Consider the following 57,671-nt stretch of genomic DNA (forward strand, 5'->3'; position numbering starts at 1 on the left):
GTGACGTGACTGGTATCAACGTTTACCCGAACTGGCCTCAAACAGATTGGGCTGGTAACCCTAGTCACGCGACTGGCGGTGACCAAATGGTTCACAATGGCGTGATTTACAAAGCGAACTACTGGACTAACTCTGTACCTGGTTCAGACGGTAGCTGGTCAACAGTTTGTACTGTAGCTAAGTAATACCGATTAGTGCCTGCTCTTGAGTAGGCACTTAAAATCAACATTTAAAACCAAAGAGCCGGTCAGAATGATCTCCATCTGACCGGCTCTTTAGTGTCTGTTGTCTAATATCTAAAGAAGTGAGCTTAAGACTACTCGCCTTGCTCCGCCCATCGGCTGGCGGCGGCGGCGTCTGATTCTCTCGACTCAACCCACCTCACTGAATCCGTCGTTCTCTCTTTTTTCCAGAAAGGTGCCTGAGTTTTCAGGTAGTCCATAACGAATTCACAGGCGTTAAATGCATCTCCGCGATGTGCGCTAGAAACACCAACAAACACGATCTGATCGCCAATATCCAAATCACCAACACGATGTATGACTCGAATATTCTCAATAGACCATCTTTGCTTGGCATGCTCACATAGGCTTTCCAGCGATTTCTCAGTCATTCCTGGGTAATGTTCCAGCGACAATCCAATAACGTTGTCCCCCAGGTTCATATCTCGTACTTTTCCGACAAATGTCACAACCGCACCAGAAGATGCTCCCTGTGCGAGCACGTCATATTCATCAGCCAGAGAAAAGTTTTCCTTTTGAACCGATACCTGTGACATTCGTTACCCTCCGGTGACTGGTGGGAAAAATGCTACTTCATCGCCGGACTGTATAGGAGAGTCCAGAGGGGAAAGCGTTTGATTAATTGCCACCAGCAATTTCCCAGCTTCCAGCGCTAACGCCCATTTGTCGCCTTTTTCAACTAAATGAAGGCGAAGCTGCTCTGCCGTTTCATAACTGCTATCGACTTCGATTTGATCGACACCAACCAACTCTCTGGTTTGTGCAAAAAACAATACTTTGATCATCATTCCGCCTTAAAGTGACCGGATTTGCCACCAGTTTTCTCAAGTAAGCGCACTTGCTCGATAACCATGTCTTTTTGAACCGCTTTACACATATCGTAGATGGTCAACGCCGCCACAGACGCTGCTGTCAGCGCTTCCATTTCGACACCTGTTTTACCTGCCAGCTTGCACACTGATTCGATTCGGACCTTGTTCTCTGACTCAATGGCTTCTAGCTGAACTTCGACTTTAGACAGCAGCAACGGGTGGCAAAGTGGAATCAAATCCCAAGTTTTTTTCGCCGCCTGAATCCCGGCAATTCTTGCTGTCGCAAAAACATCGCCTTTGTGATGAGAACCTGAGACGATCAGCTCCAAAGTTTCTGGTGCCATATGAACAAAAGCTTCTGCCCTTGCCTCGCGTACCGTGTCTGCCTTAGCAGACACATCCACCATGTTAGCTTCGCCCGACGCATTGATGTGGGTAAACTGAGTCATTCAATTCCCCTATTTGCTCAGGTGAGGCATAAAGTTACAAGGACGATGGCTGGCATCCATCTGTTGTTTTATGATCTTAGTCCAAGCAGTACGACACGCACCGGTTGACCCTGGCATAGCGAAAATTACTGTATGGTTGGCAAATCCTGCAATCGCACGAGACTGAATGGTGGATGTCCCGATTTCCTCGTAGGAAACCGCTCGGAACAGTTCACCAAACCCTTCAACCTGCTTGTCAAAAAGTGGAACAAGGGCTTCAGGAGTACTGTCACGAGAAGTAAAGCCAGTGCCGCCTGTAATCATAATTGCCTGAATCGAATCATCGGCAATCCACTGAGATACGACTGCACGAATTTGGTACATATCATCAATCACGATTTTCTTATCTGCCAGATTGTGACCAGCTTCCTGAAGATGTTCAGCAAGGTAACCACCTGAAGTATCGTTTTCTTCTGTACGCGTATCAGAGACGGTTAACACTGCAATGTTAGCTGGTTGAAATTTGCTTTCAGCGTGACCCATTTAGCTCACCTTTTGTATTTATTAAATTGAAATTGAATGGCTGGTCGCATTGCCACCAGCACAAATATTTAACTGACTATCCGCCGATCGACGCCAGGTGCGGTGTGATGCCTGAGTTTCCATCATGGAGGAAATGGCTGACCGACTTATTCTGAAGCTGCTGAGAAATTCTCTGAATCAACTCAGATTCCTGATCATCTCGCTGCAAAAGATCGCGCAGCTCCACCCCTTCCTCACCAAACAAACAGAGGTGAAGCTTTCCTTTAGCGGAAATACGTAGGCGGTTACAGCTTTCGCAGAAATCCTTTTCGTAAGGCATGATCAAACCAATCTCGCCCTGATAATCCGGATGTATAAAGACCTGAGCAGGTCCGTCGTTTAATGCCTTAGGTTTCAACAGCCAGCCATTGGCTATCAGATGATTGCGGATACTCACACCGGACTTGTGATGATTCTTAAAGAGATCATCCATTTCACCCGTTTGCATCAACTCAATAAATCGGAGTTGAATCGGACGATGCTTGATCCAGTGAAGAAAGGCTGGCAACTCCAGATGATTCAGATTCTTCAGGAGAACAGCGTTTACTTTGACCTGCTTAAAGCCAACTTCAAACGCCTTATCAATCCCAGCCATCACCTGTTCAAATTTGTTCTCACCCGTTATCTGATGGAACATTCGGGCATCCAGGCTATCGACACTCACGTTGATGTTGGTAAGACCTGCATCTTTCCAGGAAGCGACTTGCTTTTCCATGCGGTAGCCATTGGTGGTCGTCGCCACTTTGCGAATACCCGTAGTCGTCGCTACCTCATGAATGATCTCAGTGAAATCTTTACGCAGGCTAGGCTCACCACCGGTTATACGAACTTTGTCGGTACCACAATCGGCAAACGCGCGAACCACGCGACGGATTTCAGGGAGGGTTAAAAAAGACGAGTTTCGTTGACCCGAGGGGTGTCGATACCCATCAGGCAAACAATATGTGCATTTAAAGTTACATACGTCGGTAACTGATAAGCGCAAGTAATAGAACTTGCGATTGAAATTATCTTCGAATTGTTGCGCCACGGAACACCTTTCCAAACACGGGAGGCTTGCTCATTTCCAAACAAACCCTTGTGACAAAACGTCACTGGCTGACACTTCATATCCGCATATTGCGAACTTAGCAGTGAAAGCTCGGAGCTATGGCAGCCACGCACTATGCGTGGCAGCTTCTAATAAAATACTTAATATTATTGTGGGATACCAGCTTAACTTTGCAAAAATTCGAATTTGTGCAGTTCAATCGCTAGAATTTTAGTAAATCAGCAGGCAAAGTATCGGCATCTACTCTGTTCAGATTTGCTCAATGACAACGCTGGGCGGCGGGAATAACAAAAAACGTGAACATGTATGACTCTATATAAAAACAAGAAAGTGGTCGCCATTGGTGGCGGTCACGGGCTAGGAAGAATGTTGGCTGCACTTAAAGATTTCGGCAGCAACGCGACTGGAATCGTTACTACCACTGACAACGGCGGCTCTACAGGTCGAATCCGAGACTGTCAGGGTGGCATTGCATGGGGCGATACGCGTAATTGCATTAACCAGTTGATTACCGAACCCTCTATCGGCTCTATGATGTTCGAATACCGCTTCAAGGGTGTTGGCGAGCTCAACGATCACAACCTGGGTAATCTGATGCTCACGGCGCTGGATAACCTTTCTGTTCGCCCTTTAGAAGCCATCAACCTGATTCGGGACATGCTCAATGTGGATGTGAATATCGTCCCTATGTCTGAACACCCTTCAGACCTGACTGCCCTTTCTACCTCTGGCGAAAGAGTTCGGGGCGAAACCAGTGTTGACGAAATGGAGCAGGATCTTCAGCGGCTGTATCTTGAACCTCAGGTTCCTGCAACCAAAGAAGGATTGCGAGCAATCGAAGAAGCTGACTGCATTATTTTAGGTCCGGGCAGCTTTTTAACCAGCATCATGCCGCCGCTGCTGATTCCGGAACTGGGTAAATCCATTGCCAGAAATGAACAAGCCAGACTGGTGTTTATTGAAAACCTTTCACCTGAATATGGACCTGCGGGTCGAATGTCTCTTCAGGAGAAACTTAACTGGTGTCAGCGCGCGTGTGATGGAAGGAAAATAGATCTGTTATTGAGCAGTGAGCAGCCGCAGGATTTGGATGGTGTGGGTGAGATTGTCACCATTGACCTTGCTTCAGCAAACCATCAATGGCGACACGATCGCACCAAGCTACAAAAGGCGATAGAAAACCTACTCGGTTAACTTAATAAATTCGTCTTTCGTAATGTGAAGACAGGTGATCATGGTTTCTCGGTTTTCATCCGTGTTAATAGGTTCACCTGTTTTGTATCTGGCGTCTAGTCTTGTGGCAAACTCACACAGTCTTTCGGCTCCAAAACTGGCGGCACTGCTTTTTAAAGAGTGGCTGATGGCTTTCAATTGCTCTTCAGCTTCACTTTGTTCAGTTGGTCCATTGGCTAACGCCTCGGCATAGTCCACCAGTTCCCCAATAAAAATGGAAAAAAGCATAGGGAGATTTTCTTCCCCAATATCCCTACTCAATTCGTCTATTTTGTCTGTATTGACAACCGCTTTCATCCTACCCTCTTAATCTTCTTAGTTTTGCTCTTATTGTTCTTTCCAAGCTTGTAGCTTGCGATACAAAGTAGATGGGCTGACATCTAAATAACCCGCAGCCTTTGGAATATTTCCTTCACAGGCCTCTATTGCTTGTTCTATCGCACTTTTTTCGGTAAGCCACAGTGGTCGAATTTCTTCTACTGAGAGTTTAGTTGATTTTGCGTCATATGCATTTACTTGCTTCAAATCTGATACAGAAGGCAAATTTAATGGCGGTGGCAACATGTTTAATGTGATCTCGCTACCATGATTGAGTACTACGGCATTACGAAGCACATTCTGAAGCTGACGAACATTACCCGGCCATTCGTATTCAATAAATTTATCAACGACTTGCTGCGAGAACCGAACAAACCCTTTACCCTCTTCATGAGACATGTAACCGAGTAACGAATAAGCAATCTCTACTACATCTTCCCCTCTGTCTCGCAAAGGAGGAAGGTGCAGTGGAATAACATACAAACGGTAATACAAATCTTCTCGGAAGCGACCTTCCTGAACTTCTTTCCAGGGATCACGGTTAGTCGCGCACACAAAGCGTACGTCTACACTCTTCATTTTAGAAGAACCAACCTTTTGGAAGGTACCCGTTTGAATGAATCTAAGCAGTTTGGTTTGCAGGTCCAGATCCATTTCACACAGTTCATCCAAGAACAGCGTACCGCCGTCTGCAAGCTCTGCCGCACCCTGCCTGTCGGTTGATGCCCCGGTAAACGCCCCTTTCACATGACCAAACAGCTCACTTTCAATTAAGTCTTTTGGTATTGCGGCACAGTTGATGGCAATAAACGGGTTTTCGCCACGTTTACTGGCGGCATGAATCGCTTCTGCACACACTTCTTTACCGGTACCACTTTCGCCCGTAATAAATACTGACGCTTTACTGGGAGCCGCGGAGTCGATAGTTCGGTAAACAGCCTGCATGGTCTGGCTACTGCCAATAAAGCCCTGGTAGTTGTTATCGGGCTCGCTACTTGGAGAACGAAGTTTCCCTGCTTTGCGAATGGCGTTATTGACCGTTACACGCAGGCGGTCTGCCTCACAAGGCTTAATTAAAAAGTCCTGAGCACCCTTACGCATTGCCTCAACAGCGGTGTCGATTGAACCGTGCGCGGTCATAAAAATGACAGGGACATCGGGGTAGTTTGATTTCACCGAAGAAAGAACGTCCATGCCCGTCATATCAGGAAGGCGTAAGTCGAGAAGAATCAGGTCTGGTGTTCGCTCTTCCAGGCTTTCAACTGCATCTTTACCTGTTCCGACAATAGTAATGTCCAGCCCCAGTGGACTGAGGTAAGATCGATAGAGCGCTGCTACTGAGGCGGTATCCTCCACCATCAATAGGTATTTAGGATTGGGGTTAGAAGTTGTGTCTTGCATATCCTAGCCGTTGCACTTTAGTAATATAGTTGCAATATGAATCGCATTTTGCGAAAAATGATAGCCTAAACTGAGGAAAATGTAAAAGAAAGGGTGAAATAAACATGGCATGCAATGTGCAACTGCATGTATGACCCTAACGGGTCACCTAGCCAACTGACGTTGTTAGTGAACAAAGTATTCACGAAATGAAGCCAATAGATCGATTTCTATTGGCTATTTTTTTATCTTAATCACACTACGTTAGCAAACTAGCTATTCACAATGAACTGTGCTTTCAGTTTTTCGATTTCATCTCGTTTCTCTGCAGCCAGCTCAAATTCCAAGTTTTGGGCATGTTGATACATTTGACCTTCCAACTTAGCAATTTCTTTCTCAAGTTCTTGAGGTGACAACACTTCGTATTTATTCGATGGCTCAGCCACCTTAGAAAGCGGAACTTGTTTGTTGTGACGTTTTCCTTTCGCCTTGGCAATATCACCAAGCTCCATGATGTCTTTAACGTTGGTTTGCAACGCCTGCGGGGTGATACCCTGTTCTTCGTTATAAGCTTGCTGCTTCTCGCGACGACGGTTCGTTTCATCCATGGCTTTTTTCATGGATTTAGTAATCGAGTCTGCGTAAAGAATCGCTTTACCACTCAGGTTACGCGCAGCTCGGCCAATGGTCTGAATCAGAGATCTCTCTGAACGAAGGAAACCTTCCTTATCCGCATCCAGTATCGCCACTAAGCTAACTTCTGGCATGTCCAAACCTTCACGAAGTAAGTTAATACCAACTAACACGTCGAACTCGCCCAAACGAAGATCTCGAATAATCTCTACGCGCTCAACGGTATCAATATCCGAGTGAAGATAACGAACCCTTACATCGTGCTCGTGCAGGTATTCCGTCAAGTCTTCCGCCATGCGTTTGGTTAGTGTCGTAACCAGAACCCGCTCGCTCTTCTGGCTCCTGATACGAATCTCGGATAACAGGTCATCCACCTGAGTAGCTACAGGTCTCACTTCGAGTTGCGGATCTAACAATCCGGTCGGTCGAACGACCTGATCAGCGACGTCACCGTCTGATTTTTCTAACTCATAATTGCCTGGAGTGGCAGACACGAAGATAGTTTGTGGTGCTAGGGATTCAAATTCCTCAAACTTTAATGGTCGGTTATCCAACGCAGACGGCAGCCTGAAACCAAATTCAACCAAGGTTTCTTTACGTGAACGGTCACCTTTGAACATGGCACCGATTTGAGGAACCGTAACGTGGGACTCGTCAATAATGAGCAAACCATCGTGAGGAAGGTAATCAAACAAGGTCGGAGGTGGCTCTCCCTCGTTACGTCCACTGAGATAACGTGAGTAGTTTTCGATACCAGAACAAAAACCAAGCTCGGTCATCATCTCAATATCAAATTGAGTACGCTGGCTGATTCGCTGTTCTTCCAGAAGTTTGTTGTTTTCAAGGAGGTGATTTTTGCGCCCTTCCAGCTCAACCTTGATGTTTTCAATCGCTTCTAGAATCCGCTCTCTTGGCGTGACATAGTGGGTTTTAGGATAAATGGTAAATCTTGGCAAATCCCGCTGTTTAACCACACCCGTAAGTGGGTCGAAAACGCTGATGCAATCGACTTCATCATCGAACATTTCGATACGAACCGCATCCTGTTCAGATTCTGCCGGGAAAATGTCAATCACCTCCCCTCTCACCCGAAACTGACCACGCTCAAACGCCACGTCATTTCTAGAATACTGGAGCTCTGCAAGACGACGAAGGATATCGCGTTGATCGATCATGTCACCACGACGAACGTGAAGCATCATTTTGAGGTAGCTGTCCGGATCGCCCAATCCGTAGATAGCAGAAACAGAAGCAACAATGATGGCATCTTTACGTTCAAGTAGCGCTTTGGTAGCAGACAAACGCATTTGCTCGATGTGAGCATTCACCGACGCGTCTTTCTCGATAAAGGTATCGGTTGTCGGAACGTAGGCTTCAGGTTGGTAATAGTCGTAGTAAGAAACAAAATACTCGACAGCATTGTTAGGAAAGAACGCCTTCATCTCTCCATACAGCTGGGCCGCAAGAGTTTTGTTGGGGGCGAGTAAAATTGCTGGTCGTTGTGATTCTGCAATCACGTTGGCAAGGGTAAATGTTTTACCCGAACCTGTTACACCTAATAATGTCTGATGTGCCAGACCAGAATCCAGTCCATCCAGCAACTGCTTAATCGCAGTAGGCTGGTCACCCGCTGGGGTGTACTTGGAGACCAAATCGTACGTCTTACTCATATTTTATCCCTAACCATAATTTGCCCAGTATTGTCTTTGCTAACGTCTCTTAAGGTCAATACGTATAAACATTAAAAGTCAGATCTATGACACATTTACTACTAGATCCTGACAAGTTTATCTGATATCTTTCTTGACCCTGCTCGGAAATCCCCACAAAAAAACACCATTTTCTATCCACTAGTTTTCCCCAAAATTTCGTGCCTTATTGCTATATGGTCATATATTGCATTTTTATTCACAAAGCATTTCATTGATTCACCTAAACGCATTCTCATTATAAAACATCAAGTTAAACTGCATTCTTTCGACAAAATTACTCTTTCCTAATATTGAAAAAACAGAGCTCTGTATTTTGTCAAAAATCAATTAACACACTTATCCACAATTTTGGTGGATAACTGCGACTAGGTCTTATTCTGTAAGGCTTACATGAATGTAAAGCCGTTTTTATTCATTTTTTTTCGGTTTTCTTTTCATTTGAGTGTTGACAGAAAAATCGGGTATCGCTAAGATTCGCACCACTCAATTGTTCCCCCTTAGTTCAGTTGGTAGAACGGCGGACTGTTAATCCGTATGTCGCAGGTTCGAGTCCCGCAGGGGGAGCCACTATTATAAAAGCCATGTCGAAAGACGTGGCTTTTCTCGTTTTAAGCGACTGGCTTTTACTAGATTACATTGTCGCTATCCACACCGAGCTAATCTCTCAATCAAGGTGAGCAAAAAACCAACACCAAACATCATTTTTTGACCGCAACTTTATGTTTTCATTGAGAACCTCAAAGTCCTACTCTTGATGAAGACAAGAGAGACAATTTTCTGAGCCGTAATTGAAGAAACCCCACCTGCAACTCACTGTAAATGATATTAATTCTCAACAACTTGGCTATTTTCCAATTCTTGAATCATAATTCTATAAATAACCGACTAATAATCAGCCAAATACCCAAAAACCTTGCTCTATCTTGGTTGTTAATTCCGTAACAAAGCAGGATAATATTAAGATCTGATTTATTTGTTTAGAGATGCCATGACAGAATATCTGTTGCTGCTTGTTGGCACTGTATTGGTCAACAACTTTGTTCTTGTAAAATTTCTAGGTCTGTGTCCGTTTATGGGAGTTTCAAAAAAACTTGAAACTGCGATCGGCATGGGTCTGGCCACCACATTTGTGCTGACTCTGGCATCGGTTAGCGCGTACCTGGTAGAAACCTACATTCTTACACCGCTTGGTATCCAGTACCTACGCACCATGAGTTTTATTCTGGTGATTGCGGTTGTCGTACAGTTCACAGAAATGGTTGTGCACAAAACCAGTCCGACTCTATACCGCCTATTGGGCATCTTCCTACCCCTGATCACCACCAACTGTGCGGTATTGGGTGTCGCTCTACTCAACATCAACGAAAACCACAACTTCATCGAGTCCATTGTTTATGGGTTTGGTGCAGCAGCAGGTTTTTCAATTGTTCTTATCCTGTTTGCTTCTATGCGTGAGCGCATTGCCGCCGCTAACGTTCCTACACCGTTTCGGGGAGCCTCAATCGCTATGATTACGGCAGGATTAATGTCTCTTGCATTCATGGGCTTTACTGGGTTGGTGAAACTGTAATGAGCGGAATTTTAATCGCGATCATCGCGTTAGCTGTACTTGCCGCAATTTTTGGTGCCATTCTTGGATTTGCTTCTATCAAATTCAAAGTGGAAGCCGACCCTATCGTCGACCAGATAGACGAAATACTTCCACAAACCCAGTGTGGTCAATGTGGCTATCCGGGCTGCCGCCCCTATGCAGAAGCCATTGCTAACGGCGACTCCATTACCAAATGTCCTCCGGGTGGACAGGCTTGTATTGAAAAGCTTGCAGATTTAATGGGGGTTGAAGCAGGAGAGCCGGAACACGATCCAGAAAAAAGCATCAAAAAAGTCGCTTATATACATGAAGATATGTGTATAGGATGTACTAAATGCATCCAAGCTTGCCCCGTGGATGCAATAGTTGGAGGAACCAAAGCACTGCATACTGTCATTAAGGATGAATGTACGGGATGCGATTTATGTGTAGCGCCTTGTCCGACAGACTGTATTGAGATGATTCCAATTGCTCAAACAACGGATACATGGAAGTGGCAATTAAACGCAATACCGGTGGTAAACGTCACCGACTCTCAACCTCAAGAATTACAATAAGAAGGATTGGGTATGTTGTCACTCGTCGAAAAAATCCGCTCTGGTTACCTCTGGGACTTCCCCGGCGGTATTCATCCACCAGAAAACAAACGTCAGTCCAACCAAACGGCAATGCAACCACTGCCGTTGCCAACCGAGGTGGTATTGCCAGTAAAGCAACACATCGGTAAACCTGGCGATCTCGCTGTAAGTCCGGGTGATCGCGTTCTTAAAGGGCAAGCACTGACCAAGTGTTCCCTCAGCTTCATGCTCCCCGTTCATGCACCAACATCCGGTGTTGTAACCGCTATTGAGCCCAGAACCACCGCACACCCTTCTGGCTTAACTGAGCTCTCCATTGTTATTCAGCCTGATGGCAAAGAAGAATGGATTGAAAAGCACCCTATCGCGGACTTCAAGCAAGAATCACCCGACGCGCTCATTGAAATTATTCGCAATGCCGGAATTTCAGGAATGGGTGGCGCAGGCTTCCCGACTGCCAAGAAAATTCAGTCTGGTCTGGCAAAAACAAAGATATTCATCGTCAATGCAGCGGAGTGTGAGCCATACATCACAGCCGACGATCGTCTGATGCAGGAACACGCGGAAGAAATTATCAAAGGCATTGAGATTGTCGAACACATTCTCAAACCTGAACTTACCATTATCGGCATCGAAGACAACAAGCCAGAAGCCATCGAAGCGCTGCAAATGGCAGCAACGGCAAAAGATTTGGTGATACGTGTTATTCCAACCAAGTACCCTTCTGGGGGCGAGAAGCAGCTCATTAAGATACTGACCGACAAAGAAGTTCCCGCTAATGGAATTCCTGCAGACATAGGAATTCTTGTACAGAACGTCGGTTCCATGCATGCGGTCAAGAGAGCGGTAATCGATGGCGAACCTTTGATTCAGCGCGTAGTGACGTTAACAGGCAAAACTTTCAAACAGCCTAAGAATGTCTGGGCTTTGCTCGGTACACCTGTTTCTCATTTGCTAGAGCACAGCAACTATAAAGCAGATAAGAAGTCACCAAGGCTCATTATGGGTGGACCGATGATGGGGTTCACCTTGCCGCACGCTAATGTCCCAATCACAAAAACAGCAAACTGCATACTTGCCCCCTCTAGACGCGAACTTCCTACCGAGCGATACGAAATGGAATGTATTCGCTGCGGTGAGTGTGCGGATGTATGTCCGGCATCGTTGCTACCGCAGCAATTGCAGTGGTACGCCAAAGATCAGGATTACGATAAGTGTGAAGAACTTAACCTAAAAGACTGCATTGAGTGCGGTGCCTGCGCATTTGTGTGCCCCAGCGAGATTCCACTTGTTCACTACTATCGTGAAGCGAAAGCGGAAATCCGAACACGTAAAGATGAAGCCATTGCTGCGGAAAGAGCCAAACGCCGCTTTGAAGAAAAAAATGCACGTATGGAGCGCGACAAACTGGCTCGTGAAAACAAGTTTAAGAAAGCGGCTGAATCAAGGCGTAAAGATCTTAAAACTAGCGATGGTGATGATGCAATAGCGGCCGCTATTGCACGTGTTAAAGCTCAAAAAGCGAAAGAGCCGACCAAAGACGAAGTGAAACCTGCCGTGGCAGCCGCCATTGCTAAAGCAAAAGCCAAACAAGCTGAAGCTATGTCGGCAGGCAAATCGGAGCCAGATAACAGCGAGATGGCTAAGCTTCGCGAAGAGAGAAAGCGCCAGGCCAGAGAGCGTAAGGCGCAGAAAGCGGCTGAAGCAGGTAATACAGATAGCGAGACTGGCTCAGACGATAAAAAGGATGCAGTCGCTGCTGCCATCGCAAGAGCTAAGGCGAAAAAAGCAGGTCAAGCTGCACCTGACAAGAGTGATAAAAAAGACGCAGTTGCAGCCGCAATTGCGCGAGCTAAAGCTAAAAAGGCGCAGCAAAGTGGTACTGAGGCACCTGAAGATGTTACATCTGAAGGAGACAGTAAAAAACAAGCGATTGCTGCTGCGATAGCCCGAGCTAAAGCCAAAAAAGCACAACAGGCGCAAGAACAAGACCAATCTTCTGATACCAATGAAGATGGCGATTCCAAAAAAGCTGCCGTCGCCGCTGCTATCGCCAGAGCCAAAGCTCGCAAAGCGGAAAAAGAACAACAAGCTCAACCTGAGTCAGAAAACGTTGAGCCAACCGTTGAAGAAGATCCAAAGAAAGCTTCCGTCGCTGCTGCTATTGCCAGAGCGAAAGCGCGTAAAGCTGAAAAAGAACAACAAGTTCAACCTGAGTCAGAAAACGTTGAGTCGGCAGTTGAAGAAGATCCAAAGAAAGCTGCTGTCGCTGCTGCTATTGCCAGAGCAAAAGCTCGTAAAGCTGAAAAAGAACAACAAGCTCAACCTGAGCCAGAAAGCGCAGAGCCAACCGTTGAAGAAGATCCGAAAAAAGCTGCGGTCGCTGCCGCTATAGCCAGAGCAAAGGCTCGCAAAGCTGAAAAAGAACAACAAGCTCAACCTGAGTCAGAAAACGTTGAGTCGACAGTTGAAGAAGATCCAAAGAAAGCTGCGGTCACTGCTGCTATTGCAAGAGCAAAAGCTCGTAAAGCTGAAAAAGAACAGCAAGCTCAACCTCAATCAGAAAGCGTTGAGCCAGCCGCTGAAGAAGATCCAAAGAAAGCTGCGGTCGCTGCTGCAATAGCCAGAGCGAAAGCTCGTAAAGCTGAAAAAGAACAGCAAGCTCAACCTGAGTCAGAAAACGCTGAGTCGGCAGTTGAAGAAGATCCAAAGAAAGCTGCCGTCGCCGCTGCAATAGCCAGAGCAAAAGCGCGTAAAGCTGAAAAAGAACAGCAAGCTCAATCTGAGCCAGAAAACTCAGTGCCAGCCGCTGAAGAAGATCCAAAGAAAGCTGCGGTCGCTGCTGCTATAGCCAGAGCAAAAGCTCGCAAGGCTGCAAAAGAGCAAGAAACCGAATCTGAGCCAGAAAACTCAGAGCCAGCTGCTGAAGAAGATCCGAAGAAAGCAGCCGTCGCCGCTGCTATAGCCAGAGCAAAAGCGCGTAAGGCTGCAAAAGAACAAGAAGCAGCACAACTAATACAAAATCAATCTGAGGAGAATGAGTAGTGGCATTTTTTATTGCAAGCTCTCCGCATGCCCGAAATCGCCGCAGTACACCAGACTTAATGAAATGGGTTGCGCTTTGCGCCACTCCGGGTCTGGTCGCTCAAACCTACTTCTTCGGTTGGGGAACGCTAATTCAACTGGTATTTGCGATTATCGTTGCCTTGATGCTCGAAGCTCTGGTCATGCTGGCTAGAAAGCGTCACCCCATTTCTGCTTTACGCGATTACAGTGCAGTGGTCACAGCCTGGTTGCTCGCAGTAGCCATCCCTCCCCTATCCCCTTGGTGGATGATGGTGATTGGTCTTATCTTTGCCATTGTCATTGCAAAGCACCTTTATGGTGGGTTGGGGCAAAATATCTTCAATCCTGCCATGGTCGCATACGTGGTGTTGCTGATTTCATTTCCCGTTCAAATGACGAGTTGGCTGTCTCCATCCACAATGAGCCCGTTTCAGGTTGATTTCTCCGATGCGCTGTCTCTGATATTCACTGGTTTCAATCATGATGGTTTTTCATTGCAGCAGGTAAGAACCGGGATCGATGGCATCACAATGGCCACGCCTCTTGATACCATGAAGACCTCGCTTCAGGCTGGTATGACAGTAAGTGAAATTACCGCTCAGCCGCAGTTTTCAGGCGTAGCGGGAGCTGGATGGGAATGGGTAAACCTGGCTTATCTGATCGGTGGTTTAGCCATGATAAAGCTGCGAATCATCCAGTGGTATATCCCAGTCGCGTTTCTCGGGGCACTGACCATCATGTCAGTGTTGTTTATGCTGCTTCTGCCCGGTCAGACTGCACCAGTCACCATCCAATTGCTCTCAGGCGCTACCATGCTAGGGGCATTCTTCATCGCAACGGATCCAGTGTCTGCCTCTACCACAGTAAAAGGCAGGATTGTCTTCGGCGCTATCATTGGTGCCTTGGTATTTATTATAAGAGCCTGGGGCGGATTCCCAGATGGAGTGGCATTCGCTGTATTGCTGGCGAATATGTGTGTACCATTGATTGATTACTACACAAAACCAAGAACATACGGACACCAAAGGTAAGTTGAATGTTGAATGCAATTAAGAAAAATGGCGCTGTACTTGCTGTCTTTGCCTGTGCATCAACGGGGTTGGTTGCCATTACCAACGCACTTACCGCGTCCACTATTCAGGAACAGGAGCAGGCACAACTGATGTCTGTCCTGAATGAAGTGGTACCAGAAAATATGCACGACAATCAGCTATTCTCTGCATGCACCATATTGGAATCACCAGAACTTGGACCTGAACCTGTTCATGCTTATATTGCTCAGAAGCAGGGCGAAACCTCCGCAATCGCTCTGGAAGCCATAGCGCCAGACGGCTATAGCGGAAAAATAAAGATCATTGTAGGTGTCGCAGCTACGGGTGAAATTTTAGGTACGCGAGTTCTTTCTCATAAAGAAACACCGGGTTTAGGTGACAAGATTGACTTAAGAGTATCGGACTGGATATTGGGCTTTAATGGCAAATCAGTACCTGATGTAGAAGACCCAGCCTGGGCAGTGCGAAAAGATGGCGGACAGTTTGACCAGTTTACTGGTGCAACCATCACTCCACGCGCGGTCGTAAAGGCGGTCAAACAAGCCGTATGGTACGTTAATCAAAATCAGCAAGCTATCGCATCCAGACCACTGAATTGCGGAGGACAGTAATGACCGACCACAAAACACTGATAAAAAATGGTATTTGGGACAACAACCCAGCTCTGGTTCAGTTGCTGGGGCTTTGTCCATTGCTGGCGGTTTCTTCTACCGTAACCAATGCATTAGGTTTGGGTCTTGCGACTTTACTTGTTCAGGTCGGCTCAAATGTCGCCGTCTCTCTGGTCAGAGACTACGTGCCAAAAGAAGTTCGTATTCCTATCTTCGTTATGATCATCGCATCTCTGGTTACCTGTGTTCAGCTTCTGATGAATGCGTACGCGTATGGTCTGTATTTATCACTGGGTATTTTTATTCCGCTGATCGTGACCAACTGCATCATCATTGGTCGCGCAGAAGCATTTGCGTCAAAGAACTCTCTCCTTCCATCAGCTCTAGACGGCTTCTGGATGGGTATGGGGATGATGCTCGTACTTGTGGTGTTAGGCGCAATGCGTGAAGTGATAGGAAATGGCACCCTATTCGACGGCGCCGATGTACTGCTTGGATCATGGGCGACTGTGCTTCGAATTGAAGTGTTTAAATTTGATAACAGCTTCTTACTCGCCCTACTGCCACCTGGTGCCTTTATTGGCGTTGGCTTCTTAATTGCGGGTAAGAACCTGATAGATAAGCAAATTGAATCGCGTCAGCCGAAACAAGAAAAGCCAGAAATAGAACGTGCGCGTGTAACGAACGCATAGAACGAGAGTCTGTTGACCTAATATATAAAGCAACACTGGAAGCTGCCTTAAATGAATCAATCCATAACAAAAAAAGAAAAAGTACAGGCGATTATCAACATTCTTGATGAGCTGTATCCTGAAGTTCCAATTCCTCTAGACCACAAAGATCCCTACACCTTATTGGTGGCGGTTTTATTGTCAGCACAATGCACCGATGAGAGAGTAAACCAGATTACTCCTAAGCTTTTCGCTCGTGCTGATAATCCTTATGACATGGTGAAACTGAGTATTGAGGAAATAAAAGAAATCATCAGACCTTGTGGCTTGTCGCCGATGAAATCGAAAGGTATCTGGCATTTGTCGGATATGATCATCAAAGAGCATGGTGGCGAAGTCCCTCAGGACTTTAAAGCGTTAGAAGCGATGCCGGGTGTCGGGCACAAAACAGCTTCGGTTGTCATGGCTCAGGCATTCAATATCCCTGCTTTCCCTGTTGATACGCATATACACCGATTGATGTACCGCTGGGGTTTATCTAACGGTAAGAGCGTTGAACAGACAGAACGTGACGGTAAACGCCTTTTCCCGAAAGAGAGATGGAACGATCTGCACCTTCAGATCATTTACTATGGTCGTGAGTACTGCCCTGCCAGAGGCTTCGACTTAGACAAGTGCATTATTACTAAGCAATACGGCCGTAAAAGCTTTATCAATGAAGTGTTGAAAGCACAAACAAAAAAGAAGAAATAAAAGTCCCGTAGGATATAAAGGTAAATTGAGCGATATAAGTAAAGGGAGTGATTTTCACTCCCTTTTTGTTGAGGTTTAGATTTGAATAACCTGATCGCAAAGCTTATTGAGAGCCACTTTATCATGGCTGATTAACAACAGAGTGAACCCTTGCTCTTCGCTTAGCTCAACCAGTAATTTAAGCGTATTGGCTGCCGTAATGGGATCGAGTCTGGACGTCGGTTCATCCGCAATCAGCAAACTAGGTTCCATCAATAATGCACGTAAGATTGCAAACCGTTGAAGTTCTCCCCCAGATACCTGAGTTGACTTTCTTGCAAGCAGACTTTCATCTAAATTCAGCCGCTTCAGATATCGCCTGACTTGTCCGTCATCGAACTGACAGACCTTTCGAATGTCGTCGAGAAGTGTTTGCAAAGGCACGGCACGTGACAATGCACTCGGTGGATCCTGATATAGCTTTAGCGCTTTTCCTTTGGCAAGCTTTTCCTGAAACTTCAGAGATCCAGCGGTTGGGGTCACCAACCCGAGCACGATATCGGCAAGCGTTGACTTCCCCTTTCCGCTGTCTCCACTGATGCCAATTACGCTATTCTTAGGAATAGCGAATTCAAGATCTTCAAAGAGTGTTTTGCCATTACGAACCATTTTCAGTTCGCTGGCTTTTATCATTGTTTCCAACTTTGAAGAAACCTGACGTTGTTGCCAATTTTTAGGATGAGCAGAGATCAGTGCTTTGGCATAATCCGATTTTGGTGCCTTTAACACCTCTTCGCTTTTCCCACGCTCCACCACCACGCCTTTCCGCATGACGATCACTTCCCCACCAAGGGATTCAGCCAGCTCAACATCATGGGTGATAACCAAAACTGCGCCTTTCGACTTATGTGCATTGAGCTGTTCACCAATCTGCTTTTGACGACTGGCATCCAACCCTTTGGTCGGCTCGTCTGCAATCAGCAGCTTTCCTCCACCCTGAGTTGCGCTTATGTACGCTACTCGCTGTGCCATTCCCCCCGAAAGCTGACTCGGCAGTTTGCTTTCGTCCCCACTGAGGTTTACCTTCTGAAATGCCTCTTTTAAGCGATTCAAAAGTGTATTGCCGGAAATACCGTTGACCAGTTGATCCACTTCTTTTACCTGCTCACCTGCCGCCATAAGAGGGCTAAGCGCAAACCAAGGTTCCTGAGGTAACACGGAAATGTCTCGCCCCCACAAAGATTCGCGTTCTTCCTGAGTTCGTTCTGACTGGCATCGGTCAAACAGGCGTACCTGCCCAGAGGAAGTCAGAGTATCTGGCAAATTCCCGATGATCGCATTGGCGAGCAAACTCTTTCCTGAGCCGGTTTCTCCTAAAATGACTAACGCTTCCCCGCTGTTCACTTCGAAAGAGACAGGTTCAACCAGACGATCATTCTCCACTGATACGGAAAGATCTTTGACTTCAAGAAGACAACTCATGACTTATCTCCTTTTGCCAACAGATGGAACCCCATGACCAATAAGAACACTACCACAATCGGCTGTGCCAAGACCCAAGGAGCCTGCTGGTAATAGCGGAAAAGCTCAACCATCATCAGACCAAGTTCGGCTTCAGGCGGCTTAAGCCCAACATACAAAAATCCAATCGAGGCGAGGGTCAAAATCGAATTACCGGCGCCAAAACAAGCCAACGTGTAGATATCGCGCTTTAGTTCAGGCCACAGGTGGCGTTTGAATATATAGAAATCGGAGAAGCCATACAGCTGAGAGGCTTCGACTTCAGGCGACACTACAAGGCTCATAACACGGCTTCTGACCACACGAAAATACTCAACCCATAAAATCAAGGAGATAGCGAGATAAAGAATCCAGAATGATCCGGGAACAATTGCTCCGAAAAGCAGCACCAGAATCAAACCTGGCATTGCCAGCACAAGGTTTACCAGCCAGGAGAGTGTTTTGTCCCACCAGCCGCCTTTCCACCCAGCCAGAATACCCGCAGCCAACCCCATGATTGCAGACGTCAGCACGCAGGTAATTGCCATAAAGAATGAAGTTTGAATCGCGTCGGACAGCCTCGCGATATTACTTCGACCGTAATGATCCCGACCCAGTGGTTCTGCCCAGTCAGGTGCAGAAAAAGCCAAAGCAAGGTTCTGTTTATAAGGATCGCTACTAAAAAGAAGATTTTCCGCCAGTACAAAAACAAACAGCAGTGAGATGAGAAAAAGACCAAATTGCTGAGAACGTGTCGCTATCATGACACTCCCTCCGCTGTTTTCGCTCTCAAGCGAGGGTCGAGTATGTAGTTCACCACATCAACCAAGGTATTTATCAGGACAAACAGTAGTCCCATTAACAAAGCGGCTCCCTGAATCATAGGAATATCACGAGCGAAAATGGCGTGTGAAAGCGCATGACCAATACCCGGCCATGAGAACAGAGACTCCACCATCACAATGCCTTCAATCAGAGTGACAGTCTGAACGCCAATAAAAGCAATCACAGGCAAAGCAATGTTCACTTTTCCGTGCCGTTCAAACGCTTGTGAGTAACTTAGGCCTTTTAAGCGAGCAAACAGAAAGTACTGAGATCCAGTTACCTGCTGGGTAGAGTTTCGAATAATCCGGTTAGACATTGCCGCCATACTGAGTGCCAGAGTCACGGCTGGCAGCACAATAAAGCTTGGTCCCCCAAATCCGGCCACGGGTAGCCAGTTTAGTTTCAACGCGAAAATGATGACTAATGCCAACCCAATCAGGAATACTGGCTGAGCTTTCATCACAATTGAAGTGAACAGTGAGAAGGTATCCGGTAGCTTTCCGGCATGACGCCCACAGTAAACACCAATTGGAACCGCAATGAGCAATGAAACCACCATTGCTGTCGCGGCGAGTAAAATGGAATGACCGAGTTGATGAGCAAGCTCGTTTATCACCAGTTCTCCGCTGACCAGAGAACGACCCAGATTAAACTGGACTAATTCCCACAACCAATTGAAGTAAAGCTCAATGGCAGGTCTGTCTAACCCTAGTTCTTCTGAAACGGCTTTAGCCGCATCAAGATCGACGTAATCATAACCGTAGCGACCAGCGGCAATGCGATAAGCAATGTCGCCGGGTATCAGTCTCATCAAAACGAAAGTAACTGTGCCTACAGACCAGGCGACAAATATCGCCTGGCACAAACGTTTGTAGAGGAAGCTAGTCATTCAGCTTCATCTCCGCCACTCGGTAGTTAAGTTCAAATGGGTCGAAGGAGAAGTTTTCCACTCGCTTATTCACCGCAATAATCTGTTGGTAGTAAGTGATTGGAATCAATGGCATTTCATCAGCCAGCAGTTTTGACGCATCTGGAATCATTTTGCGATACTCAGTGACATCATTTTGTACCGCAAGTTTGTTCAAAATATTGGTGAATTCAGATGAAGACCAGTTAGTTGGTCCCCAATCGCTGCCTTTATGCGTTGCGAAGTCGTTCAGCAACAGAGTAAGCGGATCCGCCAATATTCCGTAGTTACGAGCGATCAACGCCATTTCCAACGTACCATCATGGTGTCTGGATGGAATCGCACTGGAGTTGTCGATGGTGATGTCTACGGTGATCCCAACTTCAGCAAGCTGAGCCTGAATTGCTGTAGCAATCAATGGAAGTTCAGGGCGGTCAGCATACGTTGTCAGGTTTATCTCAAATACCTGCCCTTCTTTTTCCAGCTTGTTTTCACTGTTCAGAGCCCATCCATGCGAAGCCAGCAATTGTTTCGCCTTTTCTACATCACGTGCTTTTGCACCGTAATCCCCTAGGTGCCACACACCCAGAGCTGGTGAGAACAGTTGATACGCTTCTGAACCCGGCAGGCGAAGCACATGATCCGCAATACCTTTTCTATCAATCACTAAGCTGAGTGCCTGACGAATATCGGCATGGTTTAGTAAAGGATGCTCGTTATTCAGTTTGATCATCACGGTACGCGGCATAGAAATCACGTGCGTGTTTAGATTTTCGGAAGCATTCAGGCTTTCAAGGCTAAGGGGATCAAGCGTGTAAACCAGATCCGCCTGACCTGACTGAGCCAGTAACGCTCGGCTTTCAGAGCGGTGCCCTGCCAGATAGCTGACCTGCTGAATGCTTGGTTTCTCACCCCAATATCCGTCGAATGTTTTCACCAATGCTTTGTGAGGAGGAACAAGTTCACTGACCTGATAAGGTCCGGTGCCTTGCAGGTTCACCACTTCACCCGATTCATCGTAGGAACTTGGTGCGGCAATGGATGTTGAGAAGTGCGCCAACACAGAAAGCATAGGAACAAAAGGTTTGGTTAGCTTAATAACGACCTGATTACCATTTGCCGTAATCGACTCAATGGGAGCACGTTTCAGAACACCAGGTTTATCGAGTGCACGTCTTAGGGAAAGCGCCACTGTCTCAGCAGTCAGAGGTGTACCATCGTGAAAAGTGACGTTACCCCTGATGTTGAAAGACCAGCTCAAACGGTCTTCACTTTGTTGCCAGCTCTCTGCCAACACGGGGAAAAGTTCAGACTTCTGGTTGATTCCCACCAAAGGCTCGACCACCTGAAGTCGTGTAAATAAGAACCCGTCCTTCGATAAATCCTGGCTGCTGAATTCAAAAGGACCAGAGATAGATAGCGTCTTAATCTCGTCTTTCTGAACTAAAAAAAGGTAGGCTAGTATGGCGAGACCAACCAGCACTACCAAAGTTAACTTTTTCAACTTTAACTCCGTTGTTACGTTATAACATATTTGTTTTTATTCAATCTCATATTGACATTCCTGTCTATATGCAACCATGAGATTTATTAAAACTGACGGAATCTTCACTGAATTGCTTTGAGTCTTGAAGGCATTTCGCTAATCTATTGTTCACATTTACCTCCAACACAATCTGGGGCAATAACAATGTCAAATGGACGTATTCTTCACACAATGATCCGTGTGGGCGATTTGGATCGCTCTATCGAGTTTTACACCAAAGTGCTGGGTATGAAGTTACTTCGCACCAATGTCAACGAACAGTACAAATACACGCTCGCTTTTTTAGGTTATTCGGATGAATCGGAAGGTGCGGTAATTGAACTGACCTATAACTGGGGCACCTCGGAATACGAAATGGGTACCGCTTTTGGCCATATTGCGCTTGGGTTTGATGATATTTACCAGACTTGCGATGCAATCCGTTCTGCTGGTGGTAACATTACGCGTGATCCGGGTCCGGTAAAAGGCGGGACAACTCACATCGCTTTTGTTAAAGATCCCGACGGTTATATGATTGAATTAATTCAAAATAAGTCCGCAACTGCCGGGCTTGAAGGCTAAACTCTTCTATGCGTTTCAAAGAGGCAAATCTCACCGACTTGCCTCTTAATTAGAGCACCCTAATAAACAACGCTGTTACTTTACATGATAAGTATTATCATTTAATATATTCGGAATATATGTTTTACGAAATACGGAAGAATTGACAATGAATGTTAGAGAGTGGGAACAGCATACACTGAAGGCAGATGTTGCCCTGCAAGAGCAGGATTTTCTGCGCAGTATCATTCATTACCAAAAAGCACTGGCCATTTCAGAAAAACTGATCGATGAGCAGGAAGTTGAGGTAGATGATCTGTTAACTATCAACGTGATTTCTTGCCACAACCTCGCAAAGTTTTGGCGTGAAAACGGTGATAACGATTACGAGCTAAAATATCTTCAGCTTGCGTCGGAAAAAATTCTTTCGTTGGTTCCACAATGTCCAAAAACACATTGTGACAGTTTCATCGATTCTTTGGGCTGTTGCCGTAAAGCGCTTATCGATTTCATGAAACGCCATCCTAACCCTAAAGTCGCTGAGCAAGTGCAACATATTGACACAGCAACTAACTGCGAAATCATTGCTAGTTTCCGCCTAAACTAAAGCAAGCAGAAGAATTTAAAGAAAGTAAAAGCTCCTTATTTAAGGAGCTTTTATTTTGTCTGGTACTTTTGAACAGAGCTGAAAATCAGACTTGTGTTCTTCCCAATGATATAACCACGCGTCGGTTTTTGTCTTTGCCTAGAGGTGAACTGTTGTCGGCGATTGGTCTTCTTTCACCAAACCCTTGTACCTCGATGCGATTAGGCGGTAACCCGATAGACTGGAAATAATCTCGAAGCACATTCGCACGTTTTTCAGATAAACCCTGATTGCCTTTTTTACCGCCACTTGAGTCGGTGTAAGCTGCCACCAGCACCAAATCAATGTCTTTATTGTGTTTAACGTACTCTGCTATTTTAGCCAAGCGCTTTTGCGATGCTTTGTTCAACTGAGAACTGTTGCGGTCATAATGCAGTATGGTAAATGAAATGTCTTCGAAACTGTAAGGCAGTAGCTGGCTGACACACATACTAAACGCATTGTATGAAGACTGGAAAAGTACAGAGGACAGCGCAACTTCTACTCTTTTATCCCGGCTTTGCCAATCTGCGTATCCAAACGTCGGGTAGCGTCCTTTCTCCAATTCAGACAATAATCCCCATGCCGTCTGACCACCAATGTAACCGTCAAACTGTTTAAAGAACTTCAGGTTGGAAATCTGCTCGGCATTCTCACCGGCACGCCAAATCGGCGGCATCGAAACTAATGAAACATTTCGCGTTTCACCCATTGGGCGATACATCTTTAATTCAAAATCGAGGTTAATCTTTTTGCTGGCACGAGACGTAAACACCGCAGAACCATAATTCGGGATCGGGTGCACTAACTGACATTCAAGTGGCGTATTCACCGCCATCTCCCAGTTCGACTGCTCAGGCTTAGCAACATATCGGGTTTGAATCGCAGACGCATTTCCCGACACTGCCACAGCTACGCCCACTAAGCTAAAGGTTAACCACTTGTTTTTCTTCATTGCTATCTCTTTATCTTTCAAAGCGGCGCGGTATTGCCGCTTTTGCCACAAATGCGCCTTTATTTGACGCTTTCATGTAAATCTAATCGGATAATGCAAAAATCCAGCCAAATTTGTTTTTCTCTTCGGGTCTGATTGGGTATCGCTTATCCCCTGTGCTTGGGTATAATGCGATGCTTGTCACATGGAACAGAACAAACATGACTGAAACAAACTGCGACCTTACATTGAAACAACGCTTTAGAGGTTATTTCCCCGTCGTAATCGACGTTGAGACTGCCGGATTTAATGCAAAAACCGATGCACTTTTGGAAATATGTGCCGTGACATTAAAAATGAACGAAGAAGGCGATTTAGTCCCCGCTTCAACCATACATTTTAATGTTGAGCCATTTGAAGGTGCCAACCTTGAAAAAGAAGCGCTTGAATTCAATGGAATTCGCGACCCTTTCAGCCCTCTTCGCGGTGCAGTTACCGAAGCCGAAGCTCTGAAAGAAATCTATAAGCTGGTTCGAAAAGAGCAAAAAGCAGCAGACTGTAACCGTGCAATCATGGTCGCTCATAACGCAAACTTCGATCATAGCTTTGTGATGGAAGCCAGTAAGCGATGCAGCTTAAAACGCGTCCCTTTCCACCCTTTTGCTACGTTCGACACAGCAACGTTAAGTGGCTTGGCTTACGGGCAAACGGTGTTAGCGAAAGCGTGTAAAGTTGCAGGGATGGATTTCGATAATAAAGAGGCGCATTCAGCGCTTTACGATACCGAAAAAACAGCCGAATTGTTCTGTGGCATTGTGAACAAGTGGAAAGCTCTTGGTGGCTGGCCACTGCAAGAAGAACTTGAAGAAAAATAATCATACCTAAATAACCCAGTCCCACTGGGTTTTAAATGCAAACACATCATTGGGTCTCACGACCCTTACTTTAATCTGAGAAAAATATGAACCCCGTAGTTATTTCTGTGTGCATCATGTTGGTTCTCGCTTTAATGCGAGTCAATGTTGTAGTTGCACTCACTTTTAGCGCCATTGTTGGCGGTCTTGTTTCCGGAATGTCACTGACTGATGCTGTCTCCGCTTTTGAAAGCGGGCTGGGTGGCGGTGCAACCATTGCTCTAAGCTATGCCATGCTCGGTACTTTCGCCGTCGCGATCTCTAAATCAGGGATCACCGATTTACTCGCGTCCAGCGTAATTCGCAAAATCAATGGCTCAAATGCCGAATCAGCGTCGACTGGTCTGAAGTACTTTATTCTTATCGCATTGATTCTGGTGACCATGTCATCCCAGAACATCATTCCTGTACACATTGCATTTATCCCTATTCTGATTCCACCTTTGCTGCAAGTGTTCGCAAAATTCAAACTCGACAGACGCCTGGTTGCCTGTGTTCTGACTTTTGGTCTGATAACCCCATACATGGTTCTCCCTGTCGGGTTCGGTGGGATTTTCCTTAACAATATCCTGCTAAAAAATCTGCACGACAACGGACTGGATGTTGTGGCTTCGCAAGTACCTGTGGCTATGCTTCTACCCGCTGCTGGGATGATTTTTGGTCTGCTTATGGCGATTTTTATTAGCTACCGCAAGCCACGAGAATACAACCAACTCAGTGTGAATGCTGAATCTTCCGATGTGCCAGAAGTGAAAATGAAGAACATCTGGATTGCGTTGGCGGGTATCGTGATGGCACTGACTGTTCAACTGAGCACCGGGTCGATGATTATTGGTGCATTGGCAGGCTTTATGGTCTTTACATTTGGTGGCGTGATTGCGTGGAAAGAAACACAGGATGTCTTCACCAAAGGCGTGCATATGATGGCTATGATTGGTTTCATCATGATCGCGGCGGCCGGTTTTGCTGCTGTGATGAAACAAACAGGTGGCGTAGAATCTTTGGTTGAAGCGTTATCTACATCCATTGGCGATAACAAGCCTCTTGCTGCTTTGCTGATGCTCATTGTTGGTCTGCTTGTGACCATGGGAATCGGTTCATCTTTCTCGACCATCCCAATTCTGGCAACCATTTACGTGCCACTGGCTATCGCTTTCGGGTTTTCACCAATGGCAACCGTTGCTCTAGTGGGTACTGCTGCCGCACTGGGTGATGCTGGTTCACCGGCATCCGACTCAACATTGGGTCCGACATCTGGTTTGAATGCTGATGGTCAGCACGAGCACATCTGGGAAACAGTAGTGCCGACGTTTGTTCATTACAACCTACCACTGATCGCATTCGGCTGGTTGGCTGCAATGACTCTTTAGAATCTGTTGACGTGAAATAAAAAAGGCTTGGTAAATACCAAGCCTTTGTATTTTTTTGGGAAAAGTAAAATTACTCTTCTTCAGCAGAACGAGCTGCCGCTTCTTTGATTAGAGGTTGCAGTTCACCTTTCTGGAACATCTCTAGAATGATGTCACAACCACCGACCAACTCACCTTCAACCCAAAGTTGTGGGAACGTAGGCCATTGTGCGTATTTTGGAAGTTCAGCACGGATATCCGGGTTTTGCAGGATATCAACGTAAGCGAACTTCTCACCACATGCCATTAGCGCCTGAGAAGCTTGAGAAGAAAAACCACAGCTCGGAAGCTTAGGTGAACCTTTCATATAGAGAAGAATTGAGTTTTCAGAAATTTGCTGTTTGATTTTTTCGATGGTTTCCATTGCGTCCTCATTCATGGATGCTTTAACTATTCGGTTCATTCTACTGGTTTAAGTCAGAATAAAAAGTCCTTAATGACTAGGGTTATTACTTTTTGATCTATCATGCGCAAAGTTCCTATCCTAAGTTTTAAAAAACTCTGTGCTTTTTCTTTTAATAAAGTAAAAACTTGCTAAACTGATTCAAAAAATTTGTGCTGAACTTTATACGCTAAAAATCTCAAGTCGCTCTGGTTAGCTTCTCGAGATTACGTAGAGATATAGAGTATTGGTACATACAAAAGTCAGTCAAAAGACGACTAAATAATAAAATACACATTGGAAGCAATCGAAAGAGGTAGCTCTCTTTCACACATAATGGAGAATCGAGCAATGGCATTTGAACTACCAGCTCTTCCTTACGCAAAAGACGCGCTAGAACCGCACATATCTGCGGAAACTCTGGATTTTCACCACGGCAAGCACCACAACACTTACGTTGTTAAGTTGAACGGTCTGCTACCAGGTACAGAGTTTGAAAACAAGTCTTTGGAAGAGATCATTAAAACTTCTACTGGCGGCGTATTTAACAACGCAGCACAGATCTGGAACCACACATTTTACTGGCACTGCCTGGCGCCAAACGCAGGTGGCGAACCAACAGGTGCAGTAGCTGACGCTATTAACGCATCTTTCGGTTCATTCGACGAGTTCAAAGCGAAGTTTACAGATTCAGCAATCAATAACTTCGGTTCGTCTTGGACATGGCTTGTGAAAAAAGCGGACGGTTCTTTAGACATCATCAACACGTCTAACGCTGCAACACCACTAACAGAAGAAGGCATCACGCCACTACTTACTGTTGATTTGTGGGAGCACGCTTACTACATCGATTTCCGCAACGTTCGTCCAGACTACATGGGCGCATTTTGGGCATTGGTGAACTGGGAATTTGTTGCGGCTAACCTGGCAAAATAACTCAGTAGAGCACAAAAAATTCGAACCCACGCTAATGCGTGGGTTTTTTTATACCAGAAAGCCATTTGTAACTTGATGTAAATAGGTAAAAAGGTAGGATAATCGTCAATTGAATATCTAAATTTACTAAGGCTTGAAAGTGAAATTTGACGCGTATTTAGAAAAGCATTTTCACATTCTCTATTTTGTAATACTGGCAGCGGGCACTATTTTCTCTGTGTATTACGCAGGAAATCAGCTTCTGGATGGCGACCAGGACCAAATGCTGATTAAAGGATACATGGGCGCCTATGATGGTAACTGGCTGCCATTTGGTAACTATGGCAGTACCGTGGGCAATGTACCTGGCTATCTTTCTGCTCTTGTCGTCGGATTACCTTTGATGGTTTGGGATTCTCCATGGGCACCTATGGCTTTCTTAATTGCTTTGAGAATCGTTTCCGTCCTTATGCTGGACTCCGTCATTAAGCACTATTTTTCCAAACCAGTTCGATTGGTATTTGCGTTACTGGTCTGGTTCTCCACGTGGATGCAGTACGATAATGTGCTTTACAACCCTTCTTACTTACTCTTCTTTGCTGCACTTCATTTCTGGACAGCATTTAAGATGCGTGAAGAAGTTTCCTTTGGTTATAGCTTCTTGCATGTACTTGCCATCGGTATGGCAATGCAACTGCACTTCTCATGGCCTTTGCTGGCATTTGTTTCTATTTACCTTCTGTATCGTGGCTTAGGCAAGGTTTCTTGGTTTGGCGTCATTGCAGGAGTCTTAGTTACAGGTCTGTCTCTGGTCCCTTACTTCTTAGAAATGATGAACAACGAGCAGATTGTTCAGGAAAGTGACCGCTACATAGGCTACGGACTAACACACGTTTACCCGGTTTTAAAATCCGTTCTGTACTGGATTCGCTATGGTTCTATGATGTTCTCAAACAAAGCGATAGCCAACAGCACGTTTGAATGGATCACCACCATCGAATTTGCTCGTATGGCACTCGTTTATTTATGGAAAGGATGGGTATTTGGTGTAGGTGCCTTCACCGTCGTCATCTCAGCACGATACAGCTGGAGACTATGGAAACGAGTCAAGCCAATGATCCGCAAGGGTGAAAACCCACCTTCCTTTGATGACTGGCTCCCGCTTTACGCATTTGGCGTCTTTATTGCCATTCTGGCGTGTGCGGCATTGGCTCCTATCACGTTCAACTATTGGCATTTAATGCTGGCTTACCCATTTGCCATCATCCCAATCCTTTACGGTGTAGCCGCGTTTATTGAAGCCAAGCCAGAACGCTTTAAGCTGTTTGCGATTATCGCGATTTGCCATTTAGTTGCGGTAAATGTTGTCGCATCTAACGACAGCCGCAAGTACAAATCATCTGCAAGTTACGTTGAGCAGGTAAACCAGTTTGTGAAGGATAATCACTCGGTTATCTATCAAAGCAAGCAATAAATCTAACTCTCAAAAAAAACGGGCTGATTAATCAGCCCGTTTTTTCTTAGTTTATTTCCTAAAGTTCTGTATTTCCTTGCCGTTAATAGTGTATTCAGCGAGGAGCATCATGAACATTCATACCCTAGACAAAGCCGCAATCATCAGCGAACTCAATGTTGGCAATGGCATCAGCCAGGCTGTTAACACTGGGCGTCGTGCTGACTTTGCTTTGTTGGTGTCGATGTTCTCCAATGATGTTCGTGACAACACACCCGTTGAAGTTATCGAATCACCAGAGAACAGCGAGCAGAAACTCAGAAAAGAGTTCGACCTTGCAACACCTCAGCCTCTTCGCTCTAACGAAGAAACCTTCACTCGATCTGCACAGCAAGCCGATTTATTTCATAAGTCTGGGTTGGCAAGTGCAAAACTGGCGCACGGTCTTTCACCGGATGCTCTTGCTTACATGCCTGAGGAAACGTTCGATTTACCAGAAGAGGTTTACCACAACTTATCTTGTCACGAGCGCCGTAAGCTAGAGAAAAAAGAGCATGTCGCTGTCGTCCCCCAAGAGATCTACAAACAGATGTCAGAAGCCCACCTAATGCACAAGCTGCAACTATCAGCCTAACCCACCACCACCCAGTATCATTTTTGATACACATTACATGGTTCAAGCACTAATCGCGCGATACAAATCATAAACAATGACACGAAAATCACGTCATTAAAAAACTATGATTTTATTCACATCACGGGCTGCTTATTTTTCCCATGATAGTTATTCACATGTTACTCCACGCTTAGTCACGACTTATCAAGAGTCCCATGTGAATAAATCAAAAGATAAATAATAACAATACATTAACTAGAGTGAGGTATCCCTATGGATATACGAAACTCAGTGATATTAATCACCTCTGCAGGCTCAGGGCTAGGCAGTACATTGGCAGTGCACTTTACCTCTTTGGGGGCACGCGTTGTTGTCGCGGACACAGATTCGATAGCGCTTTTGGATACAGTGAAACGTTGTCGGACTCTGTCTGATGGTATTTATTATTATCCGCTACCGGATCACTCTTCTGAGAGTATCCAGTCTTTGTTTAACTACATCGATGAGCGGTTCCCGAATGGTGTTGATGTACTGATCAACAATTGGCCCAGCATGCCACTACCAAGGCTGTTCGGCAGTGAACAGGGAGAGGAGTTCACTCACAAGCTGTCGTCGTTGGCTTCTTCGTTATACGGTTACGGGAAAGCCAGCGCTCTGAGAATGCGCATGCATAAAAAACCGGGAGTCATTGTAAACCTGACGTCTCACCAGCAACAAACTCTGCCTGAAGGGCTTGAGAATGTGTCGGCGATGATCGTTGGATTTACTCAGACATGGGCTAAAGAGCTCGACCCGTTTAACATCCGAGTTGGGGGGGTTATACCCGCTCAGTTTCGCACTAGGGACAGTGCCAATGGTGATTGGGCATACGTGCAGGATGAGATGATTAGAAACACTGAATATATAGTCTCTAACGACTATTTTAACGGACGGGTAATGGCTGCTGAAGCATAGCCTGCTGAAGAGCAACATCCGACGTTAATCAGGAACGATATGTAATGAAATAGAAAAAGCTCCACCAGAGGTGGAGCTTTGTTTTTCCCGTTAAAGGTTATCGAGTGCTAGCGAAAACCTTTTTACATCTTGCTTACGCTTCAGCTTTAGCTTTAGCTTTCTTTGGTGCCTTCGCTGCTGCTTTAGGTGCTGCTTTCGCTGCTACCTGATCGGCTTTCTTCTTGATTACCGTAGTACCTTCGAACGTTTCACCTTCAATGTATGGCTTACCGTAGTATGCCGCTAGCATAACTTCTTTAAGCTCAGAGATTAGAGGGTAACGTGGGTTCGCACCAGTACATTGGTCATCGAACGCGTCAACGGCTAGGCGGTCAACTACTGCCAGGAAGTCTGCTTCGTTTACACCCGCAGCCTGAATAGACTTAGGAATGTCCAGGTTAGTTTTTAGTTCATCTAACCAGCTTACTAGGCGTTCAATCTTCTGAGCAGTGCGGTCACCAGGCTGAGACAACTCTAGGTGGTCTGCAACTTCTGCGTAACGACGGCGTGCTTGTGGACGGTCGTATTGAGAGAATGCAGTTTGCTTAGTTGGGTTGTCGTTAGCGTTGTAACGTACTACGTTGTCAATCAACATTGCGTTAGTCATACCGTGTGCCAGGTGGAACTCAGCACCGATTTTGTGAGCCATTGAGTGACAAACACCTAGGAATGCGTTAGCAAACGCGATACCAGCGATAGTTGCAGCGTTGTGAACCTTCTCACGAGCGATTGGGTCGTTTGCACCGTTCGCGTAGCTTGATGGTAGGTACTCTTTCAGCATCTTAAGCGCTTGTAGAGCCTGACCGTCAGAGTATTCATTCGCAAGTACTGATACGTAAGCTTCAAGTGCGTGAGTTACTGCATCATAACCACCGAATGCACATAGAGACTTAGGCATGTTCATTACTAGGTTAGCATCAACAATCGCCATTTGAGGCGTTAGCTCGTAGTCTGCTAGTGGGTACTTAGCACCAGTCTTGTCGTCTGTAACAACCGCGAATGGAGTAACTTCTGAACCTGTACCTGAAGTTGTTGGGATACATACCATTTCAGCTTTCTGACCCATTTTAGGGAACTTGTAGATACGTTTACGGATGTCCATAAAGCGCATTGCAAGGTCTTCAAATGCTGTTTCTGGGTGCTCGTACATTACCCACATGATTTTCGCTGCATCCATCGGAGAACCACCACCTAGCGCGATGATTACGTCCGGCTGGAAGCTGTTCATTGCATCAGCACCTTTCTGTACAGCAGACAATACTGGATCCGCTTCTACGTCGAAGAAAGTTTGCACTTCCATGCCGTTTGCTTTCAGGATGTTGATGGTTTCATCAGCGTAACCGTTGTTGAATAGGAAACGGTCAGTTACTAGGAACGCACGCTTCTTACCTTCTAGGTCACCTAGTGCTACAGGTAGGCTGCCGCGACGGAAGTAAACAGATTTTGGTAGTTTGTGCCACAACATGTTTTCAGCTCGCTTAGCTACAGTTTTCTTGTTGATTAGGTGCTTAGGACCTACGTTCTCAGAGATTGAGTTACCACCCCAAGAACCACAACCTAGTGTTAGTGATGGTGCAACGTTGAAGTTGTACAGGTCACCGATACCGCCGTGAGTTGTTGGAATGTTGATTAGAATACGTGCTGTTTTTAGCTTGTCACCGAAGTAACGAACACGGTCTGCATTCTTATCTTGGTCAGTGTACAAGCCAGATGTGTGACCGATACCGCCAATCTCAACCATAGTAACCGCTTGAGCAACTGCGTCTTCGAAGTCGTCTGCACGGAATAGACCCAGAGTCGGAGACAATTTCTCGTGAGCGAATTCATCGTCGTAAGAAACTTTACCCAGACCTTCACCAACTAGCACTTTCGTGTCTGCTGGCACAGTAACACCAGCCATTTCAGCGATTGCCGGAGCTGGCTGACCAACGATTTTCGCGTTTAGATTGCCATCGATAAGAAGAACTTTACGTACTTTCGCTGCTTCATCTTTGCTCAATACGTAAGCTTTGTGAGAAGCAAAACGCTCTTTCACTTCGTCGTAAACTTCATCAACAACGATTGCAGCCTGTTCAGAAGCACATACTACGCCGTTATCGAATGTCTTAGACATTAGGATAGAAGCAACAGCACGTTTGATGTCAGCACTTTCATCGATAACTACAGGAACGTTACCTGCACCTACACCGATTGCTGGCTTACCAGAAGAGTATGCAGCTTTAACCATGCCTGGACCACCAGTAGCAAGGATTAGAGCGATGTCGTCGTGCTTCATTAGTGCATTAGAAAGCTCAACAGAAGGTTGGTCGATCCAGCCGATGATGTCTTTTGGAGCACCTGCTGCTACTGCTGCTTCCAGTACCAGTTTCGCTGCATCGTTAGTTGAGTTTTTCGCACGTGGGTGTGGCGAGAAGATGATTGCGTTACGAGTCTTCAAAGAGATTAGAGACTTGAAGATTGCTGTAGACGTTGGGTTAGTTGTTGGAACGATACCGCAAATGATACCTGCTGGTTCAGCGATAGTCATAGTACCAAGGCTTTCGTCTTCATCCAGAATGCCACAAGTTTTTTCGTCTTTATACTTGTTGTAGATGTATTCAGAAGCGAAGTGGTTTTTGATTACCTTGTCTTCAACAATACCCATACCAGACTCTTCTACCGCTTGCTGAGCTAGAGGGATACGAGCTTGGTTAGCCGCTAGAGATGCAGCGCGGAAAATTTTATCTACTTGCTCTTGAGAGTAAGTAGCAAATTCTGCTTGTGCCGCTTTAACGCGAGCAATCATTGCATCTAGTTCAGCCAAATTAGTTACAGGCATAATGAATCTCCTAAAATAGAAAAATATTAAAAACTTTTTATTAAGGTTGCTGCCTTAAGCTTTTAACGTTCAGTCAATCACTTATCAAACTACAGACTTAGTAAATTGCTTTCAGGACTGAGTATATTATTTCAAGGTATGAAAAAAATTGACTCAGATCAGTTCTGAAAAACTAAATACTACTTACTGGGTAGACAGGTTTGTAAAACAATTTTAAATGATTGATATATTTAAATTTTTAATTACAATGACAATGTGATTAAAAAAGAATCAAACAGTCTAGTGAATACAAAAAACTACAACACACTGTAATAAAATTTCATTTCAGCTCAAATTAGCAACAAGAACAGCCTGTTTTTTCGTGTTACACGCAACTGGTTACCTAATCATTTGAGCATTTCAAACAGATGAAGATGTTCGTTTTTTCACAATTTTTCATATTCGTACAAAACACATTTCATTTCCACCAATTTCACTTCCTGTAACACATACGTTACCCGATTCTAAAGACCTCATTTATATCGTTAGCTAACAGAGGAATTTGTTAGAAATCACTTGGTATTTAGAAGATAATTCCCTTACATTTACCACCCTTTTTAAGGTGGTATTTAGATACCTCTTTTTTCCACTTAAATCGCGTTTGAAGTTTTAGAGCTTGTACACAATGCAGACATTTGAAATCGCAATTTATTTGCAGTTCTTTTTAGGTCTTATCGCCGCAGTGAACCCAGTTGGCATCATGCCCATTTTTGTTTCTTTAACAGGGCATATGTCGCCAGAAGAAAAAGTGAAAACCGCCACCACTGCGAATATCGCAGTCGCGGTCATCCTTATTGTTTCTTTGCTGGCTGGGCAGGCATTGCTGGATATGTTCAGTATCTCTTTGGATTCGTTCAGAATTGCTGGCGGGCTACTGCTTATGAGCATCGCATTTTCGATGATGAGCGGTAAGCTAGGTGAAGATAAGCAGAACAAACAAGAGAAATCTGAATACGTGAGCCGAGAGCAAATTGGCGTAGTGCCACTGGCTATGCCTCTAATGGCAGGACCTGGCGCTATCAGTTCAACGATTGTGTTTGGGGCGCGCTACCCGACATGGATGGACACATTTGCCATTGCAGGAACAGTGATCATTTTTGCGTTTTGCAGTTGGCTATTGTTTCGCTCTGCGCCTTTTATTGTGAGATTCTTGGGTCAGACAGGCATCAACGTAATCACTCGTATTATGGGGTTGATCCTAGCCGCTCTGGGGATCGAGTTTATCGCCAACGGCGTAAGAAACCTGTTCCCGGGTCTTGCCTAGTATCCAGTTCCCCCCCGACTTGCCTTAAAAGGCTAACTTTGAGGTAAGTCGCCAGTTTCGCAGATGTGGACTTTTTATATCGTCGCTTTGAAGTTTATACCCAAGTAGCCTCAAGATGCCCGATTCAGCGAGAATTAACCGGCTTTCACGCAAGACACCGATTTGAAGATCTAGTGGCTCTAAATCAAGAATCGGTAACGCAGCATGAAAGCCAGTTAAACTCGCCCTTGGGAGCGAATATTCTGTCCCACTTCATCGTCAAAGAACTTGGAAAGGACTCGTCATTCCACAGCGTTCTTTTCCTTGAATTGAAACAGAATATGTCGCTCTGAACTCGGCATATTGAGGTCACTTGGGTATACTATACTGCCATTCTCTATCGTTATAGAAAGACAGTTATAAAAAGTCCATGCCCAAACACTCGTTGAAACATCACCTTTACGTCATCATCTTTGGCACGCATACAACCGCAGGTAAGCTCTTTGATATCGCCCTAATCATTGCGATTCTGACTTCCCTCACAGTGCTTGTTATCGACTCTACCCTTCCTCAGGACAGCGTATGGGCAAATCGACTTCTGTACGCTGAGTATGTGTTTACTGCGCTTTTTACTATTGAATACTTGCTGCGGCTCTACTGTTCCCCCAAGCCCAGTGCTTATGCGAAAAGTTTTTATGGTGTAATCGACCTTCTCGCCATATTGCCTACGTACTTCGTGTTGCTTTTTCCGTCCGCATCATTTATTGCAGTTGTGCGCCTTCTAAGGGTAATGCGGATTTTCCGAATCCTGAAATTGGTTCGCTACCTGCAAGACTCTAACCTGCTCTTACGTTCCCTTTTGATGTCCAGACGGAAGATTCTGATCTTCTTCAGTACAGTAGCGATTCTGGTCACTATCTTTGGTTCATTGATTTTTGTGATAGAGGGACCAGAGAACGGATTCACGAGCATACCGCAAAGCATCTACTGGGCGATCGTGACCATCACAACGGTTGGTTACGGTGATTTGGTCCCTCAGACACCTATTGGAAAAGCAATAGCCTCGCTCACTATGCTACTTGGTTATTCTATTCTGGCGGTTCCAACCGGGATTATTACGGCAGAACTGAATAGTGAAATGAATGCTCACCGGAATCTGGTTAAGTGCCCGAATTGCTCTCGAAATGGTCATGAGTCTGACGCGTTATATTGTAAGCATTGCGGAGGAGAGCTGGCATCGCCAGATGCGCGGGTAGTTCCTGTAGAGAATGAGGATTCTGAACTGCACTACTAGGTCAGTTAACAGCCTTGAGTAATGCTCTCTACCTGAAAGCTGTCCCCTGAATACATGGGGGCAGTATATTTCACGTAGCATTGAGTGCTTTCGATACCATTTCTACTCGGGTGCTCGACCCACTCAGAACGTGTAAGAAGCCAGGAATCCTGACGATCGGTGTGAATGGCATGGTGAGCCACCCAAACCCAGGTTTTGTCGGTATGTCGATAACCCATATCTAAGTCAATAAAATTGGCTAAACCACCAATCCGAACACTTGGGTAACCATACTGAAGCTGTCCATAACCCGGCAACATTCCGAATTCTTCCAAATCGGTTCCCTGCTTGTGAGACTCAATGTAGGCATTTTCCGCGGCATGAATTACTTTGCTGGCAAGCCCTTCGATCAGAGCTTGATTGTATTCACTTTGCATGCTGAAAAACTTGGGGGCAGCAGTCATAGCCATGATGGAAAACACCGCTGTGCTCATTAACCCATCAAACATTGAAAAGCCAAAACTTCTCTTACGCATTGCCATTTCCTTAAGCTTCCCACCTATACCTTCTAACTTGAGTATAGTTGGATGTTAAAAAATGCCAGTCAGAAGCAGGTAAATACAAAGAAATAATAAAGACAGGATAGGTTTAAGATTCGGTTAAAAACCATTTATGTTTGGGGAATAAAAAAGCGCCTCTCAAATGGAGGCGCTTCTGAGAAATTATATCTCTATGAAAATATTACTTTTCTGCAAGAATAATGCGAAGGGTTCTGCGTAGAGGCTCTGCCGCGCCCCAAAGTAGCTGATCACCCACTGTAAATGCATTCAGGAAGTCGTCACCCATCGACATTTTACGCAGTCGACCAACAGGAATAGACAGAGTGCCAGTAACTTTCGCAGGTGTCAGCTCTTGTGCCGTGATGTCACGGTCATTTGGAACTACTTTCACCCAGTCATTATGAGTGGCGATCATCTCTTCAATTTCATCCATTGGGATGTTTTGCTTCAGCTTAATGGTCAGTGCCTGAGCATGACAGCGCATTGCTCCGATGCGAACACATGTACCGTCAATCGGGATTGGCGTGTCCTGAGAGCCTAAGATCTTGTTGGCTTCAACGCCCGCCTTCCACTCTTCCTTACTTTGACCGTTATCGCGCTTCACATCGATCCATGGAATCAGAGAGCCCGCTAGCGGCACACCAAACTGATCCGTTGGGAAAGATGACGAGCGAAGTGTTTCTGCAACTTTCTTATCAATATCAAGAATAGAGCTTGCTGGGTTCGCCAGCTCAGTGCTGACTGAATCGTTGATCACACCCATTTGAGAAATCAGCTCGCGCATGTTTTTCGCGCCAGCACCCGATGCTGCCTGATAAGTCATGGCACTCATCCATTCAACATGACCTTTCTCATAAAGACCACCTAACGCCATGAGCATTAAGCTAACCGTACAGTTACCGCCAACAAATGTGTTGGTGCCGCCATGAATCCCCTGCTGGATTTGCGCGAGGTTCACAGGATCTAGTGTAATGATGGAATCTTCAGCCATGCGAAGAGTAGATGCAGCGTCAATCCAGTAGCCTTTCCAGCCTGCCTGACGAAGCGCCGGGTACACTTTCTCGGTGTAGCTGCCGCCCTGACAAGTAATCACAGCATCAAGCTGTTTTAGGCTTTCAATATCAAAAGCGTCTTGCAGAACACCCGCATCTTTACCGAAATTTGGGGCAGGAATACCTACTTGTGAGGTGCTGTAAAATACTGGTTCGATAACATCAAAGTCTTTCTCTTCGACCATACGTTGCATCAAAACCGAGCCGACCATACCACGCCAGCCTACAAGACCTACTCTCATCATTACACTCCATGTCTTACTCAAATTAAACTCCCCCATCTATAAGATTTTCTGAGGATGAAAACAAGCCTTTTTGAGCGAAAAAGGTAAAAAAGAGCAGTTAAGGGGGGATTTTTACAGGTTTACTGTTTTCGAAGAGATTTTCAGGAGGGATTCGAAATGAAAAATGCGTCCAGAGAACATCCCCTCTGGACGCTGATATTTATACCGCATTCACAGTGCCTAAATAAGATTCCACATCGTCAATCGTGGTCTTTAAACTCTGTTCCAATGCTACCATGTCACTTTCAGAAGGTTTAGAACCCTGCTTTAAGCCATGCTCAATGCTTGCGGTGATGTCTTTCAGGGCATTAGCACCTAAATTACCAGCGACACCTTTTAAGCTGTGGGCAATTCGATGAGCCTGTTCAGAATCTTGGTTAAGTGCCTCTTTCAGCTTGTTTACGTCTTCGCTGTGATCCTGTAGGAAAACATTTAAAACCATGAGTACAGACTCTTCATCATTATCAAAGGTTTCAAGCATCATCTCAGGATCAAACCCTCTGCTATTGGTTGGCATCGGTTCAGGTGACTCCATCACAGGCGGCTCTTGGATTGGTTCTGACTCCTGCGTGGCTTCAACCGGCTCTTCAACTTCCACTGATTGTTCATTTTTAACGGGGGAAGTTTGAGTTTCCTTGCTGGTTGAATCTGGGATGTTTGAACTTGGTCTTTCTGTGCTTTGGGCTTCTGTATGTCGAGGAGCCGCCACACGATTAAACCCTAGCCATCCTATGGCGAGCAAAAATACGCCACTCAGCACAAGACTGATGGTAAACATCCTTTGAGCAACGTGCTGAAATTCAGTCCTTACCATTCCAATTTCGCGCACAACTGAGTGTTTCAGAATCTCTTCTGTTACATAACTGAGTTGGGCGTGTTCAGCCAAAATCAGAGAAGCTTTAGACAGTAACCCCTGAATCTGATTCTTATAGGGAGAATCGAATCGCTCAGAGCGCAACATGATCGACTCTAGCGTCATATAGTTTGGTGGGTTGAGGTTAGAGTCGGCGTAAAAAGAACTGAACAGATAAGCGCCGAGCTCATCGTACAAAGCGACCAACTCTTTTGGTGTCCCCTGACTGTTTTTGGTATTCAGGATTTGCTCAGATAAACCACGAATATCCAGTGCGACAGTAAGATAGTTTTCAGCACGCTCGATAAAGCGGTCAGATAGATACACAAGTTGCGCCGTTTCTGGGCTCCATATCCCGTGCTCTGATTCGGATTCGATTTGCACTTTAACTGATTTAATCAACTCCAGGTTCAGAGACAATTGTTCAATATGTTGCGCCCGGATAGGGTCTGGAAAAGAGAGTGTATAACGAAATTCTTCTATCTGATTTGATAGTAAACCTAGCGAATCCGCTTCTTTGCGAAGTTGAATGTGCTGGAAATAGAGGATGGATGAAATAACGCCCCAAACCAATAGGAATGCGACAATGATGTACCTACGATTTCTAATGCTACTTTCTTCCATAAAATAGCTCTTCAGCCTACGTTAAGTCATTGAAAATAAGGTGGCATTAGCCACCTTATCACCGATTTACTTTATGAGCGACGCGTCAACTGATCTCGCAAATTAGGCGGTGTCCCTTTGATCGTCAGCGTATCCGTTTCCGGATCGTAAAAAATACGCTCTCCAAGAAGCATGCTATCAAAGTTGATGGTCACGCCTCCACCAGCACCAACAAACTTGGTCAGCTTGCGTACTGTTGAACGGTCTCCGGGAAAACTCTCTTCAAGATCATAGCCTTGCTCTTGAGTGTAGTCTAAGAAACTGGTTCCATCATTGCTAGTTGGCAATTCGCCAGACAGCTCACGAATTTCAACTTCATCGCCAGATTTGATTTGCTCGTTACAGTAATCGAACACCTGCTTACGGTACTGAGTGGCTTCTTCTTTCTCCAGCTTAGAATCGCTACAGAAGTCCTCAACGGCCTGCATGAGTACCTGATTCTGCACTTTCGTGTCCAGTCCAACATCAGCCTGAAGGAAGTCCAGGAAGAAGTCTGAAACTTTACGTCCGACACGACCCTTAATAAAGGTGAGGTAGCGATTGGACTCTTCATCCGTGGCATAGGTAGAAAGGTCAATTCTTGCCGCAATATCCATCTTACTGATATCCAGATAGTCTGTAGCACTGATTTCCAGACCTTCTGTCACTTTCAGGCTTTCATTTGACGGAAGCAGACCAACAAACAGGTACTCTGTCGCAAGCGACTGATATTCAGCAAAAACCAAGATCCCTTCGTCCGCAAACGGGTATTTAGAAAGCTCTTCTTTAAGCCGTGTGGCACTAATTTGCGAAAATTCGTAAAAGCTCTTCTCATTTTGGCGAAGTTCTTGCAACCATGTTTTAAAGTCGCTGTCTGGTTTAAAAGTACCGAAGCCTTTTCCTGCTTTGCTATTGAAAACCCGATGAAGCTCGGCAACAAGGTTCTCTGATGAACCTTCATTAGGAAGCGATTCCTGACGGAAATTGACCGTCAGCTCTTCTTGCTCGTTTTTAACCAGCTTATGAAGAATGACGTTAGAAAGATGCAGACTCATAGTAATTTTGTTTATGTTCTAGTTTCAGTTGAGAGGGAGAGTAGGTTATCATAAGCCGCTTTTACTATCATTATCAGAGTCTATATGCCGATTACATCAAAATACAGTGACGAACAGGTTGAAACTATCTTGGCTGAAATTGCAGCAGTGCTAGATAAAAACGGCGCAAATACAGAGCTTTCACTTATGATCGCAGGAAATATCGCAACGAATGTCTTAAATCAAAACGTTCCTGCTTCACAACGCAAGGCAATTGCTGAAAAATTCGCTCAGGCACTTATTTCATCCGTTGAAAACGACGTAACTCACTAATAAAACAAATAAGACTGAAAACATAAATGGTAGATAGCGAAAATACATACAGTGAACGCGTTTCTCGTCTTGTGAGTTGGGGGCACTGGTTTGCCTTCTTTAACATTATTGCAGCCATGCTTATCGGCACGCGATACATTACCCAGTCGCCTTGGCCTGATACCTTACTTGGTCAGGTCTATCTGGCAGTATCCTGGCTTGGACACTTTGCGTTTCTGATTTTTGCTATCTACATCTTAGTGCTCTTCCCCCTCACCTTTCTGGTACCCTCGCGCAAGTTATTCCGTTTCTTATCAGCCTGTTTCGCGACGGCTGGTTTAACTGTTCTTCTGCTTGATACGCAGGTTTATCAGAACCTTCACCTTCACTTAAATCCCGTAGTCATAGACTTATTGATGAGTGAAGAAGGGAATTTCACACCAGAATGGCAACAGTTCTTTATTTTTGTACCAATCATCTTTTTGATGCAGTTGGCGCTTGCTGAGTGGGTTTGGCGTAAAAAACGTAAACTCGCTCATAAACACATTGGTAAACCTTTAGCAGCCGTTTTCTTTGTCTGCTTTATTGCCAGTCACCTGATTTACATATGGGCAGACGCCTATTTCTATAACCCCATTACCAGCCAGAGAGCCAACTTCCCGCTGTCTTACCCGATGACAGCAAAAAGCTTTATGGAAAAACACGGGCTGTTGGACAAAGAAGACTATCTCGACAGGCTGGAAAGTTACTCTGGTGACGTGAAACTGGTGCAATACCCAATTGAACCACTGACTTACGAAAGCAGAGGCAACAAACTAAATGTTCTGATGGTGATGGTAGATAACCTTCGTGCAGACGCTGTTTCAGCTGAAGCCATGCCAACATTACATGCCTTTGCAGACCAGAACCTCAACTACACCAACCACTACAGTGCCAGCAATGATATGTATGGCGTGTTTGGTCTGTTTTACGGGTTACCAAGCAGCTATGCAGAAAGCATAAAAGCGCAGGGCGACGCGCCGCTCTTTATTCAGCACCTACAAAAGAAAGACTACAACTTCGGTCTGTTCAGCGGCGACAACTTTGCTGACAAATTGTACCGCGATGTCGTGTTTACAGATTTACTGGCTCAGGATCTTCAACCTCTTGAAAAAACCAACGACACGCAAGCCATCGAGAACTGGAAAGCATGGCTACAAGCCAAACCAGATGAACCTTGGTTCAGCTATCTGGAGCTCAACAGTCTGGCAGACTTCGAAGCGACACACGCCACTATTCCGGGCAGCCAGTTGGAAGCTCAACTGAAGAACGGCTACATGAAGTCGACGCTTCAAGCCGACGAATCACTCAAGAGCATATTGGAAGAACTTGATAGCCTGAATCTGACTGAAAAAACCGTGGTAATCGTCACCTCAAATCACGGAACTGAGTTTAATGAAACCAAGAGCAGCTCTTGGGGTTCAAGTACCAACTACAGCCGCTTCCAGCTTCAGGTGCCAATGATTATTCAATGGCCGGGTAAAGAAGCAGCCAAAATCGAAACGAAAACCAGTCATCTGGATTTATCCCCAACCTTGATGCGCCAGATTTTGGGCGTCAGCTCTAACCCTACTGACTACAGCAGCGGAAGAAGCTTATTTGATACCGATGAAAGGCTGTGGATCATCGCGGGTAACCGCCGAGAAGTCGCCATGATTACCGACGACGAAACGACGGTAGTGGATAAGTTTGGTAACTACAAAGTCTACGACGCAGACTACAACCGCAAACGCGAAGACAATCCTAAGCTTTCTATCCTGATGCAAGGCTTAACGGAGCAGAAAAGGTTCTACACTGAGCAGTAAGTCGAATAAATATCAATCACTTGCTCATGTTAATGATTGAAAACCATTGACTCACCCTCTTGAAAGGGATTACATTGGTTTTATCGGACTGTAGCGCAGTTTGGTAGCGCACTGTCATGGGGTGTCAGGGGTCGCTGGTTCAAATCCAGTCAGTCCGACCATGTTATAAAAAACCGCTGTTTTTACAGCGGTTTTTTGCGTTTGGGCTAAGACAACTGTTTTAGTACCTCATTAACTTTATCCACTGCCTCCATTTGCGGCATATGTCCAGCATCTGGCAGAAGTTTAATTTGAATGTGAGTACCTAAGCTCAAATTCTCGACTTCTGGTGTAAGAGGCACTATCTGATCTTGTTGCCCCCATATCACAGTGACTGGCAGTACTAGATTTTGAAGTTGTTCAACCAAGTTAATCGTCTGTTGACCTTTGTCTGACATGGCTTTGCGGAGAGTATGCAGGGCTTCCTCAACGCCATCCAACCGTTTGTACTTCAATAAATCGTCGACCATAGAGCGATTTACCAAGCTTTGGTCAGCGAACAGCAGCGAAACGGTTGTTTTCATGGCTTTGCGAGAATCTGCCTCGGAAAACTTAACTAGGTAATCTTCATTGATTTTCGAGGTTAGCCCAGCAGGAGACAGCAAGGTCAGTGATGCTGCCAAACTGGGGTTCTCAATGGCAAACTTCGCTGCCAGTAACCCACCCATCGAATGCCCGACAAGATGACACTGACTGATGTTTTGTGCACTGACGAATTCCGAAATGGTCTGACTCAGACATTCGATCGGGTCGCCATCGAGCGCTTTTGTCGATTGCCCGTGCCCCGGTAAATCCAACGCATACACCGGTTTGGTAGACGCCTCAAGGTTGAACAACCAGTTGTCGAGATCGCCGCCAAACCCATGAATGAATAACAATGACGTACCTTCACCGTCTCGATGCACATAGCGAATAGTGCCCGTGCTCAGTTCGATGTATTGGGAACGAAGTGCCTCTTCGACTTCTTCCTCCTCGTCGCCTACAGCGGATTCAAACTGCTCAATATAGGCATCGATCTCTTCCTCCGATACTGAATCGTCAGCTAAGACACCCAGTAAAGCTTTCACATCGTAAAGTTCGCCTTCTTCCGCCACTTTACGCCTGAGCAAACCCGCATCGGGCGCTTCCACCATGCTGGCGATTTTGTCGGTCTCGACATCCATGATCGCCTGACCGACTTCAATGTTGTCCCCTACTTCCACCAGCCACTCGTTGAGGGTGCCTTCGGTCATGGAAAGCCCCCATTTGGGCATCACAATGGGGATAATCGCTGTGTTCTCTGAACTCATAGCCCCTCCTTCATCACGTACTCAATGCTTCTCAAAATCGCATCGGCATTGGGGACATACGCATCTTCAAGGCTAGGAGAAAACGGTACGGGCGTATGAGGCGCAGTGACCATTTGTGCTGGTGCTTTCAGATACGAAAACCCTTGCTCACAGACTTTGGCACACACATCGGCGGCAATAGAGCACCTTTCATTGGCTTCATCTACGCAAACAATGCGACCCGTGACTTCCACACTTTCCAGCACTGTATCCATATCGATGGGAGAAAGTGTTCGCAAGTCGATAACCTCACACGAAATGCCCTTTTTCGCTGCTAGGTTCGCCGCTTCCATTGCTCGGTGCACCGTTAACCCATAAGAAACCAGCGTAACGTCGTTCCCTTCTCGCAGTACATTAGCTTCACCAAATGGGATGGCATAAGCCTCTTGAGGCACATCGTCTTCCATCTGATAAAGGCTTTTATGTTCCAAAAAGATGACCGGATCGTTATCGCGGATGGATTGCGCCAGCAGCCCCTTGGCGTCGTAGGCATTTGACGGGCATACCACCTTCACCCCCGGTAAGTTAGTAAACATCGGGGTCAACATCTGGCTGTGCTGTGCCGCAGCGCGAAAGCCAGCACCACACATAGCACGGATGACAACAGGCGTCTCCGCTCGGCCACCAAACATATAACGAAACTTCGCCGCCTGATTGAGGATCTGGTCGTAACACACGCCAATAAAATCGATAAACATCAGTTCGGCTATCGGTCTTAACCCACAGGTTGCCGCCCCAATCGCCGCGCCTACATAAGCGGATTCCGATAACGGGGTATCGACCATCTGTTTCGGGTGTTTAGCATAAAGCCCTTTGGTGACTCCCAGCACGCCGCCCCAAGCGTCTTCTTCGCCCGGTGCGCCCGTGCCGCCGACGATGTCTTCCCCCATCATCACCACATTTTCATCTCGCGTCATTTCCAGGTCGACCGCTTCATTGATCGCGTCTTTAAAGGTTAATTGTCTGCTCATCTTTCACTCCTTGAATTCGATTAGTAGCTCACGTAAACGTCACGGTGCAGTGCTTCTGGTGACGGCTCTGGTGCGTCTTTCGCTTGCTGAACTGCATCGTCAATCAGCGCCAACACCTCGCCATCAATAGCAGAAAAATCTCCTTCTTCTGCTAAGCCTGCTTTTAGCACCTGCGCTTTAAATTTCTTGATGCAATCATGATTTTCTCGCAGGTCCTCAACCTCGCCTTTCGCGCGATAGGTTTGCGCGTCCCCTTCAAAGTGCCCGTAAAAACGCACCGTTTTACATTCCATCAAAGATGGACCATCGCCATTTCTGGCTTTCTGAACGATTTCACCTGCCGCTTCATACACAGCAAAGAAATCAGTACCGTCCACGGTAATACCTGGTAAACCAAATCCTGTTGCTCGGTCGATGTAAGACTTGGACGCCACCGCCCAGTCCACCGCAGTCGACTCGGCGTAACCGTTGTTTTCAATGATGAAAATGACCGGCAACTCCCAAATCGCCGCCAGATTCAAGCTTTCTAAAAACATGCCCTGGTTAGATGCGCCATCACCGGTAAAACTGATGCCCACTCCGTCATGCCCCAAATGTTTCGCGGCAAAGCCAGCACCACACACTAAAGGCGACCCTGCACCCAAGATACCATTAGCACCCATCATGCCTTTCGATAGGTCAGCAATGTGCATGGAACCGCCCTTGCCCTTACACGCTCCGGTTTCTTTTCCGTAGATCTCCGCCATCATGGCGTGCACATCCACCCCTTTGGCAATACAGTGCCCGTGCCCACGGTGGGTAGACGCAATCCGGTCTTTGTCGTGAAGGTGCATCATGATCCCCACCGCGACCGACTCTTCGCCCGCGTACAAATGCACAAATCCGGGGATATCACCCCGCGAAAAGTCCACGTGTAGGCGTTCCTCAAATTCACGAATGGTTTTCATCATTCGGTAAGCGTCGAGCAATTTCTCTTTGCTCAGTGATTCGCTGATACTAGGCATCACATTCTCCTTGTTGATTACATAAAAGCATCCTTGCAGCGCATGCGTTCATGCAGGCTTCTACATTGATGGTAAAAAAAGCATTGGGAATCAGCTCGAGGGTCACATCATCTAGCGCCTCTACGATGTGTTCTCGCTCGCCATCCAGCGCAATCGCAGCGCTGCCATAATGGAGACCGACAGGCTGATTCGGGTTAAGGGTTGAAAGGGTTTTAATCGCAACAGGCAAAAACGCTCCGGGTATCAGAGGCACCATTAGGCTGGAAGCGTCCGCGTCGCTCGAAAGCTCGACATACCGCCCACACGGATCCTTACGTTCAACGGGGGCACTCAAGCCAATGATTGAAGAAAGCCCAACCTGCATGGCAGACGCAAAGGTCACGTATACCGCACGTAGCGTATCCGGTTGCCACACGGCTTTGCTGCCGACAAACTGATCAGATGTTATCGCCGCATCCACTAACGCAATGTCTTCTATTGGTGCAGTTTTGCCTTCTGCGCCGGAGTCGGCTTTCTCTTGAATGCGAAGCTGTAACAACTTATTGGGCGAAAGCGCTGTCTCTTTCGGGATTTGACCACTGGCATACAGTGCTGTGGCTAAGCCAATCAAGCTCGGCTCTATGGTTTCGGGAAAGGCGTTATTGGTGCCCGTAGAATAGCCAGTAACGGGAATCTCTCTGGCGTGTTTCACCACCAGCCGATGCGTACCATCGCCACCTAGCACCACTATTGCGCTAGCCTTGCATTCTTCGCACTCACGTGCCGCCTTGATCGTGTCTTGCTCGGTTCCAGTTATCGGGATAGACAGTAATTTGAGTTCCGGAAAGCCTTGTCGCTCTCTCGTTTTTTTAGATCCAGCTTGTCTAGATCTGGCTGGTTTAGCTAAAGCCGCTTGCCCTCGATTCACCTCTCGCTGCACCATGTCCGATAATCCGGTTTTATCGGGCATCATCCACACCTGATGCACGCCGCCAGCTTTCAAACCAGACAATATTTTCAATACGATACTCACGCGGTCATTCAACGTCAGGCTTCCAGAAGCAGCGACCACACGCCTTATGTCTCTCGCCGATATGGGATTGGCAATCATGCCGACAACACCTTGATTCACAACATCTCTCCTTGGTGGCTCTCATCAATAGAGCAAGCGAGATGCCGACTTCGAAATAAACTTATCTACATGATTTTTAGTAATAATTTTAAAGCCCGAGAAAAAAGCTTGTAGCACCGCCACGTGGTGCTGCAACAGGTGTTGCATGAGGGCGTTTCAAGGTTGAGAAACGAGAAAAACTGCCGATTTGTGCGCCGTTCAAAGGTGCAATTGCCCTCCTTCAGTGCTAGATCTTAATTCACTAAACCGAAAGGAATCGGTCATGAGAAGTTCAGAAACCAAAGCGATCAGAAGCAGCACTTTTATCCGCTCTCACATTCAGGAGGTGGAAAGTGCCGTCAGCGGAAACGAGGTGGAGCGCGACCACATGATCCTCAATTCATGGAAACGCTGCGTCGAAACCCACCGTCTGGAGCCTTCACGCTTAAAAGAAGCCTACATACTGCCCGGCTACGAACTGAAACTTCATCAGGAACGAACCGATCGATTAATTCACACCGCGCGCCACGCCCTAGAAATGCTGTACAAGCAGATATCGGGGCAAAACTACGTACTGCTCCTGACCGATCACGAAGGCGTCACCGTCGATTACATTGGCAACACTTCTCAACAAAGTGAGCTGAAATCTGCCGGGTTGTATTTGGGGTCGTCTTGGTCGGAAGAACGGGCAGGCACCTGTGGCGTTGGCTCATGTATTTACACCGGTCAGTCAATTACGGTTCACCAGACCGACCACTTCGACGCCACGCACGGGCAGCTTACGTGCAGTGCCTCACCCATTTATGGTGTGGATGGCCACCTCGCTGCGGTGTTGGACATTTCAGCCCTACACTCGCCCGAGCCAAAAAGCAGCCAGTGGCTTTCATTGCAGCTGATTCGCAACGTCACCAAGCGCATCGAGATGACCACCTTGCTCACCAGCTTTCGCCACCAGTGGGTACTCAAACTGAGTAAAACCCCCGAGTTTTTAGAACTCGACCCAGATTGCGCCCTCGCAGTGAATGACGACGGACAAATCGTAGGGTTAACCCATTCGGCATACGGCATATTAATGAAAGGGTATTCCGCCACAGCCAATCCGTTAAACGCCCATCAACTCGGCGGCGTGCCATTAGATAGCCTGCTGGACTTGGACATCAATGACCTGCCGAAATACTCAAGGCGCTACTGCCCCAATCCGGTTGCCGTCACCACCCAATCCGGTGACTTGCTTTATATTCAGGCGATTGAACCCGTTCCGGTCACACCCAAATCCGTTCCTACAGAACGCCCCATCGCCAAACCGCTTGAAAGGTTGTTTTTTCGCGACCCTATAATGAAATCGATGGCGGAAAAGGCTTCAACCCTTGCCAATTCTTCTATCTCGATTTTGATCTCGGGCGAAACGGGTGCAGGCAAAGAGTACCTCGCCAAAGCGATTCACGACGCTTCAAGAGGAAAACGCCCTTTTGTGGCGATCAACTGCGCCGCGATTCCAGAAAGCCTGATTGAAAGCGAGCTGTTCGGCTACACCGCAGGCTCATTTACAGGCGCAGACCGAAAGGGCAAAAAGGGCTTGATCGAACGCGCCAATGGAGGCACGTTGTTTTTGGATGAAATTGGCGACATGCCCCTAGCCTTGCAGGCTCGATTGCTGCGTGTGATTGCGGAAAAAGAAGTGACCCCAGTGGGCGGGCACACACCCGTACCCGTTACCTTTCGGGTACTGGCGGCATCGCACCAAAACCTTGAAGACTTAGTGAAGCAAGGGCGATTCCGAGAGGATTTGTACTACCGCATTTCCGGAGCCAAATTGGAGATGCCACCATTGCGGGTAAGAAAAGACATTAAGTGGCTGTCGAGCAAGCTGCTGTTGGAATACGCCGACCAGCCCGTGCCCATCAGCCAGGGCACCACTCAACTGCTGAACAAGCACTCCTGGCCCGGAAATATACGCGAGCTGAGTAATGTATTGCAGTTTGCGCTGGCATTCAGCCAAGGGGAGAAGATTCACCCCGAACACCTGCCCGACTCGTTCTCGAAATACCAACAGGACGCGCCCACCCTGCCCGTGGATACCCAACTTGAAACCCTGCTGAATAACCTGAACTGGAACATTACCGCAGCGGCCAACTACTTGGGAGTTAACCGCAGCACGGTACACAGACGAATGAAACGCTGCGGATTGATCCCACCGAACCGGCGATAAAACCCACAAACTGATCACCGCACAACCAGCCAAACTTCTTTTTTGATGGTTTTGACGTTTTTTCAATCAAACAAACCACTTAGGGGTTTACAAGATTTCCAACCCTAGCTAATATGCGCCTCAACAACGGAGAGATGGCTGAGTGGTTGAAAGCACCGGTCTTGAAAACCGGCATACGTTAATAGCGTATCTAGGGTTCAAATCCCTATCTCTCCGCCACTTTTAAAGATTAAACCGCTGTTTTTACAGCGGTTTTTTCGTTTCTGGCGTTCTATTTTTCATTTCTTGTTTAGTCACACGTTTACCGTGTTTAGTTGTGTTTAGCACAACAATCACAGTGATGTTCCTCTATTATCTTCCAATAACTACCCTGTTGTCTAAGTCTAAAATGGACTTTGAAGCCATTTTTTGCGTATAATTGATAAAAATCGACATTAAAATGGCATCAAAAATGCTTATTGAGTTATTTGTAGAAAACTTCAGATCAATTCGTGAACGACAGCAGTTCAGCTTAATTAAATCTACTAATGATGATCTTAGAGATAATTTCTTTACTCCAGAGAGCCAAAAGAATACACCCCTACTAAGATCTGCTGCTGTTTACGGAGCTAATGCTGCTGGTAAATCAAACTTCATTCTTGGACTGGGGACAATGAAGCGTATTGTTTTAAGTTCAGCAAAAGATTCTCAACGTGGAGAGCGCCTTCCTGTAAAGCCTTTTCTTTTATCGGAAGGAACCTCAAATGCTCCTACAGAATTTGAAGTTTTATTTATTAGTCAGGGAGTTAAATACCAATATGGCTTTTCTGTAACAAAAGATCGTATCGTAGATGAGTGGCTCTTTGCATACCCTAAAGGTAGGCCTCAACGTTGGTTTATCAGAGCTTTTGACAACGACACAGGGGAATATGCTTGGGATTTTTCCAGCCTGTTTCAAGGAAAAAAACAAGTTTGGAAAGATGCGACAAAATCTAATTCGCTTTTTCTTTCAACGGCTGTAATGCTCAATAGTGAACAGTTACTACCTATTTTTGACTGGTTCAAAGACACTCTTAAAGTTGCAGGGATTGGTGGATGGGGGCCAGTTTTTACTGCTGAGTTGTGTGAGGAGCAAGAAACTAAATTGGAAGTTCTTAAGTTCCTTAAATCAGCAGATTTAGATATTACTGATATTTCATTAGAGCAAAAGAAAATTGATGAAAGCTTCTTCTCTTCTGATATGCCAAAAGAAGTAAAGGATATGCTCTTAGCTGACTTGGAAGAGCGAGAGTTTGTCGATATTAAAACCATCCATAAAGGCCACGAAGGGCAATCGGTGCTATTTGACCTTGAAGATGAATCTGACGGTACTAGAAAGCTATTTTCATTTGCTGGGCCTTGGTTAGATAGTTTGAAAAATGGGCGGGTTCTATTTATTGATGAATTACACGATAGCCTTCACCCTACAATGGTCAAATTTTTAATTAACCTATTCAATAATAAAAAAACCAACCCTAATAATGCACAGCTCGTTTTTACCACACACGAAACATCTGTTTTGGACCAGAATGTGTTTAGAAGAGATCAAATTTGGTTTTGTGAAAAGCAATCTGGAGAGTCGAGTCTATTTCCTTTAACTGACTTTAGCCCAAGAAAAGGCGCTGAAAACCTAGAAAAAGCATATCTATCAGGACGGTACGGTGCGCTTCCTTTAGTTAGTAACTTGGAGCTTTTGGGAGATACTGATGGGGAGCGATGATCTTTTCAAAAAAAGAAAGGCACGTAAAGCTGAGGAGCAAGCTAGGAAAAAAGCAAAGAGGAAACCATATGATAAGGTTCTTATCGTATGCGAAGGTGAAAAAACTGAACCCATATACTTTGAAGAAGTACGAGTATTTTATGAGCTAGACATTGCAAATGTTGAAGTTGACGGAGACTGTGGCTCTAGCCCAATAAACGTAGTAAATCACGCTTATTGTCTACACGAAAAAGCCTTAAAATCTGGTGATATTTATAACAGAGTATTTTGTGTTTTCGATAGGGATAACCACAGCTCCTTTGATGAAGCGATAGCCAAAGTTGATCAAATCAATGTTGATCTTGAGAAGGCAGGCTTAGGTAAACAAATTATCTTTGAGAGTATTCCTTCGATTCCGTCATTTGAATATTGGTTCTTGCTACATTATCAACCAACCACAAAGCCTTACGCAGCAACACCCACAAAGAGTGTTGGAGATTTAGTTATTGATGATCTTAAAGTTTACTTGCCATTGTACAAAAAGACTCAAAAAGGACTGTTTAAAAAGTCTTTAGATGAGGGAACATATGACGGAGCAATGGCACACTCAGAACGGATTTACGAAAATGCTATAAAGTCTGGCGTAACTAACCCATCAACAAAGGTGCATCAGTTAATGGCGTATTTAGAAGAGCTTAAAAATAAAAAAATCGCAAAATCAAAAAAATAAAATCTATACAGGTCTGTTTTGGTTGGGATTTTTTGGGTGATTAACATTTAATTGGTTTAATGTGTACTATTTCAGACCTGATCTGACAGTTACCCACTTTTCGACACGGTGCCTGTCAGATTATATCTGGGCTAAATTCTTTTCAGCCCAGATTGATTTCCCATCCTCTAATGTCTCTATAGGCGTTCTGCCACAGCACATTTTTCCTTGATGAGTACGATGATTGCTGTAGTAGTCCATCCATTCGTCCAGATCTTTCTGTAACTCTTCCATTGAACCATATAGTTTCTTTCTGAATGTTACTTGGTAAAACTCATTCAATATGGTCTTGTGGAAGCGTTCGCAGATACCATTTGTCTGCGGTGACATAGCTTTCGTTTTTGTGTGGTCGATATCATTGATAGCCAAGTAGAGTTGATAGTCATGTTGTTCAACACGACCACAGTATTCAGTCCCTCGGTCTGTCAAGATTCTCAACATTGGCAGCTCATGATTCTCGAAGAACGGTAGAACCTTGTCATTCAACATATCTGCTGCGGTAATTGGTGTTTTTGTCGTATAGAGCTTTGCGAAAGCTATTTTGCTGTAGGTATCAACGAACGTCTGCTGATAGATACGCCCAACCCCTTTAAGGTTGCCAACATAGAATGTGTCTTGGGAGCCTAGATAGCCTGGGTGTGCGGTCTCTATCTCACCACAAGCTTCATCATCATGCTTCTTGCGCTCGAGAGCTGCGACTTGCTCTTTCGTTAGAATGATACCGTTCTCAGCAACTTGTTTTTCTAAGGCAATGAGGCGTTTTTTGAAGTTTTCTAGGTCGTTGCGAAGCCAGATTGAGCGCACGCCACTTGGAGAGATAAAGACCCCCAGTTTACGCAATTCGTTGCTTGTTCTAACTTGCCCATGAGCAGGAAAGTCGATGGCGTATTTTAGGACGGCTTGTTTAGTTTCACTGTCGACTCGATTCTTTAAGTTTGGTGTCCTTCTGCTCTGATTAATCAGAGCGTCAATATCGCCAGTTTCAACCAGCTCTTGATAGCGATAAAACGTGTCTCGAGAGACACCCATAACTTTGCAGGCTCGAGATACATTACCGAGCTCTTCTGCAAGATTGAGAAGCCCAGCTTTGTGTTTGATGATTGGATTGCTAGTATGAAGCATGAGAGTTACCTCTTATTGTCTTTGATTGATGATTAAGCACCTTTAATCAAAGTGGGTAACTCTCTTCTTTTCAAATTGAAGTGTCAGATCTAGTCTGAACTAATACATCTTAAATAACGGTTCAATGCCTTTGAATCGTTCACATTCAAAAAGCCGCTGAACTGAGCGGCTTTTTCACCCTCCCCTCTAGGATTTCTCCCCTATTTCAGGCACTTTATGGCGTATATCAATAATAACGTCTGCCTCAATAAGGAAATTCTTTGGACTTCGAGCTCGATAACTTCAATGGCATCATCCTTTCTGCCGAAACTGTTCCTAATAGCAATGCCGCGTTTGCCAGTGAGCTGCGCGAGGTGCTTGGCTATGCCACAGACAACCGCAAAAACCTGATTTGGTTAACCTTACCCATTGAGCAATCCCACCTTATTGGCGAAGCGACAGCACAGGGTTTTACCTTTCACAACTGTGAAGAACGCGCGATCACTCTGATTCACAAACCTAAACCTGATACTTTTGTGCCGTTTATTCCTACCCACACCGTAGGCGCTGGGGCGCTGATTCAAAACGACCAGCAAGAGATTTTGCTGATCAAAGAACACGGCATGAAGGGTTACAAACTGCCCGGCGGGCATGTGGAACTGGGTGAGCCTATTGGTGAATCGGTGGTGCGAGAAGTGTGGGAAGAAACGGGGGTGACGGCAGAATTTGAGTCTATTTTGGGAATCACCACCAAGCACCCATTTCAGTTTGGTAAATCGAATATGTACATCGTCTGCAAACTGATGGCGACGGATGAAGCCATCAACATTCAGGATGTCGATGAAATTGCCGAAGCGAAATGGGTTCCAGTGAATGAGTTTTTGCAGGATGAATTCAACTACCCGTTTAATCGCCAAATGGTTGCTGCCCTGCTCAATCAAGATGGATTGGCACTGGTGGAATTGGAAAGCAATACTGGCAGGCACAAAAAGCAAGAAACTTTCTTTGCTCAAACCAGCAGTGCGGTTCATTCACCGCTCACAGTGAATTCAGAGCCAGCATTGAACCTAATGCCCGTTTTACAGCAACTGTTTATCCGTGAAGCCCAAAGTGAGCTTGTTGAACAGTCTGAAATCAATACCGATGCCCCGAACCGTGAGCCATTCCAAAACTGGCTCGAATCTAAGCGGAGTTTCACGAACCAAGATGTGGCGAATACCCGCTGGATAAAATCCTGTACGGGCGGCTATATTACCGAAGTGATGTTCCATGAAAACGGCACGTTAGACGAGTTTCGATTGTTCGACCGTTTCCAAACCCAAGGCACATGGCAGCTGAAACATGGGTTATTGGAGGTCAGTATTACCAAGGGCGATAACACCTATCAGTTCACCATTGTCGGCAATCAGGACCACAATATTCACTCTGCTGTTGAGCACAAAAACGGCGAGCTGCATTCCTATTTGAAGTTTGCTCAGGTGAAATAAGGCGAGGTGAAATAGCGGGCGCTTACTCGGCAAATAGCGGGGCTTCATCCAATACGCGTTTTTTGTATTGATTGGGGGTAATGCCAAACATGCCTTTGAAAGTTTTAATGTAGGAAGAGTCGTTCTCATACCCTATTTGGCTTGCAACTGCTTGGATAGGCAAATCGTTATCGAGCAGCGCAAGGGAGTGCACCATTCGGATATGCTGACGCCATAAGGCAAACGACATACTGAATTCGCTGGCGAACAAGCGAGATAAGGTTCTTTCCGATGCGCCTACTTCTTCCCCCCACTCTGCCAGTGTCTGGTTTAGCGCTGGCGCTTCGCTTAGGCGTTCAAATATGGTTTTAAGCCGTCTGTCTCTTGGTAGCATCGTTTTAAACTGAAAGGGCTCTCCTAGCGAAAATTGGTCGTTTAATACCGCAACCAAATTGCGCAGTATGGCGTCTGACTCTGGTTTCTCACAAAAACACTCTATCTCAGGCAGCAAGTGGCGCAAGAACGGAGAAAGCGATACCGCCTGAACCTCGGCTGGGCATCTTATGTCTGACTCTGAATGCTCTGGGTTTAGCCGCGTTGGATTAAGGTAAATACCAATAAACTGTGTGTCGCTGAGCGCTACCGATTCGTGCTCAACCCCTGCTGGCACAAACAAAATTGAGGTGTGCGGAACCAGAAATCGGGCGTGTTCGGTTTGAGTTTGTAGCAAACCTTTTAGCGGAAAAATCACCTGATGCCAGTCGTGACCATGCCACGCATCCACGTAACCTTTTTCCATCGAGATGCGATTGAACAGAGCCACGCTGTGCTGCCGAACCTTTATAACTTGGTTAATGGAAACGTCTTGTCGGGTTGGCGTCATCATGTGTCTGGCTATCCTTATCGGCTTTGGTCTTCCACCACTAAGATTGTCCTGTAACTTAAAGGAGACAATCTATGAACGTGCATTTTATTATCCACGAATATTTTGAAAGTGAAGGCTATTTCGGAACGTGGGTCAAAGACAACCGATATACTGCTCAGTATTCCAAGCGTTACCTCGGCGTCGCGCTGCCCCGTAACAGCGATGAGTTCGATTTACTGGTGGTACTTGGCGGTCCGCAATCCCCCGCAACCACAACCCAAGAATGCCCCTATTTTGATGCTCAAAAAGAGCGTTCGCTTATCCTACACACCATTGAATCAGGCAAGCCTGTGGTGGGCGTATGTTTGGGGGCGCAGTTAATTGGCGAAGCGTTGGGCGCAAAACATCAAACCAGCCCAGAGCCCGAAATCGGCAGTTTCCCTATTCAACTCACCCCTGAAGGCATTAAAGACCCTTTGCTGGCTGGCTTTAGCCTAGAAGAACAGGTCGGGCACTGGCACGGCGATATGCCGGGGCTGACTACCGATGCAAAAGTGCTTGCTGCAAGCCAAGGTTGCCCGAGGCAAATCGTTCGCTATGGCGATTTGGTGTATGGGTTTCAATGCCATCTGGAATTTCTGCCAGAACAGTTCGAAGCACTGATTGAAAACAGCCAAAAGGACCTGACCTCGCAGAAAGACAAACCGTTTGTGCAATCTCCAAGCGAGATCAAAGCCATGCCCACTCAACATATGAATGCCTTACTGGGGCAGTTTTTAGATGGGCTTGTCGCTATGTACCAAGCAAAAAAAGCGCAGTGAGGCTGATCCCCCATTAAGCCCATCACAGTAACACCTTGACATCACGATAGTACGAGGCGCCCGTACTTCTGCCATTCTTACCTTGGTTCTCCGTAAAGCCGATAGCTCCAGTCTTCGAGTTTTCCGGTCGATAAGCGACGTTCCACCAGCTTTCTCCATGAATCCACCAAAGGAGCATTCAGCAACAACTTAAGCTTTTCTTGCTCCAGACAACCAGTAAAAATCAAGCCCGTGACTCTGGATATCGGCCATTCTGGGAAAGGTCGCTCACATAAATAGATGTCGTCCCCCGCGCCAATATTGCCCTCGCGCAGGATTCGAAAATACCACCCTGTCCATAACGTTTCCTGAAGCAGAAGAGACATATCAGGGCGACCGAAACGGATATTGAGTTTCCAGCAAGGCATTCTTCCCTGAGAAACCTGAACTAAGCACTCACCTATCTGGTAAACGTCCCCCAGACAGACGGAATTTTCATCCAGCCCCTGAGTACTCAGGTTTTCACCAAACACACCAACTCGATGAAACATAGGTGCATCACCCAGTTTGGCTACCCAGCGGTCGTAATGTTCGCTGGCATAGGCGTGAAGCGCTTTCTCCACTCCGCCGTGATAACGCTTGTCGGCTTGTTCATCGCCAACTAACCCCTGAAGATTGACCCAATGACGAGTATCCACAGGGTGTTTGTCTATGCCGCTGGTAACACCCTGTGTTATTGAACTGACCTTACCCGTCAGCAGCGATGTGACCGTTCCTACTTTGCGCATGCTCCTTCCCTCCATCCATTCACTGGCGAATACGAAATTACATTGAACCTAACGGCTGATATACCGGATTGATCGCCAGCACCTCAATGCGCGAATTCGTGCTTTTTAAGATTCTTTCTTCACTGTCGGATACGAATACCTGTCGCTCAAACCCGGCTGTCACGGGGAACGCTTCCAGCGCAATTTCGAGCTTTTCCTTACAAGCTGCCTGGCTTAACGCTTCGATGTGAATGGAAAAAAGCGCTGTGTTGTTTTGGGAAATGTCCACGCGATATCTCATTGCTTCTCCTGCTTCTTACCAAAAAGCCGTGTTCTCAAAGGGCTGAGATTACGGTTAAGAATTCTCTTAGTATGTTATTGCTCAATATTTAATATTAGGATACGTTATTCACCAATAGTGTACAACTAGCGATTTTAAGAAACGCGTGAACATTTTTTAGCGAATAAGAAACATGAGAAGTTGTGAGGTAGAAGTGAGATGGGAAAGGTATACAGTTTCTCAGCGGGACCGGCGATGCTGCCTAGAGAAGTGCTCTTAAAGGCGCAAAGCGAATTGCTGGACTGGCAGCAAACGGGTATGTCTGTAATGGAGTTCAGCCACCAAAGTGACGAGTTCGCCATTATCAGGGAAGAAACCGAAGCAAGGCTGCGGGCATTAATGTCGATTCCCGACGACTACCATGTGCTGTTTTCTCATGGCGGTGGCAGCGGTCAGTTCTCGGCGGTGCCATTGAATTTGATTGACCAGCGAGAAGCAATGAACCGACAACGCGCCGACTTTCTGGTTTACGGGCATTGGGCGAGCGGAGCCTATCAGGAAGCGAAAAAGTTTTGCCTGCCTCGTAAGCTGGATATCGCCTGTACCCGCGAAGGATTACGCGCCATTTCACCAGAGCAAGACTGGCACATCGACCCGAGCGCCCAGTTTGTCTTTGTCTGCCCAAATGAAACCGTCAACGGGATCGAATATCACGCACTGCCTGAAACGAACGTACCTATCGTGGCGGATGTGTCGTCTTCCATTCTGTCTCGCCCTATCGACGTTTCCCGTTATGGCGTTATCTACGCAGGTACTCAGAAGAACATTGGTCCTTCGGGGCTGGCAGTTACCATTATCAGAAAAGATTTGATCCGAGCCGACCGCCACAACATTCCTAAAATTCTGGATTATCGCCATCAGGTAGAACACCTTTCCATGGCGAACACGCCCCCGACTTTTTCCTGGTATCTGTGTGGAGAAGTGTTGAAGTGGGTGGAGCAACAAGGTGGTGTGTCGGTACTGTTTGCACGAAATAAGACAAAAGCCGGCGTCTTATATC

General features: G+C 46.0%; 53 protein-coding genes, 3 tRNA genes, 1 pseudogene and 1 riboswitch (2 of these 58 cut by a window edge). Of the genes and pseudogenes, 30 read left to right on the forward strand and 27 right to left on the reverse strand.

The window, feature by feature from the left end; genetic code table 11:
* A protein-coding gene (locus QMG91_RS12105; RefSeq protein WP_045966017.1) for a glycosyl hydrolase family 18 protein crosses the window boundary here: on the forward strand, positions 1-185 show its final stretch. It extends 2,356 nt beyond the left edge of the window; only the last 185 of its 2,541 coding nucleotides appear in the window; its start codon lies beyond the left edge, outside the window; the stop codon is at positions 183-185.
* A gap of 131 nt (positions 186-316) precedes the next feature.
* Here the strand turns inward: QMG91_RS12105 and moaE are convergent, their stop codons facing one another.
* The 5 genes from moaE to moaA all read right to left on the reverse strand — a co-directional run bounded on the left by moaE (position 317) and on the right by moaA (position 3,094).
* Positions 317-778, reverse strand: a complete 462-nt coding sequence (gene moaE, locus QMG91_RS12110; protein WP_281826721.1) for a molybdopterin synthase catalytic subunit MoaE — start codon at positions 776-778, stop codon at positions 317-319.
* Positions 779-781: 3 nt separating this feature from the next.
* Positions 782-1,027: a molybdopterin synthase sulfur carrier subunit gene (gene moaD / locus QMG91_RS12115; protein WP_004408164.1), complete on the reverse strand. Its 246-nt coding sequence runs from the start codon at positions 1,025-1,027 to the stop codon at positions 782-784.
* Positions 1,027-1,503, reverse strand: coding sequence for a cyclic pyranopterin monophosphate synthase MoaC (gene moaC / locus QMG91_RS12120; protein WP_004408166.1), 477 nt, complete (start codon positions 1,501-1,503; stop codon positions 1,027-1,029). The genes moaD and moaC overlap by 1 nt, the downstream gene beginning before the upstream one ends.
* Positions 1,504-1,512: 9 nt before the next feature.
* A complete protein-coding gene (gene moaB / locus QMG91_RS12125; RefSeq protein ID WP_004408168.1) occupies positions 1,513-2,025 on the reverse strand; it encodes a molybdenum cofactor biosynthesis protein B in 513 nt (170 codons plus the stop codon).
* Positions 2,026-2,101: 76 nt separating this feature from the next.
* Positions 2,102-3,094 (reverse strand): GTP 3',8-cyclase MoaA, encoded by a 993-nt coding sequence (gene moaA, locus QMG91_RS12130; RefSeq protein WP_022591758.1) that lies wholly within the window; start codon positions 3,092-3,094, stop codon positions 2,102-2,104.
* A riboswitch (molybdenum cofactor riboswitch) is annotated at positions 3,082-3,223 on the reverse strand. It overlaps the preceding gene by 13 nt.
* A 198-nt stretch (positions 3,224-3,421) precedes the next feature.
* Here moaA and yvcK point away from each other — a divergent pair.
* Positions 3,422-4,309, forward strand: coding sequence for a uridine diphosphate-N-acetylglucosamine-binding protein YvcK (gene yvcK, locus QMG91_RS12135; RefSeq protein WP_004408174.1), 888 nt, complete (start codon positions 3,422-3,424; stop codon positions 4,307-4,309).
* Here the strand turns inward: yvcK and QMG91_RS12140 are convergent.
* The 3 genes from QMG91_RS12140 to uvrB all read right to left on the reverse strand — a co-directional run bounded on the left by QMG91_RS12140 (position 4,298) and on the right by uvrB (position 8,349).
* The gene (locus tag QMG91_RS12140) at positions 4,298-4,645 is read right to left on the reverse strand and encodes an Hpt domain-containing protein (protein WP_022550093.1); all 348 of its coding nucleotides are present in this window, start codon (positions 4,643-4,645) and stop codon (positions 4,298-4,300) included. The two genes, yvcK and QMG91_RS12140, sit on opposite strands and share 12 nt — an antisense overlap.
* A gap of 30 nt (positions 4,646-4,675) precedes the next feature.
* A complete protein-coding gene (gene luxO / locus QMG91_RS12145) occupies positions 4,676-6,067 on the reverse strand; it encodes a quorum-sensing sigma-54 dependent transcriptional regulator LuxO (RefSeq protein WP_022603175.1) in 1,392 nt (463 codons plus the stop codon).
* A gap of 251 nt (positions 6,068-6,318) precedes the next feature.
* Positions 6,319-8,349, reverse strand: a complete 2,031-nt coding sequence (uvrB, locus tag QMG91_RS12150) for an excinuclease ABC subunit UvrB (protein WP_281826727.1) — start codon at positions 8,347-8,349, stop codon at positions 6,319-6,321.
* Positions 8,350-8,882: 533 nt separating this feature from the next.
* Between uvrB and QMG91_RS12155 the strand changes: the two genes are divergently transcribed.
* From QMG91_RS12155 to nth, 8 genes are all read left to right on the forward strand, one after another.
* Positions 8,883-8,958 (forward strand) — tRNA-Asn (locus QMG91_RS12155).
* A gap of 421 nt (positions 8,959-9,379) precedes the next feature.
* Positions 9,380-9,961: an electron transport complex subunit RsxA gene (rsxA, locus tag QMG91_RS12160; protein ID WP_022550090.1), complete on the forward strand. Its 582-nt coding sequence runs from the start codon at positions 9,380-9,382 to the stop codon at positions 9,959-9,961.
* Complete coding sequence (rsxB, locus tag QMG91_RS12165; RefSeq protein ID WP_004408179.1) at positions 9,961-10,539, forward strand: electron transport complex subunit RsxB; 579 nt, start codon at positions 9,961-9,963, stop codon at positions 10,537-10,539. The genes rsxA and rsxB overlap by 1 nt, the downstream gene beginning before the upstream one ends.
* 12 nt (positions 10,540-10,551) lie before the next feature.
* Positions 10,552-13,605: an electron transport complex subunit RsxC gene (gene rsxC / locus QMG91_RS12170; RefSeq protein WP_281826729.1), complete on the forward strand. Its 3,054-nt coding sequence runs from the start codon at positions 10,552-10,554 to the stop codon at positions 13,603-13,605.
* On the forward strand, positions 13,605-14,657 hold the full coding sequence (gene rsxD, locus QMG91_RS12175) for an electron transport complex subunit RsxD (protein ID WP_281826731.1): 1,053 nt from the start codon (positions 13,605-13,607) through the stop codon (positions 14,655-14,657). The genes rsxC and rsxD overlap by 1 nt, the downstream gene beginning before the upstream one ends.
* A gap of 5 nt (positions 14,658-14,662) precedes the next feature.
* Entirely contained in the window at positions 14,663-15,289 is a 627-nt protein-coding gene (gene rsxG / locus QMG91_RS12180) for an electron transport complex subunit RsxG (protein ID WP_022590784.1), read from the forward strand.
* Positions 15,289-15,981, forward strand: coding sequence for an electron transport complex subunit E (locus QMG91_RS12185; RefSeq protein WP_022594460.1), 693 nt, complete (start codon positions 15,289-15,291; stop codon positions 15,979-15,981). The genes rsxG and QMG91_RS12185 overlap by 1 nt, the downstream gene beginning before the upstream one ends.
* A 51-nt stretch (positions 15,982-16,032) precedes the next feature.
* Positions 16,033-16,713 carry an endonuclease III gene (nth, locus tag QMG91_RS12190; protein WP_022590782.1) on the forward strand — a complete coding sequence of 227 codons (681 nt, stop codon included), beginning with the start codon at positions 16,033-16,035 and terminating at the stop codon, positions 16,711-16,713.
* A gap of 75 nt (positions 16,714-16,788) precedes the next feature.
* On the opposite strand, the gene QMG91_RS12195 is transcribed toward nth, so the two are convergent.
* The 4 genes from QMG91_RS12195 to QMG91_RS12210 are packed head-to-tail and all read right to left on the reverse strand — an operon-like array spanning position 16,789 to position 21,428.
* A complete protein-coding gene (locus QMG91_RS12195; protein WP_281826734.1) occupies positions 16,789-18,174 on the reverse strand; it encodes an ABC transporter ATP-binding protein in 1,386 nt (461 codons plus the stop codon).
* Entirely contained in the window at positions 18,171-18,956 is a 786-nt protein-coding gene (locus tag QMG91_RS12200; protein ID WP_004399047.1) for an ABC transporter permease, read from the reverse strand. The genes QMG91_RS12195 and QMG91_RS12200 overlap by 4 nt, the downstream gene beginning before the upstream one ends.
* Positions 18,953-19,906, reverse strand: a complete 954-nt coding sequence (locus QMG91_RS12205; protein ID WP_004399045.1) for an ABC transporter permease — start codon at positions 19,904-19,906, stop codon at positions 18,953-18,955. Before QMG91_RS12205 ends, QMG91_RS12200 begins: the two co-directional genes overlap by 4 nt.
* Positions 19,899-21,428, reverse strand: a complete 1,530-nt coding sequence (locus QMG91_RS12210; RefSeq protein WP_409351240.1) for an ABC transporter substrate-binding protein — start codon at positions 21,426-21,428, stop codon at positions 19,899-19,901. The genes QMG91_RS12205 and QMG91_RS12210 overlap by 8 nt, the downstream gene beginning before the upstream one ends.
* 186 nt (positions 21,429-21,614) lie before the next feature.
* Between QMG91_RS12210 and gloA the strand changes: the two genes are divergently transcribed.
* Positions 21,615-22,031 (forward strand): lactoylglutathione lyase, encoded by a 417-nt coding sequence (gloA, locus tag QMG91_RS12215; RefSeq protein ID WP_022550081.1) that lies wholly within the window; start codon positions 21,615-21,617, stop codon positions 22,029-22,031.
* Between the two features lie 148 nt (positions 22,032-22,179).
* On the forward strand, positions 22,180-22,617 hold the full coding sequence (locus QMG91_RS12220) for a DUF2753 domain-containing protein (protein WP_004399042.1): 438 nt from the start codon (positions 22,180-22,182) through the stop codon (positions 22,615-22,617).
* A gap of 85 nt (positions 22,618-22,702) precedes the next feature.
* On the opposite strand, the gene motY is transcribed toward QMG91_RS12220, so the two are convergent.
* Complete coding sequence (motY, locus tag QMG91_RS12225; protein ID WP_022550080.1) at positions 22,703-23,590, reverse strand: flagellar protein MotY; 888 nt, start codon at positions 23,588-23,590, stop codon at positions 22,703-22,705.
* A 200-nt stretch (positions 23,591-23,790) separates the two neighbouring features.
* Between motY and rnt the strand changes: the two genes are divergently transcribed.
* Positions 23,791-24,444, forward strand: a complete 654-nt coding sequence (rnt, locus tag QMG91_RS12230; protein ID WP_004399037.1) for a ribonuclease T — start codon at positions 23,791-23,793, stop codon at positions 24,442-24,444.
* Positions 24,445-24,530: 86 nt separating this feature from the next.
* On the forward strand, positions 24,531-25,853 hold the full coding sequence (locus QMG91_RS12235; protein WP_281826741.1) for a Na+/H+ antiporter family protein: 1,323 nt from the start codon (positions 24,531-24,533) through the stop codon (positions 25,851-25,853).
* Between the two features lie 70 nt (positions 25,854-25,923).
* Here QMG91_RS12235 and QMG91_RS12240 read toward each other — a convergent pair whose 3' ends face one another.
* The gene (locus QMG91_RS12240; RefSeq protein WP_004399023.1) at positions 25,924-26,256 is read right to left on the reverse strand and encodes a Grx4 family monothiol glutaredoxin; all 333 of its coding nucleotides are present in this window, start codon (positions 26,254-26,256) and stop codon (positions 25,924-25,926) included.
* Positions 26,257-26,625: 369 nt separating this feature from the next.
* Between QMG91_RS12240 and sodB the strand changes: the two genes are divergently transcribed.
* The 4 genes from sodB to QMG91_RS12260 all read left to right on the forward strand — a co-directional run bounded on the left by sodB (position 26,626) and on the right by QMG91_RS12260 (position 30,212).
* The gene (gene sodB, locus QMG91_RS12245) at positions 26,626-27,210 is read left to right on the forward strand and encodes a superoxide dismutase [Fe] (RefSeq protein WP_022550078.1); all 585 of its coding nucleotides are present in this window, start codon (positions 26,626-26,628) and stop codon (positions 27,208-27,210) included.
* Between the two features lie 139 nt (positions 27,211-27,349).
* Entirely contained in the window at positions 27,350-28,663 is a 1,314-nt protein-coding gene (locus tag QMG91_RS12250) for a 3-deoxy-D-manno-octulosonic acid transferase (RefSeq protein WP_281826745.1), read from the forward strand.
* A gap of 109 nt (positions 28,664-28,772) precedes the next feature.
* Positions 28,773-29,276 (forward strand): VC2046/SO_2500 family protein, encoded by a 504-nt coding sequence (locus QMG91_RS12255; protein ID WP_281826747.1) that lies wholly within the window; start codon positions 28,773-28,775, stop codon positions 29,274-29,276.
* Between the two features lie 255 nt (positions 29,277-29,531).
* Positions 29,532-30,212 carry an SDR family oxidoreductase gene (locus QMG91_RS12260; protein WP_004402149.1) on the forward strand — a complete coding sequence of 227 codons (681 nt, stop codon included), beginning with the start codon at positions 29,532-29,534 and terminating at the stop codon, positions 30,210-30,212.
* A 133-nt stretch (positions 30,213-30,345) separates the two neighbouring features.
* On the opposite strand, the gene adhE is transcribed toward QMG91_RS12260, so the two are convergent.
* Complete coding sequence (adhE, locus tag QMG91_RS12265) at positions 30,346-33,069, reverse strand: bifunctional acetaldehyde-CoA/alcohol dehydrogenase (protein ID WP_281826750.1); 2,724 nt, start codon at positions 33,067-33,069, stop codon at positions 30,346-30,348.
* Positions 33,070-33,733: 664 nt separating this feature from the next.
* On the opposite strand from adhE, the gene QMG91_RS12270 reads away from it, so the two are divergent.
* Positions 33,734-34,372 carry a YchE family NAAT transporter gene (locus QMG91_RS12270; RefSeq protein WP_004402151.1) on the forward strand — a complete coding sequence of 213 codons (639 nt, stop codon included), beginning with the start codon at positions 33,734-33,736 and terminating at the stop codon, positions 34,370-34,372.
* Positions 34,373-34,781: 409 nt separating this feature from the next.
* Positions 34,782-35,645, forward strand: coding sequence for an ion transporter (locus QMG91_RS12275; protein ID WP_022610453.1), 864 nt, complete (start codon positions 34,782-34,784; stop codon positions 35,643-35,645).
* A gap of 5 nt (positions 35,646-35,650) precedes the next feature.
* Here QMG91_RS12275 and QMG91_RS12280 read toward each other — a convergent pair whose 3' ends face one another.
* From QMG91_RS12280 to yejK, 4 genes are all read right to left on the reverse strand, one after another.
* The gene (locus QMG91_RS12280; RefSeq protein WP_281826753.1) at positions 35,651-36,160 is read right to left on the reverse strand and encodes a V10 pilin; all 510 of its coding nucleotides are present in this window, start codon (positions 36,158-36,160) and stop codon (positions 35,651-35,653) included.
* Positions 36,161-36,365: 205 nt separating this feature from the next.
* Complete coding sequence (gene asd, locus QMG91_RS12285; RefSeq protein ID WP_022550074.1) at positions 36,366-37,478, reverse strand: aspartate-semialdehyde dehydrogenase; 1,113 nt, start codon at positions 37,476-37,478, stop codon at positions 36,366-36,368.
* Positions 37,479-37,680: 202 nt separating this feature from the next.
* Positions 37,681-38,997: an Hpt domain-containing protein gene (locus tag QMG91_RS12290; protein ID WP_281826754.1), complete on the reverse strand. Its 1,317-nt coding sequence runs from the start codon at positions 38,995-38,997 to the stop codon at positions 37,681-37,683.
* Positions 38,998-39,068: 71 nt separating this feature from the next.
* A complete protein-coding gene (yejK, locus tag QMG91_RS12295) occupies positions 39,069-40,070 on the reverse strand; it encodes a nucleoid-associated protein YejK (protein ID WP_004402156.1) in 1,002 nt (333 codons plus the stop codon).
* An 84-nt stretch (positions 40,071-40,154) separates the two neighbouring features.
* On the opposite strand from yejK, the gene QMG91_RS12300 reads away from it, so the two are divergent.
* The 3 genes from QMG91_RS12300 to QMG91_RS12310 all read left to right on the forward strand — a co-directional run bounded on the left by QMG91_RS12300 (position 40,155) and on the right by QMG91_RS12310 (position 42,366).
* On the forward strand, positions 40,155-40,382 hold the full coding sequence (locus tag QMG91_RS12300) for a YejL family protein (RefSeq protein WP_004402157.1): 228 nt from the start codon (positions 40,155-40,157) through the stop codon (positions 40,380-40,382).
* 26 nt (positions 40,383-40,408) lie between these two features.
* Entirely contained in the window at positions 40,409-42,205 is a 1,797-nt protein-coding gene (locus tag QMG91_RS12305) for a DUF3413 domain-containing protein (protein ID WP_281826756.1), read from the forward strand.
* An 84-nt stretch (positions 42,206-42,289) separates the two neighbouring features.
* Positions 42,290-42,366: transfer RNA gene (locus QMG91_RS12310), tRNA-Pro, on the forward strand.
* Between the two features lie 45 nt (positions 42,367-42,411).
* Here the strand turns inward: QMG91_RS12310 and QMG91_RS12315 are convergent.
* Genes QMG91_RS12315 through QMG91_RS12330 form a run of 4 tightly spaced genes read right to left on the reverse strand, consistent with a single transcriptional unit; the run spans position 42,412 to position 46,658 of the window.
* Entirely contained in the window at positions 42,412-43,533 is a 1,122-nt protein-coding gene (locus QMG91_RS12315; RefSeq protein WP_281826758.1) for an acetoin dehydrogenase dihydrolipoyllysine-residue acetyltransferase subunit, read from the reverse strand.
* Entirely contained in the window at positions 43,530-44,543 is a 1,014-nt protein-coding gene (locus tag QMG91_RS12320; protein ID WP_281826760.1) for an alpha-ketoacid dehydrogenase subunit beta, read from the reverse strand. Before QMG91_RS12320 ends, QMG91_RS12315 begins: the two co-directional genes overlap by 4 nt.
* A 20-nt stretch (positions 44,544-44,563) precedes the next feature.
* The gene (locus QMG91_RS12325) at positions 44,564-45,547 is read right to left on the reverse strand and encodes a thiamine pyrophosphate-dependent dehydrogenase E1 component subunit alpha (protein WP_281826762.1); all 984 of its coding nucleotides are present in this window, start codon (positions 45,545-45,547) and stop codon (positions 44,564-44,566) included.
* Positions 45,540-46,658, reverse strand: coding sequence for an NAD(+)/NADH kinase (locus tag QMG91_RS12330; RefSeq protein ID WP_281826764.1), 1,119 nt, complete (start codon positions 46,656-46,658; stop codon positions 45,540-45,542). Before QMG91_RS12330 ends, QMG91_RS12325 begins: the two co-directional genes overlap by 8 nt.
* 262 nt (positions 46,659-46,920) lie before the next feature.
* Here QMG91_RS12330 and QMG91_RS12335 point away from each other — a divergent pair, with 262 nt between their 5' ends.
* From QMG91_RS12335 to QMG91_RS12350, 4 genes are all read left to right on the forward strand, one after another.
* Positions 46,921-48,846, forward strand: coding sequence for a sigma-54-dependent Fis family transcriptional regulator (locus tag QMG91_RS12335; protein ID WP_281826766.1), 1,926 nt, complete (start codon positions 46,921-46,923; stop codon positions 48,844-48,846).
* A gap of 128 nt (positions 48,847-48,974) precedes the next feature.
* A tRNA-Ser gene (locus tag QMG91_RS12340) sits at positions 48,975-49,065 on the forward strand.
* A 220-nt stretch (positions 49,066-49,285) separates the two neighbouring features.
* On the forward strand, positions 49,286-50,584 hold the full coding sequence (locus tag QMG91_RS12345) for an AAA family ATPase (protein WP_281870038.1): 1,299 nt from the start codon (positions 49,286-49,288) through the stop codon (positions 50,582-50,584).
* Complete coding sequence (locus QMG91_RS12350) at positions 50,571-51,293, forward strand: RloB family protein (protein WP_017190908.1); 723 nt, start codon at positions 50,571-50,573, stop codon at positions 51,291-51,293. Before QMG91_RS12345 ends, QMG91_RS12350 begins: the two co-directional genes overlap by 14 nt.
* A 120-nt stretch (positions 51,294-51,413) precedes the next feature.
* Here the strand turns inward: QMG91_RS12350 and QMG91_RS12355 are convergent, their stop codons facing one another.
* Positions 51,414-52,454, reverse strand: coding sequence for an IS481 family transposase (locus tag QMG91_RS12355; protein WP_281826770.1), 1,041 nt, complete (start codon positions 52,452-52,454; stop codon positions 51,414-51,416).
* A gap of 260 nt (positions 52,455-52,714) precedes the next feature.
* Here QMG91_RS12355 and QMG91_RS12360 point away from each other — a divergent pair.
* Positions 52,715-53,449, forward strand: a pseudogene (locus tag QMG91_RS12360) (NUDIX domain-containing protein); the annotation flags it as partial.
* A gap of 493 nt (positions 53,450-53,942) precedes the next feature.
* On the opposite strand, the gene QMG91_RS12370 reads toward QMG91_RS12360, so the two are convergent.
* A complete protein-coding gene (locus QMG91_RS12370; protein ID WP_409351264.1) occupies positions 53,943-54,782 on the reverse strand; it encodes an AraC family transcriptional regulator in 840 nt (279 codons plus the stop codon).
* Positions 54,783-54,856: 74 nt separating this feature from the next.
* Between QMG91_RS12370 and QMG91_RS12375 the strand changes: the two genes are divergently transcribed.
* Positions 54,857-55,585: a glutamine amidotransferase-related protein gene (locus QMG91_RS12375; RefSeq protein ID WP_281826774.1), complete on the forward strand. Its 729-nt coding sequence runs from the start codon at positions 54,857-54,859 to the stop codon at positions 55,583-55,585.
* A 77-nt stretch (positions 55,586-55,662) separates the two neighbouring features.
* Here the strand turns inward: QMG91_RS12375 and QMG91_RS12380 are convergent, their stop codons facing one another.
* Both QMG91_RS12380 and QMG91_RS12385 read right to left on the reverse strand, forming a co-directional pair.
* Positions 55,663-56,352 (reverse strand): MOSC domain-containing protein, encoded by a 690-nt coding sequence (locus QMG91_RS12380; RefSeq protein WP_281826776.1) that lies wholly within the window; start codon positions 56,350-56,352, stop codon positions 55,663-55,665.
* A gap of 37 nt (positions 56,353-56,389) precedes the next feature.
* A complete protein-coding gene (locus tag QMG91_RS12385) occupies positions 56,390-56,632 on the reverse strand; it encodes a hypothetical protein (protein WP_022607956.1) in 243 nt (80 codons plus the stop codon).
* A gap of 198 nt (positions 56,633-56,830) precedes the next feature.
* On the opposite strand from QMG91_RS12385, the gene serC reads away from it, so the two are divergent.
* Positions 56,831-57,671: the 5' portion of a 3-phosphoserine/phosphohydroxythreonine transaminase gene (gene serC / locus QMG91_RS12390; protein WP_281826780.1), read on the forward strand. The gene runs 302 nt beyond the window's last position; 841 of the gene's 1,143 nt are visible here — the first part of the coding sequence; it begins with the start codon at positions 56,831-56,833; its stop codon lies beyond the right edge, outside the window.

The organism is Vibrio nigripulchritudo, assembly GCF_027924785.1.
Lineage (GTDB): Bacteria > Pseudomonadota > Gammaproteobacteria > Enterobacterales > Vibrionaceae > Vibrio > Vibrio nigripulchritudo.

What these genes read in the sequence shown, in the direction of transcription:
- QMG91_RS12235 (WP_281826741.1), top strand. Translation starts at nt 24,531, where the DNA reads ATGAACCCCGTAGTTATTTCTGTGTGCATCATGTTGGTTCTCGCTTTA.
- QMG91_RS12290 (WP_281826754.1), bottom strand. Translation starts at nt 38,997, where the DNA reads ATGGAAGAAAGTAGCATTAGAAATCGTAGGTACATCATTGTCGCATTC.
- QMG91_RS12355 (WP_281826770.1), bottom strand. Translation starts at nt 52,454, where the DNA reads ATGCTTCATACTAGCAATCCAATCATCAAACACAAAGCTGGGCTTCTC.
- rsxG (WP_022590784.1), top strand. Translation starts at nt 14,663, where the DNA reads ATGTTGAATGCAATTAAGAAAAATGGCGCTGTACTTGCTGTCTTTGCC.
- QMG91_RS12280 (WP_281826753.1), bottom strand. Translation starts at nt 36,160, where the DNA reads ATGCGTAAGAGAAGTTTTGGCTTTTCAATGTTTGATGGGTTAATGAGC.
- QMG91_RS12140 (WP_022550093.1), bottom strand. Translation starts at nt 4,645, where the DNA reads ATGAAAGCGGTTGTCAATACAGACAAAATAGACGAATTGAGTAGGGAT.
- sodB (WP_022550078.1), top strand. Translation starts at nt 26,626, where the DNA reads ATGGCATTTGAACTACCAGCTCTTCCTTACGCAAAAGACGCGCTAGAA.
- QMG91_RS12255 (WP_281826747.1), top strand. Translation starts at nt 28,773, where the DNA reads ATGAACATTCATACCCTAGACAAAGCCGCAATCATCAGCGAACTCAAT.
- rsxA (WP_022550090.1), top strand. Translation starts at nt 9,380, where the DNA reads ATGACAGAATATCTGTTGCTGCTTGTTGGCACTGTATTGGTCAACAAC.
- moaB (WP_004408168.1), bottom strand. Translation starts at nt 2,025, where the DNA reads ATGGGTCACGCTGAAAGCAAATTTCAACCAGCTAACATTGCAGTGTTA.
- moaE (WP_281826721.1), bottom strand. Translation starts at nt 778, where the DNA reads ATGTCACAGGTATCGGTTCAAAAGGAAAACTTTTCTCTGGCTGATGAA.
- QMG91_RS12320 (WP_281826760.1), bottom strand. Translation starts at nt 44,543, where the DNA reads ATGAGCAGACAATTAACCTTTAAAGACGCGATCAATGAAGCGGTCGAC.
- QMG91_RS12240 (WP_004399023.1), bottom strand. Translation starts at nt 26,256, where the DNA reads ATGGAAACCATCGAAAAAATCAAACAGCAAATTTCTGAAAACTCAATT.
- QMG91_RS12270 (WP_004402151.1), top strand. Translation starts at nt 33,734, where the DNA reads ATGCAGACATTTGAAATCGCAATTTATTTGCAGTTCTTTTTAGGTCTT.
- rnt (WP_004399037.1), top strand. Translation starts at nt 23,791, where the DNA reads ATGACTGAAACAAACTGCGACCTTACATTGAAACAACGCTTTAGAGGT.
- QMG91_RS12350 (WP_017190908.1), top strand. Translation starts at nt 50,571, where the DNA reads ATGGGGAGCGATGATCTTTTCAAAAAAAGAAAGGCACGTAAAGCTGAG.
- moaD (WP_004408164.1), bottom strand. Translation starts at nt 1,027, where the DNA reads ATGATCAAAGTATTGTTTTTTGCACAAACCAGAGAGTTGGTTGGTGTC.
- QMG91_RS12185 (WP_022594460.1), top strand. Translation starts at nt 15,289, where the DNA reads ATGACCGACCACAAAACACTGATAAAAAATGGTATTTGGGACAACAAC.
- QMG91_RS12305 (WP_281826756.1), top strand. Translation starts at nt 40,409, where the DNA reads ATGGTAGATAGCGAAAATACATACAGTGAACGCGTTTCTCGTCTTGTG.
- QMG91_RS12300 (WP_004402157.1), top strand. Translation starts at nt 40,155, where the DNA reads ATGCCGATTACATCAAAATACAGTGACGAACAGGTTGAAACTATCTTG.
- QMG91_RS12345 (WP_281870038.1), top strand. Translation starts at nt 49,286, where the DNA reads ATGGCATCAAAAATGCTTATTGAGTTATTTGTAGAAAACTTCAGATCA.
- luxO (WP_022603175.1), bottom strand. Translation starts at nt 6,067, where the DNA reads ATGCAAGACACAACTTCTAACCCCAATCCTAAATACCTATTGATGGTG.
- nth (WP_022590782.1), top strand. Translation starts at nt 16,033, where the DNA reads ATGAATCAATCCATAACAAAAAAAGAAAAAGTACAGGCGATTATCAAC.
- QMG91_RS12195 (WP_281826734.1), bottom strand. Translation starts at nt 18,174, where the DNA reads ATGAGTTGTCTTCTTGAAGTCAAAGATCTTTCCGTATCAGTGGAGAAT.
- QMG91_RS12275 (WP_022610453.1), top strand. Translation starts at nt 34,782, where the DNA reads ATGCCCAAACACTCGTTGAAACATCACCTTTACGTCATCATCTTTGGC.
- uvrB (WP_281826727.1), bottom strand. Translation starts at nt 8,349, where the DNA reads ATGAGTAAGACGTACGATTTGGTCTCCAAGTACACCCCAGCGGGTGAC.
- moaC (WP_004408166.1), bottom strand. Translation starts at nt 1,503, where the DNA reads ATGACTCAGTTTACCCACATCAATGCGTCGGGCGAAGCTAACATGGTG.
- motY (WP_022550080.1), bottom strand. Translation starts at nt 23,590, where the DNA reads ATGAAGAAAAACAAGTGGTTAACCTTTAGCTTAGTGGGCGTAGCTGTG.
- QMG91_RS12380 (WP_281826776.1), bottom strand. Translation starts at nt 56,352, where the DNA reads ATGCGCAAAGTAGGAACGGTCACATCGCTGCTGACGGGTAAGGTCAGT.
- QMG91_RS12205 (WP_004399045.1), bottom strand. Translation starts at nt 19,906, where the DNA reads ATGACTAGCTTCCTCTACAAACGTTTGTGCCAGGCGATATTTGTCGCC.
- yejK (WP_004402156.1), bottom strand. Translation starts at nt 40,070, where the DNA reads ATGAGTCTGCATCTTTCTAACGTCATTCTTCATAAGCTGGTTAAAAAC.
- yvcK (WP_004408174.1), top strand. Translation starts at nt 3,422, where the DNA reads ATGACTCTATATAAAAACAAGAAAGTGGTCGCCATTGGTGGCGGTCAC.
- QMG91_RS12385 (WP_022607956.1), bottom strand. Translation starts at nt 56,632, where the DNA reads ATGAGATATCGCGTGGACATTTCCCAAAACAACACAGCGCTTTTTTCC.
- QMG91_RS12325 (WP_281826762.1), bottom strand. Translation starts at nt 45,547, where the DNA reads ATGCCTAGTATCAGCGAATCACTGAGCAAAGAGAAATTGCTCGACGCT.
- QMG91_RS12200 (WP_004399047.1), bottom strand. Translation starts at nt 18,956, where the DNA reads ATGATAGCGACACGTTCTCAGCAATTTGGTCTTTTTCTCATCTCACTG.
- rsxC (WP_281826729.1), top strand. Translation starts at nt 10,552, where the DNA reads ATGTTGTCACTCGTCGAAAAAATCCGCTCTGGTTACCTCTGGGACTTC.
- QMG91_RS12335 (WP_281826766.1), top strand. Translation starts at nt 46,921, where the DNA reads ATGAGAAGTTCAGAAACCAAAGCGATCAGAAGCAGCACTTTTATCCGC.
- QMG91_RS12375 (WP_281826774.1), top strand. Translation starts at nt 54,857, where the DNA reads ATGAACGTGCATTTTATTATCCACGAATATTTTGAAAGTGAAGGCTAT.
- rsxB (WP_004408179.1), top strand. Translation starts at nt 9,961, where the DNA reads ATGAGCGGAATTTTAATCGCGATCATCGCGTTAGCTGTACTTGCCGCA.
- QMG91_RS12260 (WP_004402149.1), top strand. Translation starts at nt 29,532, where the DNA reads ATGGATATACGAAACTCAGTGATATTAATCACCTCTGCAGGCTCAGGG.
- asd (WP_022550074.1), bottom strand. Translation starts at nt 37,478, where the DNA reads ATGAGAGTAGGTCTTGTAGGCTGGCGTGGTATGGTCGGCTCGGTTTTG.
- adhE (WP_281826750.1), bottom strand. Translation starts at nt 33,069, where the DNA reads ATGCCTGTAACTAATTTGGCTGAACTAGATGCAATGATTGCTCGCGTT.
- gloA (WP_022550081.1), top strand. Translation starts at nt 21,615, where the DNA reads ATGTCAAATGGACGTATTCTTCACACAATGATCCGTGTGGGCGATTTG.
- QMG91_RS12315 (WP_281826758.1), bottom strand. Translation starts at nt 43,533, where the DNA reads ATGAGTTCAGAGAACACAGCGATTATCCCCATTGTGATGCCCAAATGG.
- QMG91_RS12220 (WP_004399042.1), top strand. Translation starts at nt 22,180, where the DNA reads ATGAATGTTAGAGAGTGGGAACAGCATACACTGAAGGCAGATGTTGCC.
- QMG91_RS12370 (WP_409351264.1), bottom strand. Translation starts at nt 54,782, where the DNA reads ATGACGCCAACCCGACAAGACGTTTCCATTAACCAAGTTATAAAGGTT.